The sequence below is a fragment of the Streptomyces sp. NPDC028298 genome, assembly GCF_055565895.1.
On sequence record NZ_JBVHTL010000007.1, the window covers coordinates 1 to 54,332 of the forward strand.

53 protein-coding genes (1 of these 53 running past the window's edge) are annotated in these 54,332 nt (G+C 71.6%); 19 read left to right on the forward strand and 34 right to left on the reverse strand.

Annotated elements, in window-relative coordinates:
• Positions 1-403 precede the first annotated feature (403 nt).
• Positions 404-2,932 carry a helicase associated domain-containing protein gene (locus tag ACZ4TO_RS28485; RefSeq protein WP_468025567.1) on the forward strand — a complete coding sequence of 843 codons (2,529 nt, stop codon included), beginning with the start codon at positions 404-406 and terminating at the stop codon, positions 2,930-2,932.
• Between the two features lie 83 nt (positions 2,933-3,015).
• Here ACZ4TO_RS28485 and ACZ4TO_RS28490 read toward each other — a convergent pair whose 3' ends face one another.
• The 3 genes from ACZ4TO_RS28490 to ACZ4TO_RS28500 all read right to left on the reverse strand — a co-directional run bounded on the left by ACZ4TO_RS28490 (position 3,016) and on the right by ACZ4TO_RS28500 (position 5,227).
• On the reverse strand, positions 3,016-3,360 hold the full coding sequence (locus tag ACZ4TO_RS28490; protein ID WP_468025568.1) for a PadR family transcriptional regulator: 345 nt from the start codon (positions 3,358-3,360) through the stop codon (positions 3,016-3,018).
• 230 nt (positions 3,361-3,590) lie between these two features.
• Entirely contained in the window at positions 3,591-4,820 is a 1,230-nt protein-coding gene (locus tag ACZ4TO_RS28495; protein ID WP_468025569.1) for a caspase family protein, read from the reverse strand.
• Positions 4,820-5,227 carry an effector-associated constant component EACC1 gene (locus tag ACZ4TO_RS28500; RefSeq protein ID WP_468025570.1) on the reverse strand — a complete coding sequence of 136 codons (408 nt, stop codon included), beginning with the start codon at positions 5,225-5,227 and terminating at the stop codon, positions 4,820-4,822. Before ACZ4TO_RS28500 ends, ACZ4TO_RS28495 begins: the two co-directional genes overlap by 1 nt.
• 118 nt (positions 5,228-5,345) lie before the next feature.
• Here ACZ4TO_RS28500 and ACZ4TO_RS28505 point away from each other — a divergent pair, with 118 nt between their 5' ends.
• A complete protein-coding gene (locus ACZ4TO_RS28505) occupies positions 5,346-5,813 on the forward strand; it encodes a hypothetical protein (protein ID WP_468025571.1) in 468 nt (155 codons plus the stop codon).
• Between the two features lie 53 nt (positions 5,814-5,866).
• Here ACZ4TO_RS28505 and ACZ4TO_RS28510 read toward each other — a convergent pair whose 3' ends face one another.
• Both ACZ4TO_RS28510 and ACZ4TO_RS28515 read right to left on the reverse strand, forming a co-directional pair.
• On the reverse strand, positions 5,867-6,907 hold the full coding sequence (locus tag ACZ4TO_RS28510) for a NucA/NucB deoxyribonuclease domain-containing protein (RefSeq protein ID WP_468025572.1): 1,041 nt from the start codon (positions 6,905-6,907) through the stop codon (positions 5,867-5,869).
• Positions 6,908-7,536: 629 nt separating this feature from the next.
• Entirely contained in the window at positions 7,537-8,100 is a 564-nt protein-coding gene (locus ACZ4TO_RS28515) for a hypothetical protein (protein WP_468025573.1), read from the reverse strand.
• An 86-nt stretch (positions 8,101-8,186) separates the two neighbouring features.
• Between ACZ4TO_RS28515 and ACZ4TO_RS28520 the strand changes: the two genes are divergently transcribed.
• A complete protein-coding gene (locus ACZ4TO_RS28520) occupies positions 8,187-8,963 on the forward strand; it encodes a polysaccharide deacetylase family protein (RefSeq protein ID WP_468025574.1) in 777 nt (258 codons plus the stop codon).
• 26 nt (positions 8,964-8,989) lie between these two features.
• Here the strand turns inward: ACZ4TO_RS28520 and ACZ4TO_RS28525 are convergent, their stop codons facing one another.
• The 5 genes from ACZ4TO_RS28525 to ACZ4TO_RS28545 form a co-directional block, all read right to left on the reverse strand.
• Positions 8,990-9,223 (reverse strand): hypothetical protein, encoded by a 234-nt coding sequence (locus ACZ4TO_RS28525; protein WP_468025575.1) that lies wholly within the window; start codon positions 9,221-9,223, stop codon positions 8,990-8,992.
• 265 nt (positions 9,224-9,488) lie between these two features.
• Positions 9,489-10,673 (reverse strand): chorismate synthase, encoded by a 1,185-nt coding sequence (gene aroC, locus ACZ4TO_RS28530; protein WP_468025576.1) that lies wholly within the window; start codon positions 10,671-10,673, stop codon positions 9,489-9,491.
• Positions 10,673-12,010, reverse strand: coding sequence for a class II 3-deoxy-7-phosphoheptulonate synthase (locus ACZ4TO_RS28535; RefSeq protein WP_468025577.1), 1,338 nt, complete (start codon positions 12,008-12,010; stop codon positions 10,673-10,675). The genes aroC and ACZ4TO_RS28535 overlap by 1 nt, the downstream gene beginning before the upstream one ends.
• A 6-nt stretch (positions 12,011-12,016) precedes the next feature.
• The gene (locus tag ACZ4TO_RS28540) at positions 12,017-12,418 is read right to left on the reverse strand and encodes a cupin domain-containing protein (RefSeq protein ID WP_382797250.1); all 402 of its coding nucleotides are present in this window, start codon (positions 12,416-12,418) and stop codon (positions 12,017-12,019) included.
• Between the two features lie 309 nt (positions 12,419-12,727).
• Positions 12,728-13,510 (reverse strand): ArsR/SmtB family transcription factor, encoded by a 783-nt coding sequence (locus tag ACZ4TO_RS28545; protein WP_468025578.1) that lies wholly within the window; start codon positions 13,508-13,510, stop codon positions 12,728-12,730.
• A 64-nt stretch (positions 13,511-13,574) separates the two neighbouring features.
• On the opposite strand from ACZ4TO_RS28545, the gene ACZ4TO_RS28550 reads away from it, so the two are divergent.
• The gene (locus ACZ4TO_RS28550) at positions 13,575-15,041 is read left to right on the forward strand and encodes an MFS transporter (RefSeq protein WP_468025579.1); all 1,467 of its coding nucleotides are present in this window, start codon (positions 13,575-13,577) and stop codon (positions 15,039-15,041) included.
• Positions 15,042-15,570: 529 nt separating this feature from the next.
• A complete protein-coding gene (locus ACZ4TO_RS28555) occupies positions 15,571-16,350 on the forward strand; it encodes an IclR family transcriptional regulator (protein ID WP_382797247.1) in 780 nt (259 codons plus the stop codon).
• Positions 16,351-16,690: 340 nt separating this feature from the next.
• Here the strand turns inward: ACZ4TO_RS28555 and ACZ4TO_RS28560 are convergent, their stop codons facing one another.
• Genes ACZ4TO_RS28560 through leuC form a run of 4 tightly spaced genes read right to left on the reverse strand, consistent with a single transcriptional unit; the run spans position 16,691 to position 20,334 of the window.
• On the reverse strand, positions 16,691-17,695 hold the full coding sequence (locus ACZ4TO_RS28560; protein ID WP_468025580.1) for a TauD/TfdA family dioxygenase: 1,005 nt from the start codon (positions 17,693-17,695) through the stop codon (positions 16,691-16,693).
• Between the two features lie 4 nt (positions 17,696-17,699).
• Positions 17,700-18,320 (reverse strand): cysteine hydrolase family protein, encoded by a 621-nt coding sequence (locus tag ACZ4TO_RS28565; RefSeq protein ID WP_382797242.1) that lies wholly within the window; start codon positions 18,318-18,320, stop codon positions 17,700-17,702.
• A complete protein-coding gene (leuD, locus tag ACZ4TO_RS28570) occupies positions 18,317-18,916 on the reverse strand; it encodes a 3-isopropylmalate dehydratase small subunit (RefSeq protein ID WP_468025878.1) in 600 nt (199 codons plus the stop codon). Before leuD ends, ACZ4TO_RS28565 begins: the two co-directional genes overlap by 4 nt.
• Positions 18,917-18,930: 14 nt before the next feature.
• The gene (gene leuC / locus ACZ4TO_RS28575; RefSeq protein ID WP_468025581.1) at positions 18,931-20,334 is read right to left on the reverse strand and encodes a 3-isopropylmalate dehydratase large subunit; all 1,404 of its coding nucleotides are present in this window, start codon (positions 20,332-20,334) and stop codon (positions 18,931-18,933) included.
• A 206-nt stretch (positions 20,335-20,540) separates the two neighbouring features.
• Between leuC and aroH the strand changes: the two genes are divergently transcribed.
• Positions 20,541-21,005, forward strand: a complete 465-nt coding sequence (aroH, locus tag ACZ4TO_RS28580; RefSeq protein ID WP_468025582.1) for a chorismate mutase — start codon at positions 20,541-20,543, stop codon at positions 21,003-21,005.
• A 216-nt stretch (positions 21,006-21,221) separates the two neighbouring features.
• On the opposite strand, the gene dhaL is transcribed toward aroH, so the two are convergent.
• Positions 21,222-21,902: a dihydroxyacetone kinase subunit DhaL gene (dhaL, locus tag ACZ4TO_RS28585; protein ID WP_468025583.1), complete on the reverse strand. Its 681-nt coding sequence runs from the start codon at positions 21,900-21,902 to the stop codon at positions 21,222-21,224.
• A gap of 349 nt (positions 21,903-22,251) precedes the next feature.
• Here dhaL and ACZ4TO_RS28590 point away from each other — a divergent pair, with 349 nt between their 5' ends.
• Positions 22,252-22,980: a response regulator transcription factor gene (locus ACZ4TO_RS28590; protein WP_451075976.1), complete on the forward strand. Its 729-nt coding sequence runs from the start codon at positions 22,252-22,254 to the stop codon at positions 22,978-22,980.
• A 216-nt stretch (positions 22,981-23,196) separates the two neighbouring features.
• Here the strand turns inward: ACZ4TO_RS28590 and ACZ4TO_RS28595 are convergent, their stop codons facing one another.
• Genes ACZ4TO_RS28595 through ACZ4TO_RS28610 form a run of 4 tightly spaced genes read right to left on the reverse strand, consistent with a single transcriptional unit; the run spans position 23,197 to position 28,386 of the window.
• Complete coding sequence (locus ACZ4TO_RS28595; protein ID WP_468025584.1) at positions 23,197-24,375, reverse strand: pyridoxal phosphate-dependent aminotransferase; 1,179 nt, start codon at positions 24,373-24,375, stop codon at positions 23,197-23,199.
• Positions 24,376-24,401: 26 nt separating this feature from the next.
• Positions 24,402-26,339 (reverse strand): FAD/NAD(P)-binding protein, encoded by a 1,938-nt coding sequence (locus tag ACZ4TO_RS28600; protein WP_468025585.1) that lies wholly within the window; start codon positions 26,337-26,339, stop codon positions 24,402-24,404.
• On the reverse strand, positions 26,336-27,202 hold the full coding sequence (gene pheA, locus ACZ4TO_RS28605; RefSeq protein ID WP_468025586.1) for a prephenate dehydratase: 867 nt from the start codon (positions 27,200-27,202) through the stop codon (positions 26,336-26,338). Before pheA ends, ACZ4TO_RS28600 begins: the two co-directional genes overlap by 4 nt.
• Complete coding sequence (locus ACZ4TO_RS28610) at positions 27,199-28,386, reverse strand: LeuA family protein (protein ID WP_382785866.1); 1,188 nt, start codon at positions 28,384-28,386, stop codon at positions 27,199-27,201. The genes pheA and ACZ4TO_RS28610 overlap by 4 nt, the downstream gene beginning before the upstream one ends.
• Positions 28,387-28,800: 414 nt before the next feature.
• Here ACZ4TO_RS28610 and ACZ4TO_RS28615 point away from each other — a divergent pair, with 414 nt between their 5' ends.
• The 4 genes from ACZ4TO_RS28615 to ACZ4TO_RS28630 all read left to right on the forward strand — a co-directional run bounded on the left by ACZ4TO_RS28615 (position 28,801) and on the right by ACZ4TO_RS28630 (position 32,859).
• Positions 28,801-29,625 carry a crotonase/enoyl-CoA hydratase family protein gene (locus ACZ4TO_RS28615; protein ID WP_382785864.1) on the forward strand — a complete coding sequence of 275 codons (825 nt, stop codon included), beginning with the start codon at positions 28,801-28,803 and terminating at the stop codon, positions 29,623-29,625.
• A gap of 58 nt (positions 29,626-29,683) precedes the next feature.
• On the forward strand, positions 29,684-30,775 hold the full coding sequence (locus ACZ4TO_RS28620) for a hypothetical protein (RefSeq protein ID WP_468025587.1): 1,092 nt from the start codon (positions 29,684-29,686) through the stop codon (positions 30,773-30,775).
• Between the two features lie 114 nt (positions 30,776-30,889).
• Positions 30,890-31,828 carry a GlxA family transcriptional regulator gene (locus ACZ4TO_RS28625; protein ID WP_468025588.1) on the forward strand — a complete coding sequence of 313 codons (939 nt, stop codon included), beginning with the start codon at positions 30,890-30,892 and terminating at the stop codon, positions 31,826-31,828.
• Between the two features lie 470 nt (positions 31,829-32,298).
• Positions 32,299-32,859 carry a hypothetical protein gene (locus ACZ4TO_RS28630; protein ID WP_468025589.1) on the forward strand — a complete coding sequence of 187 codons (561 nt, stop codon included), beginning with the start codon at positions 32,299-32,301 and terminating at the stop codon, positions 32,857-32,859.
• Positions 32,860-32,910: 51 nt separating this feature from the next.
• Here ACZ4TO_RS28630 and ACZ4TO_RS28635 read toward each other — a convergent pair whose 3' ends face one another.
• The 4 genes from ACZ4TO_RS28635 to ACZ4TO_RS28650 all read right to left on the reverse strand — a co-directional run bounded on the left by ACZ4TO_RS28635 (position 32,911) and on the right by ACZ4TO_RS28650 (position 39,055).
• On the reverse strand, positions 32,911-35,568 hold the full coding sequence (locus tag ACZ4TO_RS28635) for a LuxR C-terminal-related transcriptional regulator (protein ID WP_468025590.1): 2,658 nt from the start codon (positions 35,566-35,568) through the stop codon (positions 32,911-32,913).
• A gap of 166 nt (positions 35,569-35,734) precedes the next feature.
• On the reverse strand, positions 35,735-36,739 hold the full coding sequence (locus tag ACZ4TO_RS28640) for a threonine ammonia-lyase (RefSeq protein WP_468025591.1): 1,005 nt from the start codon (positions 36,737-36,739) through the stop codon (positions 35,735-35,737).
• Between the two features lie 124 nt (positions 36,740-36,863).
• Positions 36,864-38,456 carry an MFS transporter gene (locus ACZ4TO_RS28645; protein ID WP_468025592.1) on the reverse strand — a complete coding sequence of 531 codons (1,593 nt, stop codon included), beginning with the start codon at positions 38,454-38,456 and terminating at the stop codon, positions 36,864-36,866.
• Between the two features lie 137 nt (positions 38,457-38,593).
• Positions 38,594-39,055, reverse strand: a complete 462-nt coding sequence (locus ACZ4TO_RS28650; protein ID WP_382785847.1) for an ATP-binding protein — start codon at positions 39,053-39,055, stop codon at positions 38,594-38,596.
• Positions 39,056-39,234: 179 nt separating this feature from the next.
• Here ACZ4TO_RS28650 and ACZ4TO_RS28655 point away from each other — a divergent pair, with 179 nt between their 5' ends.
• Positions 39,235-39,729, forward strand: coding sequence for a GNAT family N-acetyltransferase (locus tag ACZ4TO_RS28655; protein WP_468025879.1), 495 nt, complete (start codon positions 39,235-39,237; stop codon positions 39,727-39,729).
• Here the strand turns inward: ACZ4TO_RS28655 and ACZ4TO_RS28660 are convergent.
• The gene (locus ACZ4TO_RS28660; protein ID WP_468025593.1) at positions 39,646-40,257 is read right to left on the reverse strand and encodes a helix-turn-helix domain-containing protein; all 612 of its coding nucleotides are present in this window, start codon (positions 40,255-40,257) and stop codon (positions 39,646-39,648) included. The genes ACZ4TO_RS28655 and ACZ4TO_RS28660 overlap by 84 nt on opposite strands.
• A 78-nt stretch (positions 40,258-40,335) precedes the next feature.
• Entirely contained in the window at positions 40,336-40,788 is a 453-nt protein-coding gene (locus ACZ4TO_RS28665; RefSeq protein ID WP_451075989.1) for a MarR family winged helix-turn-helix transcriptional regulator, read from the reverse strand.
• Between the two features lie 190 nt (positions 40,789-40,978).
• Here ACZ4TO_RS28665 and ACZ4TO_RS28670 point away from each other — a divergent pair, with 190 nt between their 5' ends.
• The 3 genes from ACZ4TO_RS28670 to ACZ4TO_RS28680 are packed head-to-tail and all read left to right on the forward strand — an operon-like array spanning position 40,979 to position 43,498.
• Positions 40,979-41,230, forward strand: coding sequence for a hypothetical protein (locus tag ACZ4TO_RS28670; protein WP_451075990.1), 252 nt, complete (start codon positions 40,979-40,981; stop codon positions 41,228-41,230).
• Positions 41,231-41,235: 5 nt separating this feature from the next.
• Entirely contained in the window at positions 41,236-42,540 is a 1,305-nt protein-coding gene (locus ACZ4TO_RS28675; protein WP_468025594.1) for an MFS transporter, read from the forward strand.
• Positions 42,527-43,498: a tetratricopeptide repeat protein gene (locus tag ACZ4TO_RS28680; RefSeq protein WP_468025595.1), complete on the forward strand. Its 972-nt coding sequence runs from the start codon at positions 42,527-42,529 to the stop codon at positions 43,496-43,498. The genes ACZ4TO_RS28675 and ACZ4TO_RS28680 overlap by 14 nt, the downstream gene beginning before the upstream one ends.
• On the opposite strand, the gene ACZ4TO_RS28685 is transcribed toward ACZ4TO_RS28680, so the two are convergent.
• Positions 43,479-43,679 (reverse strand): hypothetical protein, encoded by a 201-nt coding sequence (locus tag ACZ4TO_RS28685; RefSeq protein ID WP_451075993.1) that lies wholly within the window; start codon positions 43,677-43,679, stop codon positions 43,479-43,481. The genes ACZ4TO_RS28680 and ACZ4TO_RS28685 overlap by 20 nt on opposite strands.
• A gap of 61 nt (positions 43,680-43,740) precedes the next feature.
• The gene (locus tag ACZ4TO_RS28690) at positions 43,741-44,877 is read right to left on the reverse strand and encodes an FAD-dependent oxidoreductase (RefSeq protein WP_468025596.1); all 1,137 of its coding nucleotides are present in this window, start codon (positions 44,875-44,877) and stop codon (positions 43,741-43,743) included.
• A 115-nt stretch (positions 44,878-44,992) separates the two neighbouring features.
• On the opposite strand from ACZ4TO_RS28690, the gene ACZ4TO_RS28695 reads away from it, so the two are divergent.
• Complete coding sequence (locus tag ACZ4TO_RS28695) at positions 44,993-45,736, forward strand: TetR/AcrR family transcriptional regulator (protein WP_468025597.1); 744 nt, start codon at positions 44,993-44,995, stop codon at positions 45,734-45,736.
• Here the strand turns inward: ACZ4TO_RS28695 and ACZ4TO_RS28700 are convergent.
• The 3 genes from ACZ4TO_RS28700 to ACZ4TO_RS28710 all read right to left on the reverse strand — a co-directional run bounded on the left by ACZ4TO_RS28700 (position 45,682) and on the right by ACZ4TO_RS28710 (position 48,340).
• Positions 45,682-46,272 carry a GNAT family N-acetyltransferase gene (locus ACZ4TO_RS28700; protein WP_468025598.1) on the reverse strand — a complete coding sequence of 197 codons (591 nt, stop codon included), beginning with the start codon at positions 46,270-46,272 and terminating at the stop codon, positions 45,682-45,684. The two genes, ACZ4TO_RS28695 and ACZ4TO_RS28700, sit on opposite strands and share 55 nt — an antisense overlap.
• 64 nt (positions 46,273-46,336) lie before the next feature.
• Entirely contained in the window at positions 46,337-47,197 is an 861-nt protein-coding gene (locus ACZ4TO_RS28705; RefSeq protein ID WP_468025599.1) for a hypothetical protein, read from the reverse strand.
• Between the two features lie 282 nt (positions 47,198-47,479).
• The gene (locus tag ACZ4TO_RS28710; RefSeq protein WP_382785820.1) at positions 47,480-48,340 is read right to left on the reverse strand and encodes a LysR family transcriptional regulator; all 861 of its coding nucleotides are present in this window, start codon (positions 48,338-48,340) and stop codon (positions 47,480-47,482) included.
• A gap of 71 nt (positions 48,341-48,411) precedes the next feature.
• On the opposite strand from ACZ4TO_RS28710, the gene ACZ4TO_RS28715 reads away from it, so the two are divergent.
• Positions 48,412-49,275, forward strand: a complete 864-nt coding sequence (locus ACZ4TO_RS28715; RefSeq protein WP_468025600.1) for a PhzF family phenazine biosynthesis protein — start codon at positions 48,412-48,414, stop codon at positions 49,273-49,275.
• Positions 49,272-50,288 (forward strand): ornithine cyclodeaminase family protein, encoded by a 1,017-nt coding sequence (locus ACZ4TO_RS28720; RefSeq protein WP_468025601.1) that lies wholly within the window; start codon positions 49,272-49,274, stop codon positions 50,286-50,288. Before ACZ4TO_RS28715 ends, ACZ4TO_RS28720 begins: the two co-directional genes overlap by 4 nt.
• Before the next feature lie 45 nt (positions 50,289-50,333).
• On the opposite strand, the gene ACZ4TO_RS28725 is transcribed toward ACZ4TO_RS28720, so the two are convergent.
• Complete coding sequence (locus ACZ4TO_RS28725) at positions 50,334-51,209, reverse strand: class I SAM-dependent methyltransferase (RefSeq protein ID WP_468025602.1); 876 nt, start codon at positions 51,207-51,209, stop codon at positions 50,334-50,336.
• Between the two features lie 182 nt (positions 51,210-51,391).
• Between ACZ4TO_RS28725 and ACZ4TO_RS28730 the strand changes: the two genes are divergently transcribed.
• Complete coding sequence (locus ACZ4TO_RS28730; RefSeq protein ID WP_451076000.1) at positions 51,392-51,838, forward strand: ATP-binding protein; 447 nt, start codon at positions 51,392-51,394, stop codon at positions 51,836-51,838.
• Between the two features lie 88 nt (positions 51,839-51,926).
• On the opposite strand, the gene ACZ4TO_RS28735 is transcribed toward ACZ4TO_RS28730, so the two are convergent.
• The 3 genes from ACZ4TO_RS28735 to ACZ4TO_RS28745 all read right to left on the reverse strand — a co-directional run.
• The gene (locus tag ACZ4TO_RS28735; protein WP_468025603.1) at positions 51,927-52,847 is read right to left on the reverse strand and encodes an NADP-dependent oxidoreductase; all 921 of its coding nucleotides are present in this window, start codon (positions 52,845-52,847) and stop codon (positions 51,927-51,929) included.
• A gap of 43 nt (positions 52,848-52,890) precedes the next feature.
• Positions 52,891-53,829: a DsbA family protein gene (locus ACZ4TO_RS28740; RefSeq protein ID WP_468025604.1), complete on the reverse strand. Its 939-nt coding sequence runs from the start codon at positions 53,827-53,829 to the stop codon at positions 52,891-52,893.
• A 159-nt stretch (positions 53,830-53,988) separates the two neighbouring features.
• Positions 53,989-54,332, reverse strand: the final stretch of a protein-coding gene (locus tag ACZ4TO_RS28745) for a DJ-1/PfpI family protein (RefSeq protein ID WP_382785790.1). 355 nt of this gene lie beyond the right edge of the window; 344 of the gene's 699 nt are visible here — the last part of the coding sequence; its start codon lies beyond the right edge, outside the window; the stop codon is at positions 53,989-53,991.

The following is a 54,332-nucleotide window of genomic DNA, read 5'->3' on the forward strand; positions in this document are numbered from 1 at the left end:
GCTCCGCGCGGGAAGGCGGAACTCCGTTCCGCCGCCGTCTGATCGCTCCGCGATCTGACGGGATCCGGCTAACGCCGGATCACACCCCTTTCCAGGCCTGCTCCGCAGTCCAGGCAAGGGAGCTGACGCACCCTCCGGGCGTCAGAAAAGCCGCAGCTACAGGGACTGAGTCTCTTATGCTCCTTAGGGTGCCGGCTTCTGAGGGTGATCACATGCCACCATTTTCGAACATCGCGTGTGCGTCACTTTTTATTTACGGATATGTTCTGGGATGCTGGACAGGCACCCCTCCAGAGGGGAACAGGTTCGGACTATGGAGAGTGAAACGGTCTCCTGTTTCTCCTCTCTCTGTCTTGAATGACCTCGAATTCGCTCCGTCCGATAGAGGGAGAAAGAGATTCTCATGGAGATCGTGACACTGCGTCCGCATCAAGTGGAGGCTGTTGATTCCATTCTCCGGGCTCTGTCGGATCCGCCCGGTGGCCGTATGCCCGCCGAGGGGTTGAGGACGCAGGTCATTGCTTGTACTGGGTCCGGCAAGACCTTGATGAGTGTGGAAACCGCGATCCGTCTTTCCGCCCGCAGGACGCTGGTACTGGTGCCGACCCTGGACCTGTTGCTGCAGCAGGCCGCCGCGTGGCGGCGGGGTGGTTGTAGGGGTGCCATGGTCGGGGTGTGCTCTCTGCGGGCGGAGGAGAGCGAGGGCATGCCCTGCACGACCGATCCCGAGGAACTGGTCTCCTGGGTGTCGGAGTTGGAGAGCGTGACGGTGTTCGCCACCTACGCGTCGGTCGGGCTCGGGATTCTCCAGCGTGCGCATGAGGTCGGCCTGCCGGTCTGGGACCTGATGGTCCTGGACGAGGCACACCGCGTCAGTGGGGATGCTGGTCGGCCGTGGGCGGCAGTGCATGACCAGCGGCTGATTCCGGCGGTGCGGCGGCTCTACTTGACGGCGACGGCCCGTATCTGGGAGGCGGAGGGTGACAAGCCACGGCTGGTGGCGAGCATGGAGGAGGGCTCCCCCGTGTTCGGGCCTGTGGCGTACAAGCTCACGCTCTCGGAGGCGATCCGGTTGGGGCTCGTGGCGCCGTATCAGGTGCTGTGTCTCGACATCCGCGACCCCGACCTCTACGCCGCCCTGACCAGTGAGGACACCGGGTCCGCGGCCGTGCGCGGGGCCCGACTGGCTGCCGTTCAGGTCGGGTTGATGCGTGCAGCCGTTGAAGAGCGCTTCCGGCGCGTGCTGGCGTTCCACAGTCGGGTCAGTGAGGCGAAGGCGATGGCGGCCGGTGTGCCGGCCGTCGCCGCCCGTCTCGCCGAGGACGACCCCGAGACGTTCCCTGTTGCGGCGCGGGTGTGGGCGGACTGGCTGTACGGCGAGCACTCCCCCCTTCACCGGCGCCAGGTGCTGGACGAATTCGCTTCGGATTTTCTCGGAGGGCCGGAATTCGAGGGGGCGGATATTCAGGCCGCATTGCGGGTGTTGTCGTCGGTTCGGGTTCTTGGGGAAGGTGTCGATACGGCTGAGTGTGATGCTGTGCTTTTCGCTGATGCGCGCGGGTCGATGATCGATATTGTGCAGATGGTCGGACGGGCGCTGCGCATGCATCCCGGGGCGGGGAAGCTGGCCACTTTGATCGTTCCGGTATTCCTCGGGCCGGACGAGGATCCGAACGAAATGCTGACTTCTGCCTCGCTCAGCATCCTCGCGAAGGTCCTCGGGGCGCTGCGGGCGCACGATACAGAGACGATCGAGGCGCTCGCCGATCCTCGGATCCGCAACAGCCGTCCCGTGCTCGAACAGGACGGTGTGGAGGGCGAGTTCGTGGGTGAGGGCGGAGAGCAGGAGCGAGGTCTTGCGCGGGTCGGTTCTGCAGCTGCTGGTGTGCTGCGGTTCAGCGAGGAGCGCGATCCGTTTGCCCTGACGCGGTTCATCCGGTTGCGGATCATCGACCCCGAGGGCGCGTACTGGCGGCGTGGCATCGAGGCGGCGACGCGGTGGCTGCGCGAGAGCGGTAGTGCGGAGCTGCGGGTGCCCTACGTTTTTGAGGCGCCGGAGGATTGGGGTGCTCTGGGCGGGTATCCGCTGGGGCGGTGGCTGGCAGATGTACGGCGCTATTACGCGGCCGGCGCGTTGGAGGCCAAGCGCGTCGTCGAGCTCGAGGCGCTCGGGATGGTGTGGTCGGCGTGGGATACCGCCTGGGCTGACGGCCTCGCTGTCGCGAAGGACTACGCCGCCGTCCACGGGCACTTCCTCCCGCCCGCCAATGCCGTTTGGGGCGGCGGTAGCGGTGACGGTGGTCTGGCTATCGGGACCTGGGCCAAGAACCAGCGCGCCGCGGCCCGTAAGGCCCGTGAGAACGCCGAGCGGCGTGCCGCCGGGGAAACGGGTATCTCTTACAGCGGCGAGCTGTCAGAGAGCCGTATGGACGCCTTGGACGCACTCGACCCGGCCTGGTGTCCGGCGTGGAGTATCGACTGGCAACGCTGCTTCGCATTGACGCTCGCGCACGTCCGAGCTGGCGGGGCCCTGCCCGTACGGGAAGGCGAGGTCATCGTGCAGGGCGAAGACCTCGGCGCCTGGAGCAGGGCGCAGCGGGTGGGTTGGGAGAAGCTGACACCAGTACAGCAGTGGCTTCTCGACAGCGTCCTGGGTCTTGAGCCCCTCACGCCGGAAGAGGCGGCAGCGCAGTTGGCGCGACGGACACAAGCCGACCGGTGGGCTATCCACCTTGCCGCCGCCCGCCAGTTCCACGTCCGTGAGGGCCACCTCCGTGTGGGAAGGCAGCACGTGGAAGAGCTGCCTGGTGACGGCGGGGAGGGCAATACGTGCATCCGGCTCGGCGGGTGGCTCGACAACACCCGACGTAGGGCCGCCAAGCTCACGCCGCAGCGCCGGGCGGAGCTCGATGCGCTCGGCATGCGCTGGTAGGGCGCGTGAGCGAGTTGGCAAGGGCTGCGTCCCCGTGCCTGCTGGCCCAGTTCCCGCCTGCCGCGCCAGTAGCCGCGCCCCGCTCATGACGCTCCCCCCTCCGCCGCCGGGCGAGCCGCCCATCCGGGCAGCGGCTGTTTGCGGGAGCGGTAGGCGCGTGCCAAGGCTTCCCGTGCCTGCTCGGCGCCGTCGCGTGTGATGCGGTAGAAGCGTCGCCGCGGTCGCCCCGCTTCCTCGTGCACGCTCGGGTCTTCCCACGTGCTGTCCAGCCAGCCGGCCTGTTCCAGCCGGGCCAGGATCGGATAGATCGTGCCTGACGGCAGTCCCGCCAGCTCGCACAGCTCCAGGCCGTACCGCTGCTTGGCGGGGTCCTCCAGCAGTGCCCGCAGCACCAGTTGGGTCTGCAGGGTCATACGCAACACCGACATACCCTTATTCTACATAGCCTATATATGGCCTTCCTAGAGGACTGGCGGCCTCCAGATCGCGTTGCCCCGAGGGAAACAGGCCGGACCAGTGTTGCCAGGCAGGTGTGAGGCCGAGAGTCTTGCAGCCCGGCACTACACGCGGCGCGAACCGGGCAGACCGCACCGTCTGTTCAATTCGCATGAGTGCGGAATCGGCCGTGCTCAGCCGTTCGGGATCCGACCTGGTCCGATCACGGGAAGACTCGGCCCTGTAGGCAGTCTCGCGGAGCCGGGGGTGTGTAGCTGTGGCCAAGAGTCGCAAGGGGTACTACCGAGCAGGGCACCACGTGAAGCCTTCCTCCCCCGTCAGCCGGTGGAAGAAGCCGTCCATGACCCTTGTCCTGGTGGTTGCTGTGCTGGTCATCGCGGGATGGATCTGAACGCAGCCGCTGCCAGACGTCCTGCCAGAGCAAGACCTCCTCGTCTGTAAGGCCGCAGGCCGAGAGGTAGGCGGACGTCGTGGCAAAGGTAGAGGGAAGGGCGAAGCCATTGACCAGCCGGCCGACCGTGCCGGCCGAGGAAATGCGTCCCTCGGAGCGCTGGACGACTGCCTGCTGCGTCAGTCCGCTGACCTCGCGGACGGCCGCCAGGCTTGTGAAGTACCCGGTGCCGGTACGGATCGAGCGTGGATCGGGCCACGGTCGCGAAGGAGCCGGCACGTCGGCTATCGCGGCCACAGGTGAGGCGGGCAGTTCCGCACGGTTGCGCCCGAGGGCCACCTGAGCGCCGCTGTTGCGGTCTCTCGCCTGCGGAACGGGGTGCCCGCGGGCTTCCAGCGTCCGGCGCAAGTGCCGGTAGGCGGCTCCGAGATCGAGCAGCGCTGGACTGCCGGGTATACCGAGGCGCAGTGTGTCGAGCAGGGCGCCGGTGAAGGCGGTGTGGGTGTCGCCGACGGGGGCCAGAGCGGTGCGGGTCTCGGCGGCGGCCGCCAGGAGGAAGCTGCCCTCCACCGCGGCTTGGTCGGCGAGTCCGGGTGCGGCGTTCATCCGCCCCAGGGCCCGGCCGCTGTAGCAGCAGTCCAGGATCACGACATGGCGCTCGGCCCGAGATTCCTCCAGCAGAACACGGCGTAGCCAGTCGTAGGGCAGGACGGTTTCGATCCGGCCGACCCGTGTGCGCGGCAGGGCCAGGCCGAGTTCGTCCTGTCCGTCGACCAGGCCGTGGCCGGCGAAGTAGACGATCAGCGTGTCGGTGGCGTCATGGGCTGCTTGGCGCACCGCGTCCATCACCGCGGACGCGGCCTCCGCGTTCTCGACGACACTCGCGTGCTGCGGTGGCAGGTGCAGGGACAGCGGGCCGCACAGGAGATCGGCCAGGTCCTTGAGGTTGTTGGAGACGGCAGGCAGCTGCTCGAGGTGTTGGTAGCGGCTTGTTCCCACCAGGACTGCACGCGACGCACCCGGGTCGGGCAGGACACTCATCACTGAGCGGCCCCGTCGGCCTGCGCCGCCTCAAGCGCTCGGGTCGCCCGCTCGATCTCTTCCTCGGAACAGTCGGTAAGGACGATGACTGTGCCGGCGCGGCGAATCTCCACACGGGGGCGCTGTGGCTGGGTCTGGCGCCATGCCACCACGGCCATCACGAAGGAGGCCGCGCTCCACCCGTTGCCTGTCACCAGCTCCAGCACGTCGAGCGCCGTGCCCATCTCCCCCGGCCGCGGGACGCTGCCGTGCAGCTCAACGACAGCGGACCTGCGCGCCGACGACCGTCGGACGTCACGTCTGCACAGGCTGGACGTGCAGTGCTGAGTGGGTAAGGCGGTGCCCGCAACGTGTTGGGCCACTGTGATCCGGAGGGCATCTGGAGGGAGATACGGAGTCAGCAGCATGGTCGGTGCGTGGTTTGGTCTGGGTCTGTTGACCAGGTCGCGCACGTGTGCCCGTTGTGGTTGCACGGGCCTACCATCTCGGTGATGGCCGGTCGTGTGTGATGTCGAAGGGGCGCTCGTGGCAGAGCTTGTGCGGCAGCAGGATGTGGATGCGTATGTCGGCTTCCATGCCTTCGGGTTGCAGGAGTCCGATGACGCGGAACTGCCGGTTCCCTTCCCGGACGACTTCAACCGGCATGCGTTCCTCAGTACTCACCCCGGACGTCTGGACATCACCAGCGGCGGCCATACCCATACCGCCACGGTCGGCGTCGAAGTGTGGGACGGGCCGCCGCCCGTCCAGAACCGGTCCGACTGGGATGAGGTGGCCGAAGCCGAATTCGAGTCGACCAGTGGTCAGGTTGCCGTGTGGTCCATGCACACGGGCCGGATGGACGGGCTGATCACGCTGGCGGATTCCGGCGGTTCGTGGCACGTCCGTGTCCACTGTGCGGGCCGGGCCGAGGCCGCCGCTCTGTCGGAAGGCGAGGGCACCGGCCACGGTGTGGAGCGCTACCTCGTGCAGTTCTGGCCCGCCACATCGTGAACCGGCTGGGGCGGGAGCGGCTTGTGCCGGGGGCCGCTCCCGCCGCAGCACGGTCAGGTGACGATCTTGACGATGAAGCCGTCATCCAGTCCGTCGATGATGCGGTTCTTGGCGTAGAAGCTCTTCAGGAGGGAGCCGCCGGCCTGGTTGTCGTCGCCCGGGATCGGCTTCGCGGAGAAGTTGAACTTCTGTGCCTCTGGGTCGTAGTCGTGCTCCGCAGCCCCTTCATAGGTGCTCGCGAAGGGGTACTCGTCGCACTCCTTGCCGCCGCTGGTGTAGTTGGGGCCCCAGTACCGCTTGCACTGCTTGACCGCCGCCTTGCGGTTGTCGTCGATGCGGCGTGCGCTGACCGTGCGGTGGAGCGGATCCGCTGCCGCCTGCCCGGGCACTTTCTTCGCCGACATGTACGGCTTGGTGTCCTGTGGGACGAGGAATGCCTGGTTGATGTGCTGCGCCTCGGCGCGCTCCTCGGCGCCCTGCTTCGCGCTCAGGGTGAGCGCGGTCAGGTAGCTGAACGTGGCGGCGCCTTTCCTGGCCGGGTTGCCGCCGCCGGTTGAGTTGGCGAGGTACGTCGCGGCGTCCCAGCGCGGTGCGAGCATGAATATGTTGCCCTTGAGGTCCCCGGTCAGCGTGGCGTTGGGCGGCGGGGTGATGGAGATGGACGGCTGGTAAACGGCGAACAGTTGGTCGGCGGAGCCGCTGCCTTGGCCCGGTTTGGCGTTGACGGTGTCGTTGAAGGTGCGTTGGGCGGAGAGTTCGGTGAAGGTCTTCGTTCCGGGCATGTGGCCGCCGCGGGTGTAGCGGGCACCGGAGGGCCAGCTCTGGGGTATGCCGGCCTTCGTCGTGATCTTCATGGCGGCCACTTCGGTCTCGCCTTGGGCCACCATCTCGGTGAAGTAGTACTGGAAGTTGATCGTGCGGCTGTTCTTGGCGATGGTTCCCACGACGCGGACGTTGAACTGACTGACGCCGGCGGGCCTGCGGTTGACGACCCAGGTCTGGACGAAGGAGGCTCCTGAGCAGACTGCGAACCGGGACTTCAGGAAGAAGTTCGTGGTGCTGCCCAGTCCTCTCTTGCATTCGTCGAACGTCATCGTCCGCGACGGCTCCGGTGCCGTGATCTGGGCGCCGCCCGGCGCCGCGGGTGAGAGTCCGCTCTTTGCGGTTGGTGCGGCAGCGGACGCACGGCGCGCCAGCGGCGCGTACGAGCGGGCAGGCCCGACCGTCTCCTGTGCCGTCCGCGCACCCAGTTCTGCGGTCCGGGCAAGCTCGCGCAGCCGCTCCGTACCGCCCTCGGTCCGTAGCTCCTTGAGTGAGGGTGCCGCTGTTCCCGCAGGCAGCATGTAGGACTCCACGTGCAGATCCGCAGGCCCTTCGGCTCTCGCCATGGATGGCGCCGCCGCCGACAGCAGGGCGGCAGTCGTCATCATCGTCAATGCCCGCCTGCGGGCACGGCGGAGCAGGACTCCGTTCACGGTTGAACCCCCGAACTCAGTCGGCGTCGGACCCCCTGCCCGAACACCTGGTCGAGAAAAGATCTATCGAACGAAAGTCCGCATATTGCCGCAGCCTCGCCGGGATGGCGGAATGAGGATGGATCATTGGCCGAGACCGAAAGCCCTGCCTCATCGGGACAACTCGACAACAACAGTGACAGGCCTGACTGGCCGCTCGCGCCTGAGTGTGGGTGAGCGTGTGGTCGGTGGCGGTCAGTCCTGCTGGATCAGAAGAGTTCGCCGGGTTCGGGGAGGGCTTGTTCGGCTGAGGTGATCCGGTATCCGCCGCGCTGGTAGAGGCCGCCTTCTCGTCCGTGGAGGGTCCAGGCTTTCTCGGCCGCGGCGTCAGGTGTTGCCGCCATCAGGTGAAGTGTGAGGACCGGTACGTGCGTTGGCGAGCCCGCAGGGGGTCGGGCATCGATCCGGTAGACCCGGTGCCGCTCGATCTGCACCATGTCGGCCCCCGACTGCTCGGCCTGCGCCACGTCGTTCGCCAGCCGCTGCAGCCGCTGCGGTTCGTATCGGCGGGCGCGTGCGTCGTGAGCGGGTGCGTAGGTGGCCATCGCTTCCCTGTTCATGAGACTTGCGATCCGCTCCCACTGGAGGCGTCGCAGTTCTGCGATGAGCAGTTCGCTCAGGTTGTGGGGTTCGCGAGGGGCCAGCCGTGCGCTCCCGGCACGCTCCTGGGCCAGACGCACGTGTGCGGCCACCGCACGGGGATCGAGCCCGGCCGCTTTCAAGACCACTCCCAGCCGGGCGAATTCGTACGGCAGATACTCGTAGATCAACATGCCTCCTGACGTGCTGCGCGCACGTGTCCTGCCTCACTGTTGAGGCCGCCGGGCAACGCTTGCGGCGTCGGCATCTTCTCCTTGAGATGAAGATCCTCAAGAGGCGGCCTCGCTTGCTGATACTCCTGGCCCTGGCGGTGGTGGCGGCCGTGACGGTGATCGCCGTCGTGGTCGTCCGGGCGAACAGGATGGAGACGCTCTCCCCGGGTGAGGAGCGTGATCGTGCCGCGTCGGGAGCGGTCGTAGCGTCGGGGCAGGTGGACTGCCGGAAGGCCAAGTGCATCGCGCTCACCTTCGACGGCAATCCGGGAGAGCCCACCGACCGGCTGATGGACCTCCTGAAGGAGTACAAGGCGTCGGCGACGTTCTTCCTCGAGGGACGGCGCATCCATGAGTTCCCGGACGTGGTACGGCGGATCGCCAGGGAAGGCCACGAGATCGGGGACCACACCTGGACGCATGCGGTGCTGCCCGATGTCTCCGACGCGCAGATCCGCGACGAGCTGCGCCGCACGGCACGGGCCATCTTCCGTGTCACCGGCAGTGAGCCGACGCTGATGCGCCCGCCCCAGGGCCGCACCGACGACCGCGTCTCCAGGGTCTCGAAGGAACTGGGCATGGCGCAGGTGCTGTGGACGGTGACCGCGAAGGACTACGAAACGGACGACTCCGCGCTGATCCGCAAGCGCGTGCTCGCGGGCGCCGGTCGTGACGGGATCATCCTGCTCCACCCGTTGCACAAGGGCACCGTGCCGGCCATGCCTTCCATCCTGAAGTCGCTCGGCGAGCAGGGCTACACCTTCGTGACGGTCTCCCAACTGCTCGCTCCGGCACAGGCCGAGCCCGGCAAAATCTACAAGTGACCGGCCGGCGGCTGGCGGCTGGGTGGTCACATGTGTTCAAGGCCCAGTGCGCTTGGAACGTCCTGGATCCAGGCGGCGCGGTCCGGCTCCGTGGCGGCGACGTGCTCCAGTACCTCGATGAACCGCCGGCCTTCCCCTGAGTCCATCTTGCCGAGCTCGAAAGCGATCTCTTCCAGGGCGTTCAAAGCCATCTGCGCGTCGCGTCCGGTCTTGACGAGATCTTCCAGGGTTGCCACTGCCGCCAGAAGTGCCCGCACCACTTCGTCTCCTTGAAGCACGGCTTCACCACCACCTTCCGATGCCAGCGAAAAAGACCCCGTCCCGGGCAACCGGGACGGGGTCTTCACAGAGCGCCGGGCAGGCCTTGCACCTGCATTTCCCCGCAGGAAGCGGGGCGTCTTTCCTTGGACCACCAACGCAACACCGACCAGCGCGACTTCCGCCGTTCAGCTCAAGATCAATCGTAGCAGCGCCGCATGCCGAAGCTCCAGGGGGTGGGGGGCCGCCGGGAGGCGGGCGTGATGGTCAGCGGATCGGCAGGGCTCGGAGGTAGGCGTGTATGTTGCGGCGGGTTTCGGGGGCGCTGTCGCCGCCGAATTTCTCCGTCAGTGCGTCTGCCAGGACGAGGGCTGTCATCGCTTCGGCCACGATGCCTGCGGCCGGTACGGCGCACACGTCCGAGCGTTGGTGGTGGGCCCGTGCCGGTTCGCCGGTGGTCAGGTTCACCGTGCGCAGGGCGCGGGGCACGGTGGCGATCGGTTTCATCGCGGCGCGTACGCGCAGCGGTTCGCCGGTGCTCAGGCCGCCTTCGGTGCCGCCGGCGCGGCCCGACGTCCGCTTGATGCCCTCAGGGGTGGGGATGATCTCGTCGTGGGCCCGGGAGCCGGGTGTGCGGGCGAGTTCGAAGCCGTCGCCGATCTCGACGCCCTTGATCGCCTGGATGCTCATGAGGGCTCCGGCGAGGCGGGCGTCGAGTCGTCGGTCGCCGTGGACGTGGGAGCCGAGGCCGGGCGGAAGGCCGTAGGCGAGGACCTCGACGACGCCGCCGAGGGTGTCGCCGTCCTTGTGGGCCTGGTCGATCTCGGCGACCATCGCCTTCGAGGTGTCCAGGTCCAGGCAGCGCACGGGGTCGGCGTCGAGTCTGTCGGTGTCGGCCGGGGTGGGGTGCATGCCTCGCGGGGCTTTCACGGAGCAGAGTTCGACGACGTGGGAGACGATCTCGATGCCGGCCGTCTCCTTCAGGTAGGAGCGGGCTATGGCGCCGAGGGCGACGCGGGCGGCGGTCTCGCGGGCGGAGGCGCGTTCCAGGATCGGGCGGGCTTCGTCGAAGCCGTATTTCTGCATGCCGGCGAGGTCGGCGTGGCCGGGGCGCGGGCGGGTCAGGGGTGCGTTGCGGGCGAGGCCTTGGAGGATGTGCGGGTCGACGGGGTCGGCGGCCATGACCTGGTCCCATTTGGGCCATTCGGTGTTGGCGACCATGACGGCGACCGGGGAGCCGAGGGTGAGGCCGTGGCGGACGCCGCCGAGGAGGGTGACCTCGTCGCGTTCGAAGTTCATGCGTGTGCCGCGGCCGTGGCCGAGCCGCCGCCGGGCGAGGTGGTCGGCGATCGTCTTGGTGGTGACGGGTATGCCGGCGGGCAGGCCCTCCAGTGTGGCGACGAGTGCGGGGCCGTGGGACTCCCCCGCGGTGAGCCAGCGCAGGGTGCCCATCACTGGTCCCGGTACATTTCGGCGACGAGGAAGGCCAGGTCGAGGGACTGGCTGCGGTTCAGCCGGGGGTCGCAGGCCGTCTCGTAGCGCTGGTGGAGGTCGTCGAGGAGGATCTCGTCGCCGCCGCCGACGCATTCGGTGACGTCGTCGCCGGTGAGTTCGACGTGGATGCCGCCCGGGTGTGTGCCGAGGGTCTTGTGGACCTCGAAGAAGCCCTTCACCTCGTCGAGCACGTCGTCGAAGCGGCGGGTCTTGTGGCCGGAGGCCGCCTCGAAGGTGTTGCCGTGCATCGGGTCGCAGACCCAGGCCACGGTGGCGCCGGAGGCGGTGACCTTCTCGACCAGTTCGGGCAGCTTGTCGCGGACCTTGTCCGCGCCCATGCGGGTGATGAAGGTGAGCCGGCCCGGTTCGTGGTCGGGGTCGAGGCGCTCGATCAGGGGCAGTACGTCGTCCGCGGTCGTCGTGGGGCCGAGTTTGACGCCGATCGGGTTGCGGATGTGGGAGGCGAACTCGATGTGTGCGCCGTCCGGTTGGCGGGTGCGTTCGCCGATCCAGACCATGTGGGCCGATACGTCGTAGAGCCGTCCGGTGCGTGAGTCCACCCGTGTGAGGGAGGACTCGTAGTCGAGGAGCAGGGCCTCGTGGGAGGCGTAGAACTCGACGGTCTTGAACTCCTCGGGGTCGGTGCCGCAGGCCCGCATGAAGTTCATCGCGTTGTCGATCTCGCGGGCGAGTTGTTCGTAGCGTCGGCCGGAGGGGGACGTTTTCACGAAGTCCTGGTTCCAGGCGTGTACTTGGTGCAGGGCGGCGTAGCCGCCGGTGGTGAAGGCGCGTACCAGGTTCAGGGTGGAGGCGGAGGCGTGGTACATCCGTTTCAGTCGCTGCGGGTCCGGGGTGCGGGCCTTGTGGGTGAAGGCCCGGCCGTTGACGGAGTCGCCGCGGTAGGTGGGCAGGGTGATGCCGTCGCGGGTCTCGGTGCCCTTGGAGCGGGGCTTGGAGTACTGGCCGGCGATCCGGCCGACCTTCACCACCGGCACCGAGGCGGCATAGGTGAGGACGGCGCCCATCTGGAGCAGCGTCTTGAGCTTGTTGCGGATGTGGTCGGCCGACACGGCGTCGAAGGCCTCGGCGCAGTCGCCGCCCTGGAGAAGGAACGCCTCTCCCTTGGCGACGGACGCCATCCGGGCGCGTAACTGGTCGCACTCGCCCGCGAAGACGAGCGGCGGATACGACTCGAGGTCCGCGATCACATCGCGCAGAGCTCCGGCATCGGGGTACTGGGGCTGCTGCGCCGCGGGCAGTGACTGCCAGGGCTTGGTGGGGCTGTCGGGGTTCACAGTCGCTCAGTTCTTCGGTACGACCGGGGCCTCACGGATGCCGAGCAGGGTGCAGCCCGTCTCCGTGCTGATGCGGTGGACGCTTCCGGGCTGTTCGACGACCAGGTCGCCGGTCCGGTAGCGGTCGCCGTTGTCGTTGAGGAGCTCTCCCTGGAGGACGAACATCAGCTCGTGGCCCAGGTGTTCGTGCAGGTCTCCGTGGGATCCGGGGTCGAAGCGGATGAGCTGGGCCGTGGCCGGCCGGTCGTCGTCGGTCTCGTAGAGGGTGTGGATCGCCGTGCCGGTGCGGCCGGGCTCGATCCAGCGCTTCCACTGCAGGGTGTCCAGCGCTTGGGGGGACAGCAGGTCGCGCAGCACGGTGACCTGGCGGTCGGTGCGGGTGCCGGCGGGGTTCGGCGTGGTGGGCACGTCGGTGTTCTCCTCTGCCTGTGCCGGTGGGAGTGTTCGTGGGGCCGGCGTGGTGCGGTGGCTGCCCGGCCCGACCCAGGTTGGGTGCGCGGGGGCGGTGTGTCATCGCTCGTCGGAGGAATCGCCGGGGGCTGTTCCTCCGTACGGAGTACGCCGATCGGCCGAGGTGGAGGCTCGCCCGGGGTGGGGTGGTCCGCCGGGTCCGCCGGCCGGGGTGGAGGTCTTCGGAGGCGGGGTCTGTCCCCGGGCCGGGGTGGAGGCGTCCTCCGGGGCAAGACGCCGCGTGTGGAGGCCCCCCCCGGGGTGGGGTCAGTCCGTCAGGCGCAGGCCGAAGGTGGCGGCGAGGCCGTCGGTGCCGTCCTCGGTGACGTGGACGACGCGGGGGCTGGAGCCGTAGCGCAGCCAGCGCAGGGCGAAGAGGCGGGCGGTCAGCGCCGCGCCCACCGCGCCGGCGAGGTGGTGGCGCTGTTCGCTCCAGTCCACGCAGTAGCGGATCAGGGGGCGGCGGGCGGGCAGGCGGGTCAGGTCGACGCCGAACCGGTCCAGGGTTTCCTGGCCGGTCTCGGTGAGCTGGTAGTCGACGTCGTGTCCGTATCCGGTCGCGCCGTCGCGGACGGCTTCGTCGGGCCGGTGGGTGCCGTCGTGTCCGGCGAGCAGGCCGGCCTTGAGCAGGGATTCCAGCAGGCCCACGCCCAGTTGGCCGGCGAGATGGTCGTAGCAGGTGCGGGAGCGGCGCAGGGCGCCGGCGGTGCTGCTGTCGCGCAGTGAGGTGACCGGGAGGGGTGGTGCGATGACGGCCAGGGCCTCCAGGGCGAGGCAGATGTCGGGGTTGGCCAGGTGGTAGTAGCGGCAGCGGCCCGCGCTCTCCATGGTGACCAGGCGTGCCTCGACGAGTTTGGCCAGGTGGGCGCTCGCCGTCGCGGCGCTCACGCCGGCTTCGGCGGCGAGCAGGCCGGCGGGCAGGGCGCGGCCGTCGCTGAGCGCTTTCAGCATCCGGGCGCGGGAGGGGTCGGCGATCAGGGCGGCCGCTCGGGCGATGTCGGGCTGGTGATGTACCTGGTCCTGGTGCCGGCCGGTCGTCGTCCTGGTCATGCGGCCAGCGTAGTACGGGAACACTTCGACGGATGACGAAGTATTGCGGCCCGAGACTGATCACATGACCTCCACGGATCCCTCTCCTTCCCCCTCGCACGCCCCCGCCGCCCCCGCCGGGGCGGCGCCGCCGGGGCGGCCGTCCCTGCCGCTGCCGCCGCTCATCGCGCTGAGCCTGGGCTACTTCCTGGTGATGCTCGACGTCACGGTCGTGAACGTGGCGGTGCCCTCCATCCAGGACTCGCTGCACGCCGGCGCGTCGGACATGCAGTGGATCGTCGACGGCTACAGCGCCTTCTTCGCCGGACTGCTGCTGCTCGGCGGGGGGCTCGGGGACCGTTTCGGGCACCGCACGCTGTTCCTGACGGGTCTGGGGGTCTTCGCGGCCGCCTCGGTGGGCTGCGGGGTGGCGTCCTCGGCGCCGGTCCTGATCGCGGCCCGGCTGGCTCAGGGTGCCGGGGCCGCGCTGCTGGTGCCGGCGTCGTTCGCGCTGCTGCAGGCCGCCTATCCCGACCGGGCCCAGCGGGCGCGGGCGGTCGGCTACTGGGGGCTCGTCTCGGCCGTCGCCTTCGGTGCCGGACCGGCGGTCGGCGGGCTGCTGGTCTCGGGCTTCGACTGGCGTTCGGTGTTCTGGGTGAACCTGCCGGTGGCCGCGGTGGCGGTGCTGCTGACCCTGCGTCATGTGCCGGCTCCCGGCCGGCGGGCGCGGCCGGGCCGGATGGACCCGGCCGGTCTGGTGCTCGGCGTGGTCGGGCTGCTCGGGGTGGCCGGTGCGCTCAACGAGGCGGGGAGCGCGGGGTGGTCGTCGCCCGAGGTGCTGACGCTGTTCGCGGGGGGCTTGGTGTCCCTGGCCGTGTTCGTCGCCGTCGAACTGCGTCTGGAGCGGGGCGTGGTCCTGCGGCCGGAGGGCAGGCGGCCGCTGCTGCCGCTGTCGCTGTTCCGCGAGATCCGGCTCACCGCGACGAACCTGATCGGCCTGCTGCTCAGTTTCGGCTACTACGGGATGCTCTTCGTGGCCACGCTCTACTTCCAGCAGGAGCGTCAGCTCAGCCCGCTGAGCACCGGGTTCGCTTTGCTGCCGTCGGTCTGCATGGGCTTTTTGGCGGCGCCGCTGTCGAGCCGTCTGACCGCCCGCAGCGGCCCGTATCTGCCCATGGCCGGCGCGCTGGTGCTCGGCAGCGCCGGTTTCCTGGGCTGGCTGGCGGCCGGCCCCGACACCTCCTACCCGGTGCTGCTCTTCGCGCTCATGGCGACGGGTCTGGCGACGCCGGTCACCGTCGTGGCGGCCACCGTGGCCGTCATGGAGGCGAGCCCGGCGGACAAGGCCGGTGTGGCGTCGGCGGTGTTCAACGTGTCCCGTCAGGTGGGCAGCGCGATGGGTGTGGCCCTCTTCGGCACCCTGCTCGGCGCGTCGGGCGGCATGATCGGCGGGCTGCACACGGCGGCGGTCATCGCCTCGGTGGCGTTCCTGCTGGCGTCGGTGCTGGCCGCGGTCACCGGGCGCCGGGCCGATGCCGCCCGGGCCCGCTGAGGCCGCCGGATCCTCCCCGGGGACCGGGCGCGCGTTCCCCGCGGCTTTTCCGGCGGGGAACTCACGCCGCGGGAAATTCCGCTCTGCCGATAAAACACGGAATTTCCCGCGCGACCCGCGAGCCGCCCCGAGGGCGTCCGATCGGCGTGTGTTCTCCCCGCCCCGGGCGGCGGGCCCCCGACGCGTCCGGCACGGCCGGCCGGAGCGGGCCCGCCGCCCGGTCCCGTACCCGCCGCCTTCGCCGCGGGCGGCTTCCGGTGACGAGCCCTTTCCCGGTGGGGACTTACGTCTTCCGCGCCACGGGGGGTACGCTGCGCCCGTCGATCCGGCACCGCCCCGGCCGCACCGCACCGGCACACACCGGTCACGGGAGGACCGCAGGACGGCACGAGCCGTTCGATATCATTCGCGATCTCATTTCGTCCGGATCGCAAAGATTCGGCGGACTTACCCATTCGCCCCGTAAGCGCATTCTTGGCGGGCAATGCTACTCTCAACGGCGTTCCGCAATAGTGAATGCGAGTAGAACATGGTGCAGTCCGTTCAGCGTGCAGTGCGCATCCTGAAGGAACTGTCGACGTCGGGCCCTCACCTGGGTGTCACCGAGCTCGCCGCGCGGATCGGCGTCTCCAAGCCGACCGTGCACGCGCTGCTGCGCACCCTGGAGGCCGAGGGCCTGGTGCGCCAGGAGAAGGCGACGAGCCGGTACCTCCTGGGACCGGCACTGCTTCGCCTCGGCAACTCCTACCTGGAGACGCAGGAGTTGCGCTCCCGTTCGATCGCGTGGGCGGACACCCTGGCCGAGCGCACCGGTGAGGCCGTGTGGGTCGCGGTGCTCGACGGCGACCAGCACATGCTCGTCGTGCACCACGCCTTCCGGCACGGCAGCGGGATACAGATCCTGGAGCTCGGCGCCAGCATTCCGTGGAACACCTGCGCGCTCGGCAAGTCGCTCGTGTCGTTCCTGCCCCAGCAGCGGCAGAAGGAGCTGCTGGAGGGCGAACTGGCCCGGCTGACCGGGAAGAGCGTGGTGGACCCCGCCGTCCTGGCGGACCAGCTGGCGCAGACCCTGCAGACCGGGTACGCCCTGGAGGACCAGGAGAGCACGCTGGGCGAGGCCGGCATCGCCTCGCCCGTCTTCGACCGCTCCGGCGATCCGGTGGGCGCGATCGGCGTCATCGGGCCCGTGGAGCGGCTCCTGTCGGAGGAGAACCGGCAGAAGCACGCCGTGGCCGTACGGGACGTGGCGACCCTGCTCTCCCGCGAGCTCGGGGCGGGCCGCGGCACCGCCTGGCGCGTCACCGGCTGAGCGCGGGCACCGACCTGGCCACGGGCGCCGAACGGCTATGAGCGGCCGGTGACAGCGAGCCCCCGCTGACCGTGAGCGCCGGCTGACCGTGAGCGCCGGCTGACCGCGGACGCTGCCGGCACGTCATCCGCCGGCCCGGCTCCCGTCTCCACCCCTACCCTTTGCCCCCTGCTCCTGCCCTTCCCCTGCACTGCGCTGCACTGCCCTGCCCTGCGCACGGGCGGGCGGGCGCAGTGAGCGTGAGGGTGCAACGGGCAAGGGTGCAACGGGTGAAGGGGGAGGTGCGCGGGAGCGTGTCCCGCGTACCTCCCCCTCGGTGTCCGGGGATCCGTCGGCCGGGTCAGTCGCCGACCCGGCCGGCCACGCCCTCCACCCAGCGGTCCGCGAAGCCGTCCGCGACGGCCTGGCTGCGCAGGGTGTACGTCTTCAGCAGCCAGCGCGAGCGGGACCGCTCGGGGTCGTTGACCTCGATCAGCTCGCGGCTGTGGAGCCCGTTCTGGTTGGCGAAGATCAGCAGGTCGCCCTCCAGGATGCGGTGCCGCTTCTTCTCCGCCCGGGTGAGCGCGTTCTTCAGCTCGATCAGGGCGTCCTTGGCCTCGCCCGGGGCGTCCGGCGCGACGGTGGTGTGCGTGTCCAGGTAGCGGATGCCGTAGTCGCCCTGGAAGACCGCGTGCTTCTCCGAGAGGGTCAGGCTGCTGTTGTTGTCCCGGGAGACCACGTCGAAGGGGGTGACGAAGTGCGCCTGGCCCAGGACGCGCAGGGTGTCCTCGGACAGCGCGGCCCGCAGGGCGCGGGCCTCGACCAGGCTCGTGCAGGTGTACTCCTGCAGCGGGCAGCGCATGCCCAGCAGGCTGATGTAGTCGGCCCGTACGGGATGGGCGGTGCGGTCGTTGTGGTAGACGAGCTCGCCGTCGCTGTAACCGGTCTGCTTGCCGTGGTACTTGCTGATGGAGTACACGTCGGTGAAGAAGTCCCCGTTGAACCGGGTCGCGTACGCCATCACGGGGGTGCGCGTCAGCTGCGCCACGAGTTCCAGGAACCCCTCGCCGACGAAGGTCCGCTTGCGGGCGTACTTGTCCGCCTGCGGGTCGTCGTGCCCGAGCTCGGGAAGGTCCTTGTCCACCGGGCAGTTGCGCAGCACGTGCGTGTCGGAGACGCCCTCGGCGCGTTGTGCCCGGATCCGTTCGGCGGCCTGGACCAGCGACGGGGGGACGTTGCCCTCCGTCGCCTGTCGTACGGCCGCGGAGAAGGCGTGGTAGTCGTCGTAGGGGCTGGTCTCGACGGTCTCGAGAACCCCGTACAGTTCGTCCTTCTCCTGGTCGGTCATGAGGTGGAACGGCTGCATCGGCTCACTCTTTCCCTTCGGTTTCGCTCTCCCCTGCGGCCGGTGCCGCGCCCAACGCCGCGTCCACCGTGGTGACTTCGGCGGTGCGGCGCAGCAGGGTCAGCGCCGCCTCGTGCAGTTCGGGGCTCGACGTGGCGGTGGCGTCCTCCAGCACCTCCACACGGAAGTCCAGGTCGTGGGCCTCGCGGGCGGTGGACAGGACGACCAGGTCGGTGGTCACTCCGGTCAGCAGCAGCGTGTTCACGCCGTGGGAGCGCAGGACCAGTTCGAGGTGGGTGCCCAGGAACGGGTTGACCCGGCGTTTGGCGATGACGGGCTCGTGCGCCTGGGGTTTGAGCAGGTCGTGGACCTCGGTGCCCCAGGTCCCCAGGATCAGCCGGTCGCCGTCGGCCGCCTCGGCGAACAGCGGTGACGTCGGCGGCCAGTCCGTGAGTCCCGGGGAGAAGCCGACGACCACGTAGACCACCGGTATGCCCTGTTCCCTGGCGTGGTCGATGGCGCGGCGGGTGTGGCCGAGGACGTCTCTGCTCTCGATCTGGGCGAGGCAGACGTCGTTGTACTTTCCCTCGGGGTGGGCGATCTCGTTGATGAGGTCGAGCACCAGCAGGGCGGGGCGGCGGGTCATACCGTGCTCCTGTTCGTCGTGGGCAGGAGGGGCCGGCGGCGCCGCTCGTACGCGCTGATCTCCGCTTCGTGGCGCAGGGTGTCGCCGATGATGTCGGCGCCGCGCAGCAGCCGGTCCCGGGCGCCCTCGTTGATCTCGAACTCCTCGGTCCGGCCGGCGAAGCGGACCTGGCGCCGTTCCAGGTCGACGGTGATCGGTGTGGTCGGGTCGCTCTCGGTCAGCTCCCACAGCCGCTCCACGGCGTCGGCCGGCAGGGCGACGGGCAGCAGGCCGCGCATGAGGGCGTTCTCGCGGAAGATGTCGCCGAAGCTCGCGGCGATCACGGCGCGGAACCCGGACTTCTGCAGCGCCCAGACCGCGGACTCGCGGGAGGAGCCGGTGGCGAACTCGTTGCCCGCGACGAGAACGGTCGCGCCCTGGTACTGGGGCAGGTTCGCGGGGAACGCCGGGTCGTCGCGCCAGTCCCCGAACAGGCCGTTGCCGTGTCCGGCCGGGCTGAAGTAGGGGACGAAGCGGGCGGGGATGATCTGGTCGGTGTCGACGTTGCTGCGTCTGAGCGGCAGCGCGGTGCCGACGTGCACGGTGAACTGGTCCATGGCGGTGCGTGGCCTCACAGGTCGGTGGGTGCGGTGATCCGGCCGGTGACGGCGCTGGCGGCGGCCACCGCCGGGGAGGCGATGTGGGTGCGCGAGCCCTTGCCCTGCCGGCCCTCGAAGTTGCGGTTGCTGGTGGACACGGCGCGCCGGCCGGGCCGCAGCCGGTCCTCGTTGAGCCCGCAGCACATGGAGCAGCCCGCGATGGGGCGGAAGTCGGCGCCGGCGCCGGTGAAGACCCGGTCGAGTCCCTCGTCGAGGGCCTGGCGGTGCACGGCGGCGGAGCCGGGGACGACGAGCATGCGCACCCCGTCGGCGACCCGGCGGCCGCGCAGCACCTCGGCCGCGGCGCGCAGGTCCTCGATGCGGCCGTTGGTGCAGGAGCCCACGAACACGGTGTCGATGCCGATGTCCGTCAGACGGCTGCCGGGCTTCAAGTCCATGTAGGCCAGGGCGCGTTCGGCCGCCGCGCGTTCGGGTGCGGTGGCGAAGTCGGCGGGGCTGGGCACGCGGCCGTCGAGCGGCAGGCTCTGGGCCGGGTTGGTTCCCCAGGAGACGTGGGGCCGGACGGTCGCGGCGTCGAGGGTGATCCGCCGGTCGAACCGCGCGTCCGGGTCGGTGCGCAGCGAGGTCCAGTAGGCCTCCTCCGCGTCCCGGTCCGCTCCCTGGGGCATGCCGGGGCGGGTGCGCAGATAGGCGAAGGTCGTTTCGTCGGGGGCGACGAGTCCGGCCTTGGAGCCCGCCTCCACGGACATGTTGCACAGGGTCATGCGGCCTTCCATCGACAGTGCCTCGACGGCCGGGCCCCGGTACTCGATGATGTGTCCCTGGCCGCCGCCGGTGCCGATGACCGCGATCAGCGCCATCACCAGGTCCTTGGCGGTCGCGTCCGCCGGGAGCGTCCCCGTGACGTCGACCGCCATGTCCTTGGGCCGGCGCGTCCACAGGGTCTGTGTGGCCAGTACGTGCTCCACCTGGCTGGTGCCGATGCCGAAGGCGATGGCGCCGAACGCGCCCAGCGTGGTGGTGTGCGAGTCGCAGCACACGACCGTCATCCCGGGCCGGACCAGGCCCTGTTCGGGTCCGATGACGTGCACGATGCCGTGTCCCCGGTCGCCGCGCCGGTGCACGGGGATCTCGAAGGCGGCGCAGTTGTGCCGGAGTTGGGCGGCCTGCCGGCGGCCGGCGGGGTCGTCGAATCCGTCGAGGGGGGAGGTGGTGGGGACGTTGTGGTCCTCGGTGCCCACCGTCAGTTCGGGGCGCCGCACGGCGCGTCCGGCGGCCCGCAGGCCGTCGAACGCCGCGGGCGTGTTCACCTCGTGGAGCAGGTGCAGGTCGACGTAGAGGAGGTCGTCGCCCCCTGCCTCGCCGCTGCGGACCGTGTGGGCGGCCCAGACCTTGTGCGCAAGCGTTGAACCCATGGCCGCAAGACTCGTGCCATGCGGCGGGCCGGGGCATCGGCCGATGGTGGAGGTCTCCTCCGCCGGTGCACGGCGCTCCTCCTTCCGCGCATCCGGGCCGCGACGGGCGCTCCCGTCCTTCGTCGGTGGATGACGCGGCGGCCCGCCGCGGTCACGATGGCCGCGCGTTCCGCACCTGTTCGGCCCGCCCACACCTTCGGAGAACGATGAACGGACACCGTGAAGCAGACGCGCATCCCGTCCCCGGGCGGTCCGGCCCGGCGCAGGTCCCGCCCGTGTCCCGGGTGCTGGCACTGCGCGGTGCCACGCAGGTGGCCTCGAACGATCCGCACCGGATCGTGGAGGCGACCGGCGAGCTGCTCCGCGAGCTGGTCGTGCGCAACGCGCTCGAGGCGGCGGACCTGATCAGCATCTGGTTCACCTCCAGTCCCGACCTGACGGCCGCCTATCCGGCGCGTGCCGCACGGGAGTTGGGGTTCGTGGACGTGGCGCTGATGTGCGCGAGCGAGATCGACGTACCGGGCGGCAGTCCGCGCACGGTCCGTGTGCTGGTCCACACCCACTCCACCCGGCCCCGGGAGGCGGCCGCGCACGTGTACTTGCACGGTGCGGCCGCGCTGCGCCCCGATCTGGCCGGGCGGGCGCCCGCCGCTACGTCCGAAGCGCTCTGAGCGGACAGCGGGCGGTGCGGTGGCCGCCGGCCGGGGTCGGCCGGTGGTCGCCGGTGGTGGGCCGGTGATGGGTCGGCCGATGGTGGGCGGCTGGTGGTGGGCCGGCCGATGGTGGGTCGGTGGTCGGCCGGTGACGGGTCGGCCAGTGACGGGTCGGCCAGTGACGGGCGGCCGATGGTGGGCGGTCTCGTGGTGGGCGGGTGGAGGGGGCCTGGTTCACACGCCGGGCATGCACCCGTGCCGTGCGCAGGCCGCCGCCGGCTGCGGGGCGCCCGTGATCTCCTGGGCGAGTGCTCTGAAGAGCATCTCGGTGGAGGCGGCCCCCGGGTCCAGGTGGCCGATGCTGCGATAACCGAGATACGAGGCGCGGCCCTTGCGCGCCTGCATCGGGATCGTGGAGCGGGCACCGGCTTCGGCGGCCTCGGCGGCGGCCGTCACGGCCGCTTGCGCGGTTCCGCCCCGCGCGCAGGCCTCGTGGAAGGCCGTCACGGCGGGCGCGAAGGCGTCGACCATGGTCTTGTCGCCCGGGGCCGCCGCCCCTAATCGGACGATGGCCGCGAGTCCCGCGTCCAGGGCCTCGCCGAAGTGGGCCGCCGCCTCCCGGTGGGCCGGCAGCGCGGCGCCCATCGCCTGGAAGGTGCTGCCGTACAGCACCCCGGACGCCCCGCCCACATGGGTACGGAGCAACACCCCGGCCTCGCCGAGCAGTTGGCCCACGGTGGCCGGTGTCTCGTCCCGCAGCAGCATGCGACAGACGTGAGAGGTCCCCCGGCGCATGTTGACGCCGTGGTCTCCGTCTCCGATGGCCGAATCGAGAGCGGTGAGCCTGGCCTCGCCCTCCTCGACCGCCCGTGCGAACGACCGGAGCCATGCTCTGGCCAGCACGTTGTCCTGCATGCTTTCCCCTCCGCTGCAGCGGCACGCGGAGGCCGACACCCGACGGCGCTGTCGGGCGGCCTCCGACGGGAAGACCCCCGACCAGCCTCTGTGCGTTCGGGCGACAGGGCCGGGCTTCCCCGCAAGAGCTAGACCGTAGATGCGGACTCTGTCGAGCGTCAACAAACATCAGAACAAGGGTGGATCAAGCTCCTGCCTTGGAAACTGAGGGCTTCACTTCCACGCGGCGGTCGGCTTCCGCTCGCGAGCGCCTAAAACTCGCCAAAACGATGTTCAGCATTGATGAATAGCGTTCAGGAAAATAGGCTTCGAATGCAGGGGTCGAACAATTTGACGAAGGGCGTACCGCATGTCTCTGGAACGTGATCTCTTCGGCGCGGAACACGCCGAGGACGGCCCAGCCCGCGTGCTGGTCGCGGATCACGACCCCATCTCCCGCCACGTCCTGACCCGCGTCCTGGGCGCTTCGCCCCACCTCGAGGTGGTGGGCGGCGTGAACCAGCAGCAGCCGCTGCGCCAGTGGCCGCTCGACCTCGTGGACGTGGCCGTCCTGGCGGTCGCCCCGCGCGAGGACGCCGCCGGCCTGATCCGCCAACTGGACCTGCGCAAGGTGCGGGTGCTGGTCGTCGGCACCGGCTGGACCCGGCGGCGCCTCGACGCGTTCTTCGCGGCCGGCGCCACGGGCTGTCTGGTGAAGAACATCAAGGTCGCCAAGGTCGCCGCGGCCATCCGCGCGGTGGCGTCCGGCCACACGGTGCTCTCCCCCGAGCTGCGCGCCCTGTACGCCCGTCAGACGGCCGCCGCGCCCGCTCCCGCCGCCGGTTCCAGGAACCTCCTGCACACGCTCACCTCCCGGGAACAGGAAGTGATGCGCAACCTCGCGGAGGGCATGTCGACGGCCGAGACGGCGGTGCGGCTCAGGGTGTCGCCGGCCACCGTCAAGAGCCATGTCTCCCACACGCTGACCAAGCTCGGGGCCCGTAACCGGCTGGAGGCCGTGCTGCTCTTCCAGCGGTCCTGGAACGTGGAGGGGGACGCCGCGCCCGCCGCCCCCTGTCACCCGGCCGAGGTGGCCTGAGAGACGGCCCGGGCGAGGCCCACGCCGAAAGACGAAACGCCGGGAGGCCGGCCGCCCCGGGTCGGGGCGGCCGGCCTCCCGGCGTTCAAGACGTCCACGGCAGCCATGACGTCGAAGGCGTCCAAGGCCTCCACGACGTCCATGGCAGCCAAGACGTCCATGGCTTCGATGGCGAAGGAGAGTCCAGGGGCGGAGGGAAGTCCGGGGCGTCCGGCGTCAGTTGGCCGTCCATCGGGCGGACAGTCGTGACAGCCGCTCCGCCGCCCCTTGCAGGACCTCGCGGGACGCCGCGAACGACAGCCGCACATAGCCTTCGCCGCCCACCCCGAAGGCCGAGCCCGGGGCCACCGTGACCGCGGCCTCGTCGAGCAGCCGCTGCGCGAAGGCGGCCGACGACAGCCCCGTGCCCCGTACGTCGGCGAACGCGTAGAACGCGCCCTCGGGGCGGGCACAGGTGACGCCGGGCAGCGCGTCCAGGGCGCTGACCGTCATCTCCCGGCGCACCGTGTACTCCTTGAGCATCGCGGCGACGTCGTCGGCCGTCCGGGTCAGTGCCGCGACCCCCGCGCGCTGCACGAACGAGGCGGCACAACTCACCGTGTGCTCCTGGACCTTGAGGGCCTGTGAGATCAGCGGCTCGGGTCCCGCCAGATAGCCCAGCCGCCAGCCGGTCATCGCGTACGCCTTGGAGAAGCCGTTGACCGTGAGCGTGCGCTCCGCCGCGCCGGGCAGGCTGGCCAGGCTGAGATGGGCCCGGCCGTCGTAGACGATCTTCTCGTAGATCTCGTCCACGACGAGGACCAGGTCGTGGCGGACCGCGAACGCGACGATCTCCTCGGCCTCCTCGCGGTCCAGTACGTGCCCCGTCGGGTTGGCCGGCGTGTTGACGACCAGCGCCCGGGTGCGGTCGGTGACCCGGTCCTCCAGGAGCCGCCCGGACAGCCGGAACCCGTCCCGTGCGCTGAGCTCGGCGGACACCGCGCGGGCGCCGAGCAGGCCCGCCATCGCCGGGTAGCTGACCCACGCCGGGGTGGGCACGATGACCTCGTCCCCCGGGTCGAGGACGGTCATCAGCGCGGTGAACAGGGCCTGTTTGGCCGAGGGGGTCACGATGACGCCGGTGGCCGGATCCACCCGGACGCCGTTCTCGGTGTGCAGCTTGTCCGCGACGGCGCGCAGGAGTCCGGGAACGCCCCGGCTCGGGGTGTAGTGGGTGTCGCCGTCCTCCAGCGCCGAGATCGCCTCCGCGACGACGGGGGCCGGCGTGGTGAAGTCCGGTTCGCCGCCGCTGAGGTCCAGCACCTCGACGCCGGCGCGCCGCAGCCGCTGGACCGTCTCCAGCAGGGCGACGGTCGCGGACCGTTCGACCTGCGAGAACCGCTGTGCGACGCGCACGCTCCTGCCGCCTTCCTCCGCGGGGCTCACTCGCCCGCCTTGTCCGTGCCCGAGCCGACCAGCTCAGGGTTCTCCCCCGAGCCGACCGGCTCGGGAGTGTGCGCCCGGGGTGCCCGGATGTGGGTCACCGGGCGCAGCGCGTGTGCCGCGATGGCGTCGGCGTCGTGGACGAAGTCGCTCCACATGCCCGGCCGGCTGCTGCCCACCTGCATGAACCATCGGGTGTGCTCGGTGGGGATGCCGAGGACGTACATGCCCTCGTCCACGCCGCCGTCCCGGTCCACGGGGTGGAACGGGCTGCAGGTCACGGCGACGCCGCCGGTGTCGTAGCGCGTGTCCCCGCTGTCGTTGACGTAGGGCGTCCACGTTCCGGACGCGCGCAGCGCCGCGGTGAGCGGGCTGAGGTCGCGGCGCAGATCGGGGTCGGGGATCCGTGCGTCGACCAGGGTGGTGACCGGGACGGCGGAGCCGGGGACCGCGGGTGAGTGCACGACGTAGCGGCCCTGGACGGGGTCGGTCTCGAAGCGGGTGTGCGGGCCGGCGATGCGCAGCAGTCCCCGCTCCAGCAGGGCGAGGACCTGCTGGAGCCGTTCCTTGGGCGGTCCGGCCGCGAGGAAGGAGGCCCTGGGCACGTACCAGCCGAGGAAGTCCTCCTGCTGCGAGCGCCCCGTCAGTCCGGAGAAGTCGACCAGGTCGCGGATGACCCAGCGGGTGTCGCGCATGACGTCGAGCGCGGCCTTGAGCGGGGAGTCGGCGTTGCCCTCGGCGGCGTGCGCGAGGTCCCGGGTGATCTCTTCGCGCAGGGTGCGCTCGAAGTCCTCCGGGCCGGTGAAGGTGCGGTGCGCGAAGGGCCGGGCGAGCGCGTCGATGTCGATCGGCGGCACGTCCCGCAGTCCCAGCCGCTGCGCGATGGCCGCGACCTGCGGTACGCCCTGTACGGCGGCGAGTTCCACCTGTGCGGTCAGGCGTGCGGCGCTCTCCTCTCCGAGGGAGCGGCGCAGGGCCGTCGCGTAGTAGACGAGTTCGATCTCGGCCATCAGCCAGGGGAAGACGTGGCGTCTGAAGTCGAGCGGCCCGTCCGGGTGGTGGGCGCGGACGCGGGCGGGGGTGAACAGCAGCGGGCGGTAGGAGTAGCGGGGCGGTTTCTGGTTGCGGCCCCGGGCCGGCAGCGGCATTCCGCTGCGGGAGCCGGCGACGATCAGCGGCTCGTGGCCGCTGGGGTGGTAGACGAGTGTGCCGTCCTCGGCCGGGGTGAAGCGGCCGCCGCGGCCGATGGTGAGGGCCGCCATCACGTCGTAGAAGGACAGGCCGAGGCCGATGACGCCGACGGCGGAGCCGGGCGCGATCTCGTGCAGGGGCATGTCGGCCGCCGACTCGCCCTGGATGTAGCGCAGTTGGGGGTGCCGGCGAGTGAGGGCGGCGAGGTCGTGTTCGTGGCCGGTGAGCCGGTTGCGGGAGTGGCCCGTGGTCAGGACGACCCGGTCGACGTCGAGCCGTTCGCCGCCCGACAGGGCGATCCGGTAGCGGCCGTGGGTCCCGGTGACCTCCTCGACGCGTTCCTTGATGCTCCTGAGCCGTACGCCGGGCGGCAGGTTCCGTTCCACCTCGGTGAGCACCGAGCGCAGGTAGCGGCCGTACTGTCCGCGCGGTGCGTAGCTGTCGGGGCCGGGGTAGTTCCCGGCGGCCTGCCACCACTGGCCGAACGAGGGGCCGGCCCCGGCCCGCGTGGGGCCGTCGTCGGGTTCGCCCGAGTAGGCGGAACACTGGCCCGCGACGGTGTTCATCAGGAACCAGTCGGGCTGGTCGGTGCGGTAGACCTGGCCGGCCCCCGGCTCGACCGCGTCGACCAGGAACAGCCGGACGTCCAGGGGGCCCGGCTGTTCCGCGAGGCGGGCGGCGAGCCGTTCGAGCACCATCATCCCTCGTGGGCCGCTGCCGATCACAGCGATGCGCGTCGTCCTCATGCGGCTGTTTTCTCCCCCTCGACCTCGCGGTCGACGATGTACGGATAGCTCCCGAGCAGGCTCAGCGAGTCGACGCCGCGGCGCATGGCCTCGACCGCCTCGGCCAGGGGCGGGTACGCGATGTGCTGGTCGACCTCGACCAGGAAGTGGTAGCGGCCGCGGGCGGTCTGCCGGGGCCAGGACTGGATCCAGGCGATGGACACCTGCCGCCGGCTCAGTTCGCCGAGCACGCCGGTGAGCACGCCGGGTGCCGAGCGGTCGGAGGTGATCAGCAGCGCGGTGCGGTCGCGGCCCGTGGGCGGTCCCTGGGGGCCGGGGCGGCGCAGCGACACGAAGCGTGTGGTGGCGTCGTTGCGGGTGCCGATGTCGTGGGCCAGCACGCTCAGTCCGTAGCGCTGGGCGGCCTCGGGTGCGGCGATCGCGGCGTCGGTGGCGGGCCCTCCTCGCGCGAGGGCCAGTGCGGCCGCCGCGGTGGAGTCGGCGAGTACCAACTCCGCGTGCGGCAGGTGCCGTTGCGTCCACTGCCGGCACTGGCCGAGCGCGTGCGGATGGCTCACCACCCGGCGTACGTCGGACAGTCGCGTGCCTTCGGCGGCCATCAGGGCGAAGGTGACGCCCATCGCGACCTGGGCGTCGATCCTGAGCTCCCCGGCGTGCGCGACGAGTTCCCCGAGCGTGGGCGGCACCACGCCGCTGACCGAGTTCTCCAGCGGGACCACCGCCCGGGCGAAGTGGCCGCGGCGCACGGCCTCCACCGCCGCGGGGACGGTGGGGAAGGGAACGGTCTGCCGGGCGAAGGGCGCGAGCCGCCGCACGGCGGACTCGGTGAAGGTGCCCTCCGGGCCCAGATATGCGTACGTCATCGCGCCGCTGCCACCGCCCGGCGTATGCCCAGTTCGCGGGCGAGCCGTTCGCGGACGACCGGCAGGTCCTCGCAGTCGCCCTGCTCGCGCTCGGCGATGTGGACGCGGTACAGCTCGTCGAGCTCGGCCTCGTCGATGGTCACGTCGAGCTGCTCGATGAGGTGGCGCAGTACGGCCCGGCCCGAGTGGCGGCCGATGAGCAGGGAGCGCTGGCGGCCGAACCGTGCGGGCTCGACGTACTCGTAGGTGCTCGGGTCGGCGAGCATGCCCTGCTGGTGGATGCCGGCCGCGGTGCCGAAGACGTACTTGCCGAAGATGGGCTTGTTGCGGGGCTCCTCCAGCCTGATGATCTCGCGCAGCCGGTTGTACACCGCGTACATGGCCTCCAGGCGGACCCCGGTGGTCATGCCGAGCAGTTCGCTCTTGTACGCGAGGACGGCGGCGACCTCCTCCAGCGAGGTGTTGCCGGCCCGCTCGCCGATGCCGCCGAGGGCGACCTGGATCTCGTCGGCGCCGGCCGCGAGACCGGCCAGGGTGTTGGCGGTGGCCAGGCCGAAGTCGTTGTGGCAGTGGGTGGAGACCTTGACGGGCCGGGGTGCCCAGCGGCGGATCTTGCCGATGAGGGTGCCGAACTCCTCGGGGGTGTGGCAGCCCGTGGTGTCGGCGAGGATGATGCAGGTCGCGCCCGCCTCCACGGCCGCCTCGGTCAGCGCGCGCAGCAGGTCGTCCTCGCCGCGGCTGGCGTCCTCGATGCCGACGGCGATGTCGGTGACGCCCAGGGAGACGGCGTACTCGACCGTGTCCACCACTTCCCGCACGGCCGCGTGGCGGGTGATGCCGCGCTTGTGGGTCAGGTGGATCTGGCTGCCGGTGGCCACCATCTGCACCTGGTGGTTGTCGGTGCCGCCGGCCTCGACGGCGGTCTCGACGTCCCTGCGGGTGGTGCGGGAGAACGTGGCGAACCGGGTGCCGGTCAGGTGCCGGGCGATCAGCCGGGTCGCCTCGAAGTCGCTGGGCGAGGAGGCGGGGAAGCCCGCCTCGATGGTGTCCACCCCCAACCCCGCGATCAGTTGCGCGAGTTCGAGCTTCTGCTCGGGGCTCATCGCGTTGCCCGGTGCCTGCTCGCCGTCGCGGAGCGTGGTGTCGAAGACGGATATACGACGGGGTGCTGCGTGCTGGTTCACTTCTCCCCCAAAGACCTGGGACCCATCCGGAATCCTGAGCCGAACAGCCACTGATCCTCGGGAAGGCGCGGTCTGGCGTCATCCGCTGTTGGAGGAGCACCCGGGGCCGTACCGCACACTCGGCATCACTCCCGCGCCTTTGGTGGAGCGGGGGTCCACCAAGGGCCATGGTCGGTGGGCCGGCTCCTCTCCCGGCCGATGCCCGCGCCGGGGGGCGGGCGTCACGGTCGGCGTATTCGGCTGCCGGGAGGGGTGCCCGCACAGTCGGGGTGCTCGCCCGCCGAGAGGGGTGCCCACAGTCGGCGTGTTCGCCTGCCGGGAGGGGGTGGGGGCGGTTCCGTCGAGGGGGCAGGTTGTCGCACACTCCCCCGCTCATGTCGCTTTCTGCCGCCCCGCGCTTCCTACCGTGAGGCCATGGCATCCACACAGCCGGCAGTGGCCGGCGAGAACAGCTCCGCGGCGAAAGTGCTGGTCGAGCGGGACGGGCCGGTGCTGCGTGTCGCGCTCAACCGGCCGGAGAAGGCCAACGCCCTGGACGCGGACATGGTGGCGCGGTTGTCGTCCGCCCTGACCCTGCTCTCGGACGATCCCGGGCTGCGCGTCGCGGTCCTCCACGGCCACGGAAGACACTTCACCGGCGGGCTCGATCTCGCGTCCATGGCCCCGCGGCTGGCGACGGGCGACGACAGCGTTCTGCCCGAGGACGGGCGGGATCCCTGGGGTCTGTACCGGGCCCCGGCCGGCAAGCCTGTGGTCACGGCGGTTCACGGACGCTGTTTCACCGCGGGTCTCGAACTCGTCCTGGGCAGCGAGATATGCGTCGCCGCCGCGGACACCGTCTTCGGACAGCAGGAGGTGAGCCGGGGCATCGTCGCGCTCGGCGGCGCGACGATACGGCTGCCCGAGCGGGTCGGCTGGGGCAACGCCATGCGCTACCTCCTCACCGGTGACGAGTTCGACGCACACGAGGCCTGGCGCATCGGCCTGGTGCAGGAGGTGGTCCCCGCCGGCGAGCACCTGGACCGGGCGCTGGAACTGGCGCACCGGATCGCGGCGCAGGCCCCGCTCGCGGTCGAGGCCACCCTGGCCGACGCGCGCACCGTTCTGGCCGGGCCCCTCGCGAGGTCGGCGGCCGCCCTGCGCGGCGAGGTGGGCCCGCGGCTCTTCGCCACGGGCGACGCCGCGGAAGGCGTCGCCTCCTTGATCGAGCGCAGGGCGCCCGTCTTCCGGGGTGCCTGACCGGCTGCGGAACACCCCGGCCGGCGACGGCTCCCGCCCGCGAACAGAGGAAGAACGCATGCACGCACGCATCGGCGACCAGCCACGGCACTACGAGAGGCTGGGTCTGACACCCGGTGTCGTCCAGGACTGGGAGGACGGGCTGCGGACCGACCCCTCGTCCGGAACGTTCGAGTGGTGGTACTGCGACGCCCATCTCGACGACGGGACCACACTGACGGTGGAGTTCCACACGAAACCCCCGTTCGTCTCGCCTAAGGCACCGCTCACCCCCTTCGTCCTGCTCACCCTGACCGCTCCCGACGGGTCCCGGACCGACAAGACCTTCACCGGGGCACCCGGCGACTTCTCGGCGTCCGCCGAAGGCTGTGACGTCGTCATCGGCCGCAACACCTTCCGGGGCGGCAAGGACGGCTACGCCGTCCATGTCGAGATCGAGGACGTCGAACTGGACCTGAGGCTCACCGCCCGGGTTCCGCCCTGGCGTCCGGCCACCGGGCACGCCTTCTTCGGCCCCGGGGAGGAGCATTACATCGCCTGGCTGCCCATGGTGGCCCGAGGCGACGTGCAGGCCCGCCTGGACGTCGGCGGCACGGTGCGGGAGGCCGGGGGCGAGGGCTATCACGACCACAACTGGGGCGACATCGCGCCGCGCAAGGTGCTGGACCACTGGTACTGGGGGCGGGCCCGGATCGGCGACCACACCGTGGTCACGCTCATGTTCGTGAGCCACGAGCGGTTCGGGAAGGTTCCGCTGCCCGCGGTGCTCGTCGTGCAGGGGAACGAGGTCAAGGTCTCCGCGGTCGGTGCCGACGCGGTGTCGTTCACCGAACGGGACGTACGCGTCCGCCCCGCGACACGCGTTCCGGTCGGCTCGCACCTCGAATACCACGTGTCGGACGGGTCCCACCGCTACACCGTCGCCTTCGACCACGAGCAGGACGTGTTCCATCTCGACTTCGGGCAGGCGGGCGCCTACCACCGCTTCCTGGGCGTCGCGTCCCTGCACCGTGCCGGCAACGACAGCACCGACGGCACCCACGGCGCCGAGCCGCTCCGGGCCAAAGCCCTGTGGGAGCTCCTCCACTTCGCGCCCCTGCGGCAGTCGCCTGCACCGGAGGCCGTCCCGGTCATCGGTCATCAGGCCTGACCTGGGACGGTACCGTCGTCCAGCCGGACGCCCCACGGCCGTCGCGGGCGCGGGACGGGCACCCGCCGTCCGGGGCGGGACACCAGGCTGGTGCGAGGAGAAGGGGGGTGTGCCATGCGGTTCGGTGTGGTGGCGGTCGACGGATGCTGGGACTCCGGACTGACCTCGGTGCTCGACGTCCTGCGGACCGCGCACGTCGCGCGTGAGCGTGTGGATCGTGGGCTTCCCGGCCTGGACTGCGTGCTGCTGACCCCCGGCGGTGCCCAGGTCGCCACGGCGGGCGGACTCCTCGTGGCCGGAGCGTGCCCCCTGGAGGACGCGGCCGCGGCGGGAATCGACCTGCTGCTCCTCCCGGCGCTCGGCGCGCAGAGCCCGGCGACCCTGGTCGACGCGCTCATGCGCCCGCAGATCCGTGGCGTTCGTTCCGCTCTGCACCGGTGGACCGAGGGCGGCGGTCCGGTGGCCGCCGCCTGCACGAGCACCTTCCTGCTCGCCGAGGCCGGACTGCTCGACGGGCGCCGCGCGACGACCACGTGGTGGCTGCGTGACCTGTTCGCCCAGCGCTATCCGAAGGTCACGCTGGACATGGACCGCATGGTGGTGCGGGACGGCGCCGTCGTCACCGCCGGCGCGGCGTTCGCCCATATCGACCTCGCGCTGAGCCTGGTGGCGCGGATCAGCCCGCGGCTGGCCTCCGAGACCGCCCGCGCGCTCCTGATCGACCAGCGGCCCACGCCGAGCGTGGCCGCGTTCACCGACCACCTGCACGACCAGGACCGGCTGGTGGGCGACTTCGAGGCCTGGGCGCGCACGCACCTGCACCTCCAGGTCGGGGTGGCGGATGCCGCGCTCGCCCTCAAGGTGACCCGCCGCACCCTGGAACGCCGGGTGAGGGAAGGGCTGGGGACCTCTCCCTACGCCTTCCTGCGGGCCCTGCGCGCGGAGCGGGCGGAGCATCTTCGCGCGACGACCTCGCTGCCGGCCGAGGACATCGCCCAGCGTGTGGGCTACCGGGACGCGGGCAGCGTCCGCAGGCTGCGCCCCGGCCGCTGACCCCGCGCCGCCCGCCGCGAACCCTTCGGCTCGCCTACGGCCGGCGGCCCGGCTCCCGGCCCGGCTCCCGGCGCGGCGGTGAGCACCGTCTACTCATGTGCCCGCCCCCGCCCGTGGCTCACCGTGGAGGGCACGAGGACGGTCTTGCCAGGTTCCGGGGGCCCGCCATGAGCGGTGGCCCAGGTCCCCGGTCGTGTGACGGCTCCCGTGGGGACGGGACCGTCGCGCACAGGTGGCCGTGTCCCGCCCGCCAAACACGCCGGGCGGCACGGCCGCCTCGCCCCGCGCGGGCTCGACCCGGCTGCCCGGTGCGGCGGTACACCGCGTCCGGTCGCCGACTGCGGGCCGCGGGCGCCCTGTCGGGGCCCCTCGGGAGGTGTCCAGTGAGTGCACCGGCCGCCCCGGCGCGGGCGGCCCGCCTCCTGCGGCTCGCTCGTCCCTGATGTCCGACCGTGAGGAGATTCCCCGCCATGACCAGCACCCTCGGCACCTCGTCCGCCCGCTCCCGTACGTGCCCCGCCCGGCTCCAGAACGTGGCGTGCGACGTGGACGCGGCGGCGCGGCACCAGTTGTGGTGGACCGCTCAGCAGACGGCCGGACAGCCCGAGCGCCCGCCCGTCCAGGCGGACCATCTGCGTCAGTGGGCGGGCGTCCTCATCGACGCACTTCTCGGCTTCGACGACGACATACAGCGGTTGCCGGGTCCGCAAGCCGATGTGTGGCGGCGAAGGATGTCGTTCTCCACCCGGCACCGGCTGTCCCCCGTCACGGGGAATCTGCCGACGCGACGGTGGCTGGTCCATGCCCGGCAGCGGACGCACATCCGTCTTGCCCTGCCCACCGACCGGCGCCTGTACCAGCTCTGGGTTCCCCATCTGGTGGACGCCGTCCGGGGGCTCGTGGGGCAGAGTGCCGCGGCGGCCGCGCAGTCGAGACGGTCCGGAGAGGATCCCGGTGTCACGGCCCATCTCCTGAACGCGCGGCACAACCTCCTGCACGCCTGCCTGCACCTGAACCGGCACACGCGCTAGGACGAGGCCCTCGCCCCTCCATGCCACACCCCGCCGTGCCGCGGCGTCGGCTCAAGTCTTCGGGTTCAGGGCCTTCTTGAGTTCCGCGCGGGTGGACACGCCGAGTTTCCCGTAGATGTTGTACAGGTGGTTCTCCACGGTCCGGCGGGAGATGGACAGCGCGTCGGCGACCTCCTGTGCCGAGGCGCCCGAGCTGGTCAGGAGCGCGATGTCGCGCTCGCGGGGCGTCAGTGCCGCCGCCGGTTCGGGGGCCGTGCTCAGCAGGGGGGTGCGGGCGCCCTCGCACCGTGCGGCGAGCAGGTCCGTGCGGTTGGCCGCCGCGGTGGCTTTGCGGGTCTCGCCGGCGCGTTTCCATCCCGCGGCGGCCGCTGCGGAGGCCTCGGCCGCCAGCAGGTCCGCGCCCATCTCCTCGAAGGACCGTGACACGGCTTCGAGAGCCTTGGCGTCTCCTGTGGCCAGCTCGGTGACGTAGGCGGCCCGGGCGTGGGTGAAGGGCGAGTCGCTGGTCCGTGCGAGGTGGGTGATCCGCTCCAGCACCTGCCGGGGCCCGCCCAGCCGGGCGACGTCGGTGAGCAGCGCGGCCTCCGAACTGACCACGCCCGCGTCCCGGGCCAGCAGGGCGGCCTCGACAAGCACTTCGCGGGCGGCTTCGAGGCGGCCCGCGGCGGCGTGCAGCCAGGCTGTGGCGAGGCCGTCCTCGCCCACGAACAGGCCGACGCGCGGGTACTGGTGTGCCTCGGCCAGTGCCTTCTCGGCGGCGTCGTCGTCGTCGATCTGCGCGGCGGCGGCCGCGAGCCCGCACAGGGCGGGGCGCATGGCGAGGGTCTGTCCGAGCGGGCGGCCCAGGGCGATGGCTTCGGCGTACCAGTGGCGTGCGGAGCGGGGGTGGCCCGCGAGCCATTCGGCGCGGGCCAGCTGCAGTGCGGTCCAGACGTGCGGCACGTGCGCGCGTGCCGCCATGAGTTCGGTCAGAGCCTGGTTGCCGACGGTGCGTGCCTCGTCCAGCCGGCCGGCCTCGGCGAGGGCGAAGACCAGGCCGTTGCGCTGGGCCGCGGGGTGCAGGTAGAGGGCCTGGTCGTGGTGTCTGAGGTGGACGTCGTAGGCGGTCCGGGCGGTCGTGACGGCTTCGGCGGTGCGGCCCGTCATCGTCAGTCCCGGGGACTTGTACATGAGGCTGAGGAGCAGCACGTTGACGTCCGCCGGGTTGTCGGTCTCGTACGTGATCTCGCCCAGGGCGTCGAGGCCAGCCTGGGGGTCGCCGCAGGCGATGCGGATGGTCGCCTCGGCGGAGCGGATGCGGAACTTCGCGGACGGGCTGTGGGCGTGCCGGGCCGCCTGTTCGATCACTTGGAGGGCTTCGGCCTGATGTCCCTGTACCCAGAACAGGTTCTGCACCCGGGTGAAGGCGACGTCGAGGATCTCGTCATCACCCTGTGCCAGTTTCTGGGCCTGTACGAGGACCGCTTCCACCTCGTCGGTCCGGCCGGCCTGTGCGAGGCAGTGGCCGAGGAGCAGCAGGCAGGCGGTGTCCCTCTCCTCCTGCGGGACGGCTTCCAGGAGTTGTACGGCCCGGTCGTAGCTGTGGGTGTCCTGGGCGATGCGGGCGGCGGCGAGGAGTTGTCCGGTCTCGGCGGTGCCGGTGGCCTCGACCTGCCAGGCGACGGAGCGGAAGAAGTCGCCGCGCCGGCGCAGGCCGTGTGCGGTCAGGGCCTGTGCCTGGTTGAGGTAGAGCCGCCGGCGTTTGAAGGGGGGCATGTTCGCCTGGAGGACTTCGCCGTAGACCGGGTGGGTCAGGTCGATGCGGGTGCGGCGTCGGTCGAGGAAGACGTGTGCCAGGTCTTCGGCTTCGAGTTCGAGCAGGGCTTCGTCGCGTTCCGTCTCGGACAGGAGGCTGTCCGGGGTGATGGTGCCGCAGAGGGAGATGGCTTCGAGGAGGGTGCGCGCGGGGGGCGAGAGGGCCGACAGTCTCGTCTCGACGAGTTCGGCCAGGTGCGGTGTGGTGGTCTCCGGCTGTGCGGCGGGCGCCAGTTCCCAGACCTCGCCGTCGTTGTGCATGGTCCGGGCGTCCAGTGCGGCGATGACGAGTTCCCGCAGGAAAAGGGGATTTCCCGCGCTCTTCAGGTATATCTCGTACGACGTTCTTCGGCTGACGGGTCCGTCGAGCATCGACTCGAGGAGATGGTGGGTTCCCTCCTGGTCGAGGTTCTTGAGATTCACCTGACGGAATCCGAATCCGGTGGTCAGCGACCGGGCGTCCTGGGGTGCCGGTTGGCCGTCGCGCGCGGTCGAGAGAAGGAATATCTTTCCCGCGTCGGAAAGGCGTTGGAGGATGATGAGGGAGGACTGGTCGAGCAGGGGAATGTCCTCGACGAGGAAGAGGGTTTCCTTCTTTTTCCCTCCTTCGATTTCCGACGCTATGCCGGTGAACACGCCCGTGACGTCGGCGGTGGTGGTGCCTGCCGGGATGATGTGGGCGAGGGCTCCGAAGGGGACGGCCGAAGCGCCTTGGGTGGCGGTCGCCCGGACGGTGTTCCAGCCCTTCGACGCGCCGATGTGAAGGCATTCGTCGGCGAGTCTGGACTTTCCCACGCCCTGGGGGCCGTGGATCGAGAAACCCCGCCCTCCGGGGTCGGCCAATGCCTCGCCGTAAAGGGCCAGTTCGGTGATGCGTCCCACGAGAGGCTGTTGTCCGGCGCCGATTTTTTTCATCCTCGAACGTCCTCGCAGCAATGTGGGGTCCGCCGTCGGGGAATATCCGGTCACCCACGGATCATTCCCAGGCTCTCCATCATACGCGCGGCGTCCGGCCTCGCCCTGGTCCGCTATTGGGTCCCGGGGGCGGTCCGGTGTCCTGTTTCAGGGGCCGGTGGCGGGTTCAGCCGGCGCAGTTGTGGAAAGGCAGGGGGATTTCCTCGCGCAGCCGCGCGAAGAGCGCGGGGTCGACGTTCCCGCCGCTGATCACGGCCACCTGGCTGCCGGCGGCGGGGAGGTCGTGCTCGTGGTAGAGGTGTGCCGCCGTGGTGACCGCCGCGGACGGTTCGACGCTCATGTCGGCGTGCCGTGCCAGCAGGGCCACGCCGGAGGCGATCTCGTCCTCGGTGACGGTGACGATGTCGTCGACGAACGCCCGCAGGTGCTCGAAGGCGAGCTGTCCGACGGTGGTCGTGCCCAGGCTGTCGGCCAGGGTGCGGGCGACGCGTTCGGCCGGCCAGGACACCCGCCGTCCGCGGTGCAGGCTCTCCTGGGCGTCCGCGGCGAGTTCGGGCTCGACGCCGACCACTTTGATGCCGGGGCGGGTGAGCTTGAGCGCGGCCGCGACCCCCGCGATCAGTCCGCCGCCGCCGACCGGCACCAGCACGGTGGTGACGTCCAGGCCCAGGGCCACGGCCTCTTCGGCGATCTCGAGGCCGACCGTCGCCTGGCCGGCGATGATGTCGGGATCGTCGAAGGGCGGGACGAGCACGTGGCCGTGTTCCTCGGCGAGCTGCCCGGCGAGGCGGGCGCAGTCCCGCGCCGGTGCCAGCCGGACCTCGGCGCCTTGTCCGGTGACGCTGTCGATCGTCGCCTCGGGGGTGGTGGAGGGCAGGACGATCGTGGCCTTCACGCCTTCGAGGCGGGCCGCGTGGGCGAGGGCTCTGCCGTGGTTGGCGCTCGCGCCCGCGACGACCCCTCGTGCCCTTTGGGAAGCGGGCAGCCGCAGGAGGAAATTGGCGGCGCCCCGGATTTTGAACGAGCCGGTGACCTGCAGGTTCTCGGGCTTCAGGAGCAGTGTGCGGTGTCCGCAGGAGGCCCAGGGCGCGGCAAGCAGCGGGGTGGGGGAGATGACGGGCTCAAGGCGTTGGCGGGCGGCGTAGATGTCGTTGAACGTCAGGACGGTCATGGCTGGGCCTCGTCCCTCCAGGACAGGAGATGACCTCCGGTCGGGTTCGTCCGGGGGCCTGGGCCGCGCGGTCGGCGTCCGGTGGGGGCGCGTGTCCGCACGGCCCGGTGGCCGGTGCGGCCCGCTACCGTGCCGAGCGGGCGGCCCGGCCGGCCGCGTCGTCGGCGGTGGCGTCGACCTGGCGGTGGTCGGCCACGGTGTGGCTCTTGGCCGTGCGCCGCAGCAGGAGGGCGACGACCACGGCGGCCAGGACGGCGGTGGCGGCGCCGCTGACCATGGCGAGGTGCATGCCGGAGGCGAAGGCGTCCCGCGCCTGGTCGACCAGCGACAGGTTTCCGGTGGCCTCGCCCGCGTGGGCGGCTGCCGCGAGCGAGGAGCGGGCGGCGTCCGCGACCGGGGCGGGGACCGCGCCGACGTCGAGGTGGCTGCGGTATCCGGCGCTCAGGACGCTGCCCAGGACCGCGATGCCCAGCGCGCCGCCCAGTTCCCGGGACAGGTCGTTGACGGCGGAGCCGACGTTCTGCAGGTGCGGCGGCAGGGCGTCCGTGATCGCGGCGGTGGCGGGAGCCATGGCCAGTCCCATCCCCGCGCCCAGCGGCACGAGCCCGGTCACGAGCAGCCAGTACGAGCTGTCGGCGTCCAGCCGTGCCATGACGAACAGGCCGGTGGCGACCAGGAGCAGTCCCACGCACCAGGGGCCGCGGGCTCCCCTGCGGGCGACGAGACGCGGGCTCAGGCGGGCGCTGGGGATCATCGCCGCGGACATCGGCAGCACGCTCACCGCGGCCACCAGGGCACTGTCACCCCGTACGAGCTGCAGATACTGCATGACGACGAAGATGAATCCGAAGAAGGCGAAGAACTGCAGCGTGATCGACAGCGATCCGGCCGCGAACGGCATCCGACGGAACAGCCTCGGGTCCAGCAGGGGGTGCGGGTGGCGCAGCTCCCAGGCCACGAACACGCCCAGCACCACCAGGCCGGCGGCGATGCCCACCAGGGTGCGCGGGCTGGCCCAGCCGTGCTCCGGTGCCTGGATGACCGAGAAGACCAGCACGCCCAGGCCCAGCACGGTCAGGACCGCGCCGACCACGTCGATGCGCCGGCTGTCGGGCTGCGCCGACTCCGGGACGAAGCGGTGGGTGCCGATCAGCGCCACGCCCGCCAGGACGACGTTCAGCCAGAACACCGAGCGCCAGGACCACAGTTCGAGGGCGGCGCCGGAGGCCAGCAGGCCCAGGACCGCGCTGGCGCCGGCCACGGCGGCCCAGATGCTGACCGCCCGTGCCTGCTGGGAGCGCGGGAAGGTGCTGGTGATGGTGGACAGCGTCGCCGGCATGATGAAGGCCGCCGCCACGCCCAGTACGCCGCGCAGGACGATCAGGACGATCGGGTCGGTGGTGAACGTGGCGGCCAGGGAGACTCCGGCGAAGGTCGCCAGGCCGCCGAGGAGCGCCTTGCGGCGGCCGAAGCGGTCGCCCAGGGTGGCCGCGAGGAGCAGCAGGGCGGCGAAGATCAGACTGTAGGCGTCGATGATCCACGAGAGCTGGGTCTGGTCGGCGTGGGTGTCGCGGGCGATGTCCGGGAGGGCCACGTTCAGTGAGGCCATCGCCGAGACGACGGTCGCCAGGGCCAGACAGGTCACGACCAGTACGGCGCCGTGACGTACGGCGGGTGCCGGGCCGTCGGGGTGGTCTGAGGGGATGAGACCGTTCACGAGAATGTCCTTGGACGAATGATCCGAGACGGACGAACCGCCGGGGAATGCCGGATTCGTGGATTCGTGGATTCGTGCTGTTCACCAGCCTGGCGGTGGCCCGCTCGCGGGGAATGAGTAACGCGCACTCAACCCGGTCAGGGGCTCACGATCGCCCAGTGGCTGACCAGCCCGTCGTGGGCGGCGTCGCCGGCGTCCGTGGCCAGGGCGTCCACGATGTGGGTGCCGCGGCCGTGTTCGTCGGCGGGGCGGTCGGCGCCGTACTGGTCGCCTGCGGGGCGGGGGCCGCCGTCGGTGACCGAGACCAGGACCGCCTCCTCGCAGTGGCACAGGCTCACGGCGATCGGCGGCTCGGCGTAGTGGACCGCGTTCGTCACGAACTCGGAGACGACCATCAGGACGTCGTCCGCGGTCTCCTCGTGGACGCCCCAGGCGTGCATCACCCCGCGTGCCGCGCGCCGCGCGGACGAGGGCGCCTGCGGACCGTGCTCCAGGACCAGCCGCCAGACGCCCGACGTCTCGTCCGCCCGCGACGGTCCGGCCGCCGGGGAGGCGAGGAGGGTCTGCGGCGAGCCGGCTGTGGCGGTGGGGCACGTCATGGTGATCACGACCTCGGAGAGCTGCTGTGCGACTCTTCCAGGAAACGGCCGTGCGCCCTTTGAGGACTGAGAAAACGCTACTCAAACCGTGCGGCGGTGTCGGCGGCGGTACCCGGGCTCCCGGCCCCCGCGCGCGGGCTCGGACCGGGTGCGGGCCTGGTTACCCTTGCCGCGTGATCATGCCGACTCTCACCCCGATGGGGTTCACCCCGGACGAGATCGCCGAGGCCGTCGGCATCTACGCGAGCAACCCCGAGTACTGCCGCAGCTCCGGTGAGTACGACCCCGAGCACATCGCGCCCGACCGGGTCGAGGCCGATCTGCGCGAGGAGGCCGGGGGCGAGGGGGGTCATGTCCTGCTCGCCCGTGACGCCGAGGGCCGGGCCGTGGGACTGGTCTGTCTGCTGGACCGGCACCCCACGGACGGATATCCCTGGATCGGGCTGCTGATCGTGCACGGGGACCGGCGCCGCCGGGGCATCGGCCGGCTGCTCGTGGCGGCCGTCGAGGAGCGGTTCCGTCGCCAGGGGCGGGACGGTCTGAGGATCGCCGTCCTGGAGAACAACCCCTCGGCCTCCGCCTTCTGGGGTTCACTGGGCTGGCAGGAGATCGACCGCCGCCGCGACATCCAGTGGGGCCGGCCCTGCATCGTGATGCACAAGCCGCTGGCCTGAGCCGGACCCGTCGTCAACTCGGTCCGGTTTCCCGGCTCTTGGGCCGGGTGGTGGCCGTTCGCCGGCTCGAGCGAGTTCTTGTACGAGCCTGCCGGCGGCCCGGGTGAGCCGGATGTGGCGGCCGTAGGGCTGGAGCACGGGATGCCCGAGTGCCGTCTCCAGCCCGGCCAGTCGCCGGCACACCGCGAGTGGTGTCATCTTCAGTGCGACGGCGGCCCGTGACAGCGTCCCCTCGCGGGCCAAGGCATGCAGTATCGCGCGTTGTTCATCGCTGACCACGCAAAGCCCTCCGGACAGCTCGGCGAGAGTGCGGGAGGTTCCGGGCGCTGTTCCCGGCAGCAGTGGCGAGCAGCAGTGGCGAAGCGAACTGCCGCCGGGCGGCGAGTCTTTGGTGCCGGTCTTTGATGCCGGTCCTCGGTGCCGGTCCTTGATCCCGGTCTGTGGTGCCGGCCGCGCCAGGGCACTCTCTGTTTCCGGACAGCAGCCTGGCAGCCGGCGTTGTCGCGGTGATGAGTATCCGGTGCTCATGAGCGGACCGGCCGAACCGGCCGGACCGGCGGCGGACGAGCTCGCTGGGCCCCGAGGACTGACGCCCTCGCGGGGGTTCTACCCGGCGTCGGGGCGTCCCACCTTGCGCAGCAGGTCGGCGAGTTGAGCCTGCTCGTGGACCGAGAGGCGGTCCAGGTCGTCGGCGATGGCCCGGACGTAGGCGGGCATGGTCTCCTCCACCGCCGCGCGCCCGGACCCGGTGAGTTCGACCATGACCACGCGGCGGTCGTGGGGGGACTTCTCGCGGCGGACCAGGCCCCGCTTCTCCAGGTTGGAGATGACGACGGTGAAGTTGTTCGGGCTCTTCAGGTGCTTCTCGGCCAGGCGTCCGGCGGGCAGCGGGCCGACGTAGTACAGGGTCTCCAGGGCGCCGAACTGACTCGTCGTGAGCCCGGAGGCGAGCAGGGGGCCGCTGGTGCGCGCCTCCACCGAGGCGGCTGCCCGGATCAGTTTGATGAAGAGGTCCAGCGACCGCTTCTCGCGGGCGCTCCCGTCGTAGTGCGTGGGCATCGCACGCCCCCTCTCCGTCACTCTCTGCGCTCGTGGCCGACCCTACCGGTCGCCGAAGCCGTGCCGAAAACTCCCGGCACCGCGCCCGCGGACGGCCGGCGAGATGAGTAGCGCTTGCTCAGCCGGGCGGTGGGGGCGGCTGCCTAGCGTCGGGGCATCCGCATCGGCGGACATCGAAAGGAGCATTTCCATGAGGACCGGTTCGTACAACCACAACGAGATCGTCGTGAGCGTCGACCTCGACGGCGCCGGGAGCGCCGAGCAGGGCTTCGCCGCCGGATCGATGAACCACAACGAGATCGTCGTCGACGGCGGCGCGCAGGCCTGCGAGCCAGCGCCGAAGGACGTCGAGGCGGGCACGACGCGTCGTGCCGGGGCGATCGGCGGCAACCACAACGAGATCGTGCTGCGCCACGCCCCGTTCGACGAGGCCGGCGAGTAGCGGGAATGGGCGGCCTCGGGACACGGACCAGGAGAAGGGCTCCGTTCGGGCTCGGTGTGCCGGCGGCGGGATTCCCGCCCGTCGCGCTGCTGGTGCTCCTCGGCGAGTTCCTCTCCAACGTCGGTTCCGGGGCGACGTTCCCCTATCTGGTCGTCTACCTCAGCGACGTCTGCGGCCTGTCCGGCGGTCAGGTCGGGGCGGTCCTCGTGGTCCGCTCGCTGGCCGCCGTGGCCGGGGCCGTGGCGGGAGGCGCCCTCAGTGACCGGTACGGGGCGGCCCGTACCATCACGGGGCTCGCCACGGCCGCCGCGGCGGCCGCCGCCGTCATGGCCGGTGCACACGGGAGCGTCGCGCCCGCGGTGGTGGCGGCGATCGCCGGTACGGGTGCGACGGCGGCACTGGCGCCGGCGCTGGACGCGTTGCTGGCCCGCTCGGTGCCCGACAACGCCCGGGAGAGGGCCTTCTCCTGGCGCAACACCGTCGTGACCACCGGGGCGATGCTCGGTGTCGCCGGTGCGGCCGCCGTGCTCGGCGTCTTCGGAGCCGACGGCGGACTGCGCTGGGTGTACGCGCTCGACGCGGTCTCGTTCGTCGTGCTGGCGGCGCTGGTGGGCCGGGTGGCCGCGCGCCGCCGGAACGTCACGGCGCTCGCCGAAGCCTCCGGCGCGGCCGGGCGGTTTCCGGACCGGCACGGCCCTGGGTCCTCGGATCAGGGCTACGCGGCGGTCGCCCGTGATCCGGCCATGCGCCGGGTGTTCGTCTTCGTGCTGCTGGTGGTGGCGGCCGGGTTCGCCCAGCTCCAGATCGGCCTGCCGGCCGTGTCGGTGCTGACCCACGACGTCGACGGCCTCGGGTGGGTGTTCACCGCGAACATGCTCGTCGTCGCGCTCGCCCAGGTTCCCGCCCAGCGCGTTCTGGCCCGGTTCCCTCGGCCGGTCGTTCTCGCGGGTGGAGCCGCCTGCATGGCCGGGGCCTGGGCGATCGTCGCCCTGGACGCGACCCCGGGCACCGCGAGGCTGCTCGCGGCGGCCGTGGTGTTCGCCCTCGGGGAGATCGCCTACATGCCGGTCGTCACCGCGCTGGTCAACGACCTGGCGCCCCCGGGGCTGGCCGGACGCTACAACGGGGCCCACACCCTGGCGTGGACGGGCGGCTTCGCGATCGGGGCCCTGGCCACCGCGGCACTGCTGGGGGCCGGCTCCCTCCGGATGTTCTTCGCCGTCTCGGCCGCCGTGCTCGGCGCCACCGCGCTGGGTGCGCTGAGCCTGACTCGCGTTCTTCCCCAGGGAGGCCCGGATGACCGGCCGTGAACACCGTCCCGCCCTGCGCACGGCCGTGGAAGCGGCCGAGCGGGCGCTGGAGGCGGGCCGGGCGGGCGAGGCGGAGGAGCTGCTGCGCGCGGCGCTCGACGCCGACCCGTCCTCGGCACGTGCCCTGCGTACGGGGCTCTTTTGCGTGCAGGACATCGAGGTGCGCGGCATGCTGGCCACCGCGTGGCGGATGCGGGGCAGATACCGGCACGCCGGGCTGCTGCTGTCGCAGGTCCTGGCCGCGGCGGAGCGTGCCACCGGTCCCTCGTCGCCGACCGTGGCGTGGCTGTGCAACGAGTGGGGAGTCCTGGGCAAGTACACCGGTGACTTCGACGCCGCCCAGGGGCGCTACCTGCGGGCGCTGGAGATCTACGAGGAGGCGTTCGGGCCCGATCACGACACCGTGGCCATGGTGTGCCACAACCTCGGCGGGCTCGCCCACGCGCGCGGTGACGCGCGGGGCGGGGAGCCGTGGGCCGCCCGCTCGGTGGAGATCCGTATCCGGCTGCACGGTCCCGGCCACGTCCTCACGGCCCTCGACACGGCGGCCTGGGCCGCCCTGCTGGAGGGATGCGGACGTCTCGACGACGCCGAACTCCGGCTGCGCCAGGCCCTCTCCGTCTTCCAGGACGTGTTCGGCCCCGACAGCTACGACGTGGCCGTGACCCTGCACAACCTCGCCGCCGTCCAGCACCGCCGCGGTGAACTGGGCCCGGCGGGCTCGTCCTACGCGAACGCCCTGGCCCTCAAGGAGCGGCTGCTGGGCACGGACCATCCCGACCTGGCACCGACGCTGGTGAACCTGGCCGCGGTGAAGGCGTCCCAGGGCGACCTCGGACCCGCCCGGTCGCTGTACGCGCGCGTCGTCGGGCTTCTGCACGGCAGGGTCCACGAGCGGCACCCCACTCTGGCCGTGGCGCGAGAGGCGCTCGACAGCCTTACGGGTGCGCGGGGTTGAGTCCGGGGTGCTTCACAGGGGCGGGCGGGGCGCTGTGGCTCGCGGGTGCCGGGGGCTCCGGTCGCGCCACCGTGATCGACGCGACGGGAATCGCGAGGAGTACACCGGCCACCGCCGCGGTGAGGCCTGCCGCCGTCAGGGTCTTGTGCATGACGTTCCCGTCCTGGAGGGCTGAGTTCACTGCCCTTCCAGGGGACATCCGCCCGGTGCGGTGGCGGCTGAGCAATCGGTACTCAACCTGCCTAGCGGTAGTTGAGCTCGGCGAGTTCGGTGGCGAGCCTGGTGGGCAGGGGGGTGTGGCCCATCAGGCGCAGGGCGGTGTTGCGCAGGGTCCGTACGGCGGGGTTGCGGGTGGTGGCGATGCGGGTCATGCGGTCGGTGAAGGCGACGACGCGTTCGGCGACCGGGCGCCGGCGGGCCTCGTATGCGTCGAGGGTGTCGGTGGAGAAGGCGGTGCCGAGGGCGTGGCCGTCCTGGATGCCGGTGTTCATGCCCTGGCCGCCGGCGGGGCTGTGGACGTGGGCCGCGTCTCCGGCCAGGAAGAGCCGCCGGGCGCGGTAGTGGTCGGCGACGCGGTGGTGGACGCGGAAGCGGGAGGACCAGGCGACGTCGGTGACCGCGGCCTGGCCGGGGGTGCGCTGGTCCAGGAGCCGCTGCACGAGGGCGAGGCCGGGGTGTTCGGGGGCCTGGTCGGTGGTGGCGACGATGCGGTAGTGGCCGCCGGGTAGCGGGGCGACGACCAGGAGGCCGGCGGCTCCGAAGGTCAGGGAGACCTCGGCCGGGCCGGGGGCCCAGTCCATGACGACGTCGGCGAGGACGAACGACTCGGCGTAGGAGCTTCCGGTGAAGCCGATGCCGGAGGCTTCCCGCACGGTGCTGTGCATGCCGTCCGCGCCGACCGCGTAGGAGGCGCGCAGGGTCTGTCCGGTGCCGGTGGTGAGGGTGACGCCTTCGGTGTCCTGGACGACGGAGGTGACCTGGTGGGGGCGGTGGACGTCGCCGCCCAGGGCGCGCAGCCGGGCGAGCAGGACCGCCTCGGTCTCGTACTGCGGGACCATCAGCGTGTAGGGGTGCGGGGTGGAGAGCTGGTCGAAGGGGACCGTGAGCAGCCGCCGGGCGCCGTCGCGGACGGCGAACCGGTCGAGCTTCACGCCCCGGCCGATCAGCTCGGCGGAGGCGCCGAGTTCGTCGAGGACCTCGAGGGTCCGGGCGTGCACCACCGCGGCGCGCGAGGTGTTGGCTCCTTCGTCCTGCTGGTCCAGCAGGACGAAGTCGATGCCGGCGAGTGCCAGGGTCACCGCGAGGGCGAGGCCCGTGGGGCCTGCGCCCACGATCGCGACCTCGGTGCGGTCGGGCAGTGCGGGGGCGGGGCTGTTCACGGCGGGCCTCCGGGTGGCGTACGTCAGGATGCCAACATGTGTTGGCAAACGCTTGTTGACAGAGTGCACGCACCGGCCCTGGAGAGTCAACAGGCGTTGGCCTACAGTTGTGGGCATGACGCAGGACATCGACCACAGCGCCTCGGGCGCCCGACGATCCGACCGCACCCGGGCGGTGATCCTGGACGCCGCCCGCCGCCGCTTCGCCGCTCACGGCTTCGAGCGCACCACCATCCGCGCCGTCGCGGCCGACGCCGGCATCGACCCCTCGATGGTCATGCGCTACTACGGCAGCAAGGACCGGCTCTTCGACGCCGCGCTCGACATCGACCTGGACCTCCCCGACCTGTCCGCCGTGCCGGCGGGCGAGCGCGCCGAAGCGCTGGTCCGGCACTTCCTCCGGCGCTGGGAGCGCGACGAGGCCGGCGACGCCCTGCTGCTGCTCCTGCGCTCGGCCGTCACCAACGAGCACGCCGCCGGGCGGATGCACGCGATCTTCGCGACCCAGGTCGCCCCGGCACTCGCCGAGCCCACGGGCCCCGAACAGACCGCACGGGCCGAGCCCGCGGGACCCGAGCGGGCCGCACGGGCCGAGGCCACGGGACCTGAGCAGGCCGCACAGGCCGAGGCCACGGGACCTGAGCAGGCCGCACGGGCCGAGACCGCGGGGCCCGAGCAGGCCGCACGGGCCGGGCTGGTCTCGGCCCAGCTCCTCGGTCTCGCCCTGACCCGCTACATCCTGCGCATCCCCGCCGTCGCCCACCTCTCCCCCGAACAGATCGTCGCCACCCTCGCCCCCGCCGTTCAGGCCACCCTGGACGGCCCCGCACCGGACCGGACCGCGGCCCGGGAGGAGTGAACGCGCTCGCGTACGAGCCGGAACTCGGCCAGGAGCAGGCCGGGGGCCGGCTGGACGGTGCCGACCCGGGTGAAGCCGAGCCGCTCGTAGAGGGCGACGGCCGGCCGGTTGTCCGCGCCCGTGCTGACCAGCGCCCTGGCGCCGGGGGCCAGTTGAGCCAACAGGTGGTCCAGCATTTCCCGTGCCAGACCGCGGCGGAACCATTCCGGATCGACGCAGACGCGGTCGATGTCGATACCGTCGGCCCCGGCCAGGGGCTGCCAGGCCACGAAGGCGGCGATCCGGCCGTCATGGGTGACCATCCCGAGCCAGCGCAACGGCTGCGCCCGCATCTCCTCCAGGGTCTCGGTGAGGGCCGGTATGCCGTCGAAGCCGATCAGCTCGGCCTCCACCGCGTACGAGCGCCGGGCGACCCGGTGCACCCCGAGTGCCGTGGGTGTGTCCGTGACGTCCAGCTCGCGGAGGAGGACGCTGCGGTCGACGGCGCGTGCGGCTCGGCGGTCCGTGCGTGCCGCGAGGGCGGGCAGGAAACGCATCACGGCTGTTCCTTCGGGTCGGAGATCTTCATACCGAGGACGGTGCCCGTCGCCGGCGGCTCTGTCAGCGGGTGATGTCCACGAAGACCATCGGCCGGTCGGCGACCGTGTTGAACGCGGCCTCGTTCCTGCCCCACCAGTAGCCGGTCGGCTTGCCGGTCGTCGCGTCCGCCTGGATGAAGACGGTGCCGCGGCCGGCGCCGCTCCACTCCTTCGTGGTGGCTCCCGGGGAGCCCTCGACACGGCTGTCGCGGAACGCCCAGTGCGGCGACGTCTTGGAGGAGAGTGCCACGCCGTGCGGGTTGGACGTGCTGTCGGCGACCGTGACGGCGTACTCCTGGGTGGCGCGGTCGCCGTCGCGCTCGAACGGCGCGATCGACTCCACCGTCATCATGTGGCCCGTCGCGCCGCCTTCCGATCCGTCCAGGTACTTCACGGCGATGACGGAGCCCGCGTGGAGGTCCCGGACCCGCTGCGCGGAACGACGGGTGATGTGCTCGCTCATGTCCTCCAGCGCGCCACCGGCGCCCGTGTCCGTGAAGGCGTCGTAGTACTGCTCGGAGGACGGGCTGCGAAAGCCGATGCCGTCGGTGAACCAGGAGTCCGTGGCCCAGGTGTAGGCGTGCTTCAGCGAAGCGGTGAGGAACTGGGCGCATTTGGCCTCGACCTGGTAGGAGCGCGCGTCCCCGCGGGTGCCCCAGACCACGGACGCGGCGTCGGCGTCGGCGTGACCGGCCGCTCCGGGATAGAAGTTCTCCGAGTCCTGGCCCGGCCAGCCCAGCGGGGCGAGCTCGTCGATGATCTCGTTCTCCGCCGCCACCAGCGCGGCGCCGTCCTCCGTCCCGGCCGCCTGCGCCGTGGTCGGCACGACCGTCAGTACGAGTGCCGCCGACACCGTGAACAGCGGAGCTGTCAGACTCTTCATCCGCACGGGACTCCTTCTCACACGGGGCTCCTTCTCACCTTTTTCCGGACGCGAAAATTTCGCCGGACGTGAATTGCCCGGCGCGGAGCGTATTTTCCGCTGCCTCGCCGGGTGGAATTCATTGAAGCGTGAGGCGGCCGGGCGGGCGTGAGTAATTTCTGCCTATAGCCGGGCGGGGCCGGGGTCCGGTATGCCGGACGTCAGGCGGCCTCGGTACCGGCAGCGCCCCTGGCCTGACGTGGTCTCAGCCGGAATTCCCCTACCGCGGTCCCTGCCGGGTCCTTACCGCGGTCCCGTGTCCGCCCGCGGCATGGTCAGGTCCCGCAGCAGGTCCTCCACCGCCTGGAGGAGCGGGTCGCCGTCCCGGCCGGCGGAGCGGACGAGGGCGACCTCGACGTCGGGCAGCGCGGGCAGTCCCTCGACCGCGGTGCCCGGCTCCACGTTCGCGGGAAGCAGCGCGGTGGCGCCGAGGCCCGCCCGCACGGCGGCCTGCACCCCGCTCATCGCGGTGCTCTCGAAGACGATCCGCCACCGGCGGCCCGCGCCCTGCAGGGCGTCGAGGACCGGTGCCCGCCAGCGGCACGGCTGGGAGAAGAGGACGAGCGGCAGCGGGTCCTGGTCCCTGTCGAGACCGGGTGCCGCGGACCAGGTCAGCGGCAGGCGGACCGTCCAGCGGGGCGGCTCGGCCAGGTGGAAGGGGTCGCACAGGGCCAGTTGGACGCGCCCCTCGGCGAGGGCCTGCTTCATCAGCGGGCCGGGACCGGTGACCAGTTCCAGTGTCGCGTCCGGGTGCAGGACGCTGAAGTCGCCGAGCGCCTCGACCAGGGACGGCGTGACGAAGTCCTCCATCAGCCCGACGCCGCAGTGCCCGGCCACGTCCGGGCCGGCCGCCGCGACGGCCTGGGCGGAGAGGGACAGAATGCGTTCGGCGTAGGGCAGGAACACCTCTCCGGCCTTGGTCAGCGACACGCCCGTCGTACCGCGGTCCAGCAGCCGTCGGCCCACCGTACGTTCGAGCCGGCGCAACTGGCCGCTGAGCGCGGGCTGGCTGTGGCCCAGGGCCGCGGCCGCCCGGCTGATGCTTCCGGACCGTACGGAACTCACAAAAGCACGCAGCAGCGCGGTTTCGAGATCGGGGGCCATAACGACATGCTATGCCCCCTCTGTTCACGGCGAGGGTTCCTTTCGTTTCGGCCCCTGGGTAGCGTCGCCGTATGCACTACTTTCATGTCGACGTCTTCAGCGGAACGCCGTTCAGCGGGAACAGCCTCACCGTATTTCCCGACGCGGCGGATCTGAGCGGCTCCCAAATGCAGCGGATCACCGAGGAAATGCGGCACTTCGAATCCATCTTCCTGGAACAGAGGGACGGCCGGGACGACGCGTGGCGGGCCCGGGTCTTCGACCTCGCCGAGGAACTGGACTTCGCCGGGCACCCCGTCATCGGAGCGGCGAGCGTCCTGCACGCCATGGCGGGCGGCGACGGCAGCCGGACCTGGTCGCTGGAACTGAAGGCACGCACCGTCGAGGTGGTCACCGAGCACCGCGGTCCCGGCCGGTACGCGAGCGTCCTCGACCAGGGCGCCCCGCAGTTCCTCGGCCGGCCCGAACCGGACGGCGTGGCCTCCTGGTTCTCCCTGGACGAGGCGGACCTGCACCCGGAACTTCGGCCCGAGATCGTCTCGACCGGGCTGCGGTACCTGATCGTGCCGGTGCGTCCCGGAGCGCTCGCGGGGGCCCGGATCGCCTCCGACATCGGGCGCCGACTGGCGGAACTCGGAGCGCAGTTCGCCTATCTCCTGGACGCCGACGACCTGGAGGGGCGGCACTGGAACAACGACGGCGTCGTCGAGGACGTGGCCACCGGCAGTGCCGCCGGATGCGTGGCCGCCTACCTGCGCCGGCACGGACGCCTCGAGGACGGCGAACCGCGCACGCTGCGCCAGGGGCAGTACTGCGGCCGCCCCAGCGAGATGACGGTCAGCGCCCACGGCGGCCCGGAGCACATCACGTCGGTACGGGTCGGCGGAGAGGTCGCCGTCGTCGCCCGCGGGCGCCTCGAAGGGCTCCCGCGGTGACGGGCGGGCCCGCCTACTTCGGCCCGCGGGAGATCCGCGCCGCGGTCGGCTACCCCGACGTCCTGGAACCCGTCGCCGCCGCACTGCGCGACTACAGCCGCGGTCTCGGCGACTCCCCCGCCGCGGTGTTCGCGCCGGCCGGCCCTGAGGGCGATGTGCACGTGAAGTCGGCGTGGCTGCCGGGGCGGCGGATCTTCACCGTCAAGGTCGCCTCCTGGTTCCTGGAGCGCGCCCGCCGCGGCGGGACGCCGGGCAGCGGCGTCGTCGCGGTGTTCGACGCCGAGACGGGAGACCTCCGGGCTCTCCTCGAGGACGAACACCACCTCTCCGACGTACGGACGGCCGCGGCGGGAGCTCTCGCCGCCCGGACCCTGGCACGGCGCGACTCCCGCGTCCTCGGGGTCGTCGGCAGCGGCACCCAGGCCTACCTCCAGACCCTCGCCGTCGCCGACGAACTCCCGCTGCGTGACGTACGCGTGTGGGGCCGGCGCCCGTCCGGGGTGGAGGACCTCGCCCGGGCGCTGCACGCCAGGCGCCCCGACCTGCGGGTCGTCGCCGTGGACGGTCCGCGGGCCGCGTGCGAGGGCGCCGACGTCCTGGTGACGGCGACCTCCAGCACCGAACCCCTGGTCCACGCGGCCTGGTTGACGCCCGGGACACACGTCAACGCCGTGGGCGCCGACGATCCGACGAAGGCGGAACTGAGCCCCCAGGCCCTGACGCGGGCGGACCGGATCGTGGTCGACAGCCGTGAACTCACCGCGACGCACGGCGACTTGTCGCGGCTCGCGGCGGCGGACCGCCGACACCACGCGGAGCTCGGCGAGGTCCTCGCGGGCACGGCGCCCGGACGCGAGGGCGACGACGAGATCACCGTCTGCAAGCTCGTCGGCCTCGGTGTCCAGGACCTGGCGGCCGCCGAGGTCGTCCTGGACCGGCTGGCCGGGCCGCACGCCCCCGAGGGGGCCGCCCCCGCGCACGCGCGCGAGGTGCACCGCCGCCCGGGCGCATGAGCACGTCCGGTGCGCCTTCGACCGGCGCACCGGACGTGCGCGGCGTCAGCCGGCCGCCGCAGCCGGCCGGAGCGCGCCGAGCGAGTACAGGATGGGCAGGTGGGTGTCGCTGAAGGGGAACCGGTACAGGCCGTCCGGTCCCTGGGGCAGGATGTGGCGCCCGTCGGTCTCGGTCTCGGTGTGCTCGCCGAGCCGTTCCACGACCAGCCCCGCCGAGGCGGCCGCCGTCACGATCTCGCCGACCGAGTACGGGTACTGCGTCGAGGCCCGCGGCTCGAGCGGGGCATCGCCGTGGGCGTACGTGCCCGTCATCGCGTCGTGCTGCGGTGCGCCGCCGCCGTAGGGCCAGTCGGCCACGAAGGGGTCGAAGGTGAGCACCGTCTGGAAGACGGGGTGGAGGTCCACGAGCACGAGCCGGCCGCCCGGCCGCAGCGCTCTCGCCGCGCCGCCCATCCACGCGTCCAGGTCTGCGATCCAGGACAGGACCCCGTAGGTCGAGACGACCAGGTCGAACCTGCCCGTCAGGGCGTCCGGCAGGCGCTGGGAGTCCGCTTCGACGAACTCAGCGGACAGACCGGCGCGCCGGGCCAGTTCCCGCGCCCGCGCGATCGCCCTGGGCGAGAAGTCCACGCCGGTCACGCGCGCGCCCAGGCGTGCCCAGTTCAGGGTGTCCATCCCGAAGTGGCACTGGAGGTGGAGGAGGTCCTTGCCGGCCACGTCGCCCGCGAGTTCCCGCTCGATCCCGCGCAGTGTCTGCCCGCCGGCGAGGAAGGCCTCCACGTCGTACGACCGGTCGCCGGGCCGCGTTCCGTGGAACTCGGCGAGGTCGTCCCACAGAGCCCGGTTGGCCACGGTCCCGTCCTGGTCCCCCGCACCGTCCTCGCGGACGTGCGTGCCGTCGGACTTGTCCTCGGCGGCCATGGAAAGCCTCCCTTTTTCGATCTCGGTGTTCACGGTTCCGGAAGCGGCGGACGACGCGGGATCGCGGGACCCGCGCGCGGTCTTCTTGAGTACGGGGTTCTCAGGTGCCGGGTGAGGGTTCGCGGTGTGCTGGGAGACAGATCGCCAATTGTCCGCTTTCCTCTCCTCAGGCAGTGATCCTCATGTTCCCCACCCCGAGCGCCGGCAGCCGGCACCACGACGAGGCCGGGGCCGCCCGGTGGGTCGTCGACCTGGAGCTGGAGCACGGTCCGCTCGCGCCGGCCGCCGCCCGCCGTGAGGCCGGCCGTGTGCTGGCCGCCCATGGTGTGGACGAGGACCGGATCTACGACACGCTCCTGGTGGTCTCCGAGCTGGTCACCAACGCGGTGACCCACGCGCTGCCCCCGGTGGTCCTTCATCTGCGGGTGGCCGGGAACGACGCCCGCCGCATCCGGGTCCACGTCAGCGACGGCGGTCCTCAGCCCGATCCCGCCACCTGGGCCGCGACACGCCCCGAGGACGAGCACGGCCGGGGTGGCACGATCATCTCCGCGCTGGTCGACGCCGGTGGCAGCCACGGCACTCCCGGGGACCTCGTCGACCACTGGGCCGATCTGGCGGCGGCCTGATCGGAACCTCCGGTCTGGACGGAGGCTTCCGCCGCTCTGCACGGACGGGGGCTTCCGCCGCTCTGCACGGACAGAAACTTCCGCCGCTCTACAGGGACAGGACGATCTTTCCGGTGGTTCGTCCCCGCTCGCCCAGGCGGTGGGCGTCGGCGACCCGTTCCAGCGGCAGGACCGTGTCGATGTGGACGTCGAGCAGTCCGTCCCCGGCGAGGGAGGCGAGGGCCTCCAGATCGGCGCGGTCGGGTTCCACGAGCATGAAGTCGGCCCGCAGGCCGTTCTCCACGGCCCACCGGACCGCGTCCGCGTCGGCGCCGTTGAGCGCCACGATCCGGCCCCCGGGCACCAGGGTGCCCGCCAGCTCCTCGATCTGCCCCGCGACCGTGGCGAGGAGGACGTCCACGTCCGCGACCTGGGCGCCCACGTCCGCGGTCCGGTGGTCGATGACCTCGTCGGCGCCCAGTGCCCTGACGAAGTCGTGTTTGGCCGCGCTCGCGGTGCCGATCACGTACGCGCCGCGGGCCTTGGCGATCTGGACGGCCAGGTGCCCCACGCCGCCGGCCGCGGCGGGAATGAGGACGCGCTCGCCGGCGGCGATCCGGGCCACGGTGACAAGGGCCTGCCGGCCGGTGAGGCCGGCGAGGGGCAGTCCTGCGGCCTGTACGTGGCTCAGGCGGGCGGGCTTGAGGGCGAGGTGTCTCGAGGGAGCGGTCACGTAGTCCGCGTACGCTCCCGCCTCCGCGGGGAAGCGGGGCATGCCGAACACCTCGTCCCCCGCCCTGAAGCGGGTCACGCCCGGCCCCACGGCCGCCACCACCCCCGAGACGTCCCAGCCGACCGAGAAGGGCGGCTCCCCCAGACCTCCGGCGGTACGCATCTTCCAGTCGACGGGGTTCACCCCGGCGGCCTTCACCTCGACCAGCACCTCCGTGGGGCCCGGTTCCGGCACTTCCACCTCGACGACCTCCAGGACGTCCGGGCCGCCGAGTCTTCTCTGCATGACTTTGCGCATCGTCAATCTCCTCCGAAATCCTTGGTCCCGACCGTGTCTCCCCTCAGTGCCGGTTCCGCGGCTCGGGCGACCAGGCCTTGCCCTTGCCTGCGGGGCGGGAGGTGGCGCCGGCCCGGGTGAGGAGCCCTTCCACCTCGGTGACGGAGCGGCCGGTGAGCGCGGCGTACTCCAGCGAGGTTCCGGTCCCGAGCCGGTCGATGGCTTCGTCGAGCGAGGAGACGGCGGGCCGGCGGGTCGCGCCCGACACGGTGAGGAAGGTGTTCTCCAGGCGCTCCGGCCGGATCCAGCCGTGCAGGACGACACGACCGTCGGGGCCTTCGAGGATCAGGGTCGGGAAGCCGCGGGCGCCGAGTTCGTGGGTGCGGACCAGGTCGCGTTCGAACTCGGACGCGGCCTCGCCGTTCTCGATGAGCCGGCGGTACGACGTCACGTCCAGGCCGAGCTCCACGGCCAGCGTCTCCAGGAGCCGGGGGGCGGCGATGTTGCGGCCGTCCAGGAAGAGTTCCTCACGGAGGCGGCGCAGGTAGGTCTCCTCGTGCTCGGGGGCCAGCAGGCGCACGGCGGCGAGCGCGATGCTCGGCGGGTACGAGGAGTCGATGGGGTCGCTGTGCCAGACGGAGGAGTCGATGGGCTGGCCGGAGATCTCCGCGAACTCGTCCCAGTGGTGGGCGACGTCCTCGGGGCGGCGGATGCCGTTGCCGGCGTCGTGGAAGCCCTGCCAGCCGCGCAGGAGTCCTCCGTAGACGTGGCGTACGTCGATGAGGTCGCGGTAGCGCTCCGTGAGGGAGCGCCAGGCGGGTTCGAGGATCCAGCAGGCCGAGCAGATCGGGTCGGTCACATAGGTGATGCGGGTGAGGCCCGTCCCGGGGCCGGGGTGATCGGCGGCCGCGCCGGGGAGGGCGGCGCCGTCGCCGGGCAGGGCGCAGACACCCGACTCGAGATCGCACGCGCCTGCGGCGAGGGGCTGGTCTGTCTGGCTCACGGTGTCTCCGTAGGGGTGTCGTCCGGGCGGGTTGCCGGGGTGGTGGTGGCCTTGGGCCGGGATGCCGGTGGCGGAGGAAGCAAGGCAAGGCAAGGCAAGGCGGGGCGGGGCGGGGGCCGGGTGTCCCGGTCCGCGCCCCGCCCCCTGGTGCGGGAGGGGTCAGTTCTCGGGGAGGAAGACCTTCTCCATGCCGTCCTGGAGTCCCTTGACGAAGGTCTCGTCGTCGTGCGAGACGGGGCCCTCGGGGCTGAACAGGGCTTCGCCGTGGAGCGGGAGGGTGTCCCAGGTGGCGGCGAGGGCGCGGGCCCGGTCCTCGCCGAACAGGTGGGTGACCAGGGCGATGGTGCTGGGGTGGACGGTGGCGGCGCCGCCGGCGGTGAAGATCTTCTCGTCGGGCAGGAGGGACCAGGCGCGGCGGGGCTCGGCGACGTCGGCGCCGAGTTCCCTCAGGCGGCGGCCGAGGACGGCCGCGGCCTGGAAGCGGGTGCCGTCGAGGATGCCGG

Excerpts from the sequence above, each read along its gene's own strand:
- ACZ4TO_RS28630 (WP_468025589.1), top strand. The coding sequence starts at position 32,299 with ATGACCAGCACCCTCGGCACCTCGTCCGCCCGCTCCCGTACGTGCCCC.
- ACZ4TO_RS28590 (WP_451075976.1), top strand. The coding sequence starts at position 22,252 with ATGTCTCTGGAACGTGATCTCTTCGGCGCGGAACACGCCGAGGACGGC.
- ACZ4TO_RS28695 (WP_468025597.1), top strand. The coding sequence starts at position 44,993 with ATGACGCAGGACATCGACCACAGCGCCTCGGGCGCCCGACGATCCGAC.
- ACZ4TO_RS28705 (WP_468025599.1), bottom strand. The coding sequence starts at position 47,197 with ATGAAGAGTCTGACAGCTCCGCTGTTCACGGTGTCGGCGGCACTCGTA.
- ACZ4TO_RS28615 (WP_382785864.1), top strand. The coding sequence starts at position 28,801 with ATGGCATCCACACAGCCGGCAGTGGCCGGCGAGAACAGCTCCGCGGCG.
- ACZ4TO_RS28625 (WP_468025588.1), top strand. The coding sequence starts at position 30,890 with ATGCGGTTCGGTGTGGTGGCGGTCGACGGATGCTGGGACTCCGGACTG.
- dhaL (WP_468025583.1), bottom strand. The coding sequence starts at position 21,902 with ATGCAGGACAACGTGCTGGCCAGAGCATGGCTCCGGTCGTTCGCACGG.
- ACZ4TO_RS28715 (WP_468025600.1), top strand. The coding sequence starts at position 48,412 with ATGCACTACTTTCATGTCGACGTCTTCAGCGGAACGCCGTTCAGCGGG.
- ACZ4TO_RS28675 (WP_468025594.1), top strand. The coding sequence starts at position 41,236 with ATGGGCGGCCTCGGGACACGGACCAGGAGAAGGGCTCCGTTCGGGCTC.
- ACZ4TO_RS28510 (WP_468025572.1), bottom strand. The coding sequence starts at position 6,907 with ATGACGTTCGACGAATGCAAGAGAGGACTGGGCAGCACCACGAACTTC.
- ACZ4TO_RS28730 (WP_451076000.1), top strand. The coding sequence starts at position 51,392 with ATGTTCCCCACCCCGAGCGCCGGCAGCCGGCACCACGACGAGGCCGGG.
- ACZ4TO_RS28490 (WP_468025568.1), bottom strand. The coding sequence starts at position 3,360 with ATGTCGGTGTTGCGTATGACCCTGCAGACCCAACTGGTGCTGCGGGCA.
- ACZ4TO_RS28500 (WP_468025570.1), bottom strand. The coding sequence starts at position 5,227 with ATGCTGCTGACTCCGTATCTCCCTCCAGATGCCCTCCGGATCACAGTG.
- ACZ4TO_RS28655 (WP_468025879.1), top strand. The coding sequence starts at position 39,235 with ATGCCGACTCTCACCCCGATGGGGTTCACCCCGGACGAGATCGCCGAG.
- leuD (WP_468025878.1), bottom strand. The coding sequence starts at position 18,916 with ATGGACCAGTTCACCGTGCACGTCGGCACCGCGCTGCCGCTCAGACGC.
- ACZ4TO_RS28725 (WP_468025602.1), bottom strand. The coding sequence starts at position 51,209 with ATGGCCGCCGAGGACAAGTCCGACGGCACGCACGTCCGCGAGGACGGT.
- ACZ4TO_RS28560 (WP_468025580.1), bottom strand. The coding sequence starts at position 17,695 with ATGCAGCCGTTCCACCTCATGACCGACCAGGAGAAGGACGAACTGTAC.
- ACZ4TO_RS28565 (WP_382797242.1), bottom strand. The coding sequence starts at position 18,320 with ATGACCCGCCGCCCCGCCCTGCTGGTGCTCGACCTCATCAACGAGATC.
- ACZ4TO_RS28680 (WP_468025595.1), top strand. The coding sequence starts at position 42,527 with ATGACCGGCCGTGAACACCGTCCCGCCCTGCGCACGGCCGTGGAAGCG.
- ACZ4TO_RS28735 (WP_468025603.1), bottom strand. The coding sequence starts at position 52,847 with ATGCGCAAAGTCATGCAGAGAAGACTCGGCGGCCCGGACGTCCTGGAG.
- ACZ4TO_RS28710 (WP_382785820.1), bottom strand. The coding sequence starts at position 48,340 with ATGGCCCCCGATCTCGAAACCGCGCTGCTGCGTGCTTTTGTGAGTTCC.
- ACZ4TO_RS28660 (WP_468025593.1), bottom strand. The coding sequence starts at position 40,257 with ATGAGCACCGGATACTCATCACCGCGACAACGCCGGCTGCCAGGCTGC.
- ACZ4TO_RS28665 (WP_451075989.1), bottom strand. The coding sequence starts at position 40,788 with ATGCCCACGCACTACGACGGGAGCGCCCGCGAGAAGCGGTCGCTGGAC.
- ACZ4TO_RS28600 (WP_468025585.1), bottom strand. The coding sequence starts at position 26,339 with ATGAGGACGACGCGCATCGCTGTGATCGGCAGCGGCCCACGAGGGATG.
- ACZ4TO_RS28670 (WP_451075990.1), top strand. The coding sequence starts at position 40,979 with ATGAGGACCGGTTCGTACAACCACAACGAGATCGTCGTGAGCGTCGAC.
- ACZ4TO_RS28550 (WP_468025579.1), top strand. The coding sequence starts at position 13,575 with ATGACCTCCACGGATCCCTCTCCTTCCCCCTCGCACGCCCCCGCCGCC.
- ACZ4TO_RS28640 (WP_468025591.1), bottom strand. The coding sequence starts at position 36,739 with ATGACCGTCCTGACGTTCAACGACATCTACGCCGCCCGCCAACGCCTT.
- ACZ4TO_RS28485 (WP_468025567.1), top strand. The coding sequence starts at position 404 with ATGGAGATCGTGACACTGCGTCCGCATCAAGTGGAGGCTGTTGATTCC.
- ACZ4TO_RS28650 (WP_382785847.1), bottom strand. The coding sequence starts at position 39,055 with ATGACGTGCCCCACCGCCACAGCCGGCTCGCCGCAGACCCTCCTCGCC.
- ACZ4TO_RS28555 (WP_382797247.1), top strand. The coding sequence starts at position 15,571 with ATGGTGCAGTCCGTTCAGCGTGCAGTGCGCATCCTGAAGGAACTGTCG.
- ACZ4TO_RS28635 (WP_468025590.1), bottom strand. The coding sequence starts at position 35,568 with ATGAAAAAAATCGGCGCCGGACAACAGCCTCTCGTGGGACGCATCACC.
- aroH (WP_468025582.1), top strand. The coding sequence starts at position 20,541 with ATGAACGGACACCGTGAAGCAGACGCGCATCCCGTCCCCGGGCGGTCC.
- ACZ4TO_RS28620 (WP_468025587.1), top strand. The coding sequence starts at position 29,684 with ATGCACGCACGCATCGGCGACCAGCCACGGCACTACGAGAGGCTGGGT.
- pheA (WP_468025586.1), bottom strand. The coding sequence starts at position 27,202 with ATGACGTACGCATATCTGGGCCCGGAGGGCACCTTCACCGAGTCCGCC.
- ACZ4TO_RS28545 (WP_468025578.1), bottom strand. The coding sequence starts at position 13,510 with ATGACCAGGACGACGACCGGCCGGCACCAGGACCAGGTACATCACCAG.
- leuC (WP_468025581.1), bottom strand. The coding sequence starts at position 20,334 with ATGGGTTCAACGCTTGCGCACAAGGTCTGGGCCGCCCACACGGTCCGC.
- ACZ4TO_RS28495 (WP_468025569.1), bottom strand. The coding sequence starts at position 4,820 with ATGAGTGTCCTGCCCGACCCGGGTGCGTCGCGTGCAGTCCTGGTGGGA.
- aroC (WP_468025576.1), bottom strand. The coding sequence starts at position 10,673 with ATGGGCACCCTGCGCTGGCTCACCGCGGGGGAGTCCCACGGCCCCGCA.
- ACZ4TO_RS28515 (WP_468025573.1), bottom strand. The coding sequence starts at position 8,100 with ATGTTGATCTACGAGTATCTGCCGTACGAATTCGCCCGGCTGGGAGTG.
- ACZ4TO_RS28700 (WP_468025598.1), bottom strand. The coding sequence starts at position 46,272 with ATGCGTTTCCTGCCCGCCCTCGCGGCACGCACGGACCGCCGAGCCGCA.
- ACZ4TO_RS28520 (WP_468025574.1), top strand. The coding sequence starts at position 8,187 with ATGAAGATCCTCAAGAGGCGGCCTCGCTTGCTGATACTCCTGGCCCTG.